The sequence below is a fragment of the Paraburkholderia sp. CNPSo 3274 genome, from assembly GCF_024206475.1.
Classification (GTDB): Bacteria; Pseudomonadota; Gammaproteobacteria; order Burkholderiales; family Burkholderiaceae; genus Paraburkholderia.
This window is the reverse complement of record NZ_JAMBPR010000028.1, coordinates 1-57,671: the sequence shown is the minus strand read 5'-3', so window position 1 is coordinate 57,671 and position 57,671 is coordinate 1. Positions and strand designations below refer to the sequence as shown.

At 60.3% G+C, this 57,671-nt stretch carries 40 protein-coding genes and 3 pseudogenes (1 of these 43 running past the window's edge); 28 read left to right on the top strand and 15 right to left on the bottom strand.

Going from position 1 to position 57,671, the window contains the following annotated elements:
- On the bottom strand, positions 1–198 hold the start of the coding sequence (locus tag M3I54_RS20150) for a helix-turn-helix domain-containing protein (RefSeq protein WP_254339045.1). 735 nt of this gene lie to the left of the window's left edge; the window shows 198 of its 933 coding nt (coding positions 1–198); it begins with the start codon at positions 196–198; the stop codon falls past the left edge of the window.
- A 240-nt stretch (positions 199–438) separates the two neighbouring features.
- Here M3I54_RS20150 and fdnG point away from each other — a divergent pair, with 240 nt between their 5' ends.
- The 3 genes from fdnG to M3I54_RS20135 are packed head-to-tail and all read left to right on the top strand — an operon-like array spanning position 439 to position 5,077.
- Positions 439–3,507 (top strand): formate dehydrogenase-N subunit alpha, encoded by a 3,069-nt coding sequence (gene fdnG, locus M3I54_RS20145; RefSeq protein ID WP_254339043.1) that lies wholly within the window; start codon positions 439–441, stop codon positions 3,505–3,507.
- A gap of 9 nt (positions 3,508–3,516) precedes the next feature.
- Positions 3,517–4,440 carry a formate dehydrogenase subunit beta gene (gene fdxH / locus M3I54_RS20140; RefSeq protein WP_254339035.1) on the top strand — a complete coding sequence of 308 codons (924 nt, stop codon included), beginning with the start codon at positions 3,517–3,519 and terminating at the stop codon, positions 4,438–4,440.
- On the top strand, positions 4,427–5,077 hold the full coding sequence (locus M3I54_RS20135; RefSeq protein ID WP_254339128.1) for a formate dehydrogenase subunit gamma: 651 nt from the start codon (positions 4,427–4,429) through the stop codon (positions 5,075–5,077). Before fdxH ends, M3I54_RS20135 begins: the two co-directional genes overlap by 14 nt.
- 18 nt (positions 5,078–5,095) lie before the next feature.
- Here the strand turns inward: M3I54_RS20135 and M3I54_RS20130 are convergent, their stop codons facing one another.
- The 4 genes from M3I54_RS20130 to M3I54_RS20115 form a co-directional block, all read right to left on the bottom strand.
- Positions 5,096–5,236, bottom strand: coding sequence for a hypothetical protein (locus M3I54_RS20130; protein ID WP_254339033.1), 141 nt, complete (start codon positions 5,234–5,236; stop codon positions 5,096–5,098).
- Between the two features lie 14 nt (positions 5,237–5,250).
- Positions 5,251–6,249 (bottom strand): cytochrome d ubiquinol oxidase subunit II, encoded by a 999-nt coding sequence (cydB, locus tag M3I54_RS20125; RefSeq protein ID WP_254339031.1) that lies wholly within the window; start codon positions 6,247–6,249, stop codon positions 5,251–5,253.
- Positions 6,250–6,290: 41 nt separating this feature from the next.
- Positions 6,291–7,685 carry a cytochrome ubiquinol oxidase subunit I gene (locus tag M3I54_RS20120; RefSeq protein WP_254339023.1) on the bottom strand — a complete coding sequence of 465 codons (1,395 nt, stop codon included), beginning with the start codon at positions 7,683–7,685 and terminating at the stop codon, positions 6,291–6,293.
- A gap of 216 nt (positions 7,686–7,901) precedes the next feature.
- Positions 7,902–8,273, bottom strand: a complete 372-nt coding sequence (locus tag M3I54_RS20115; protein WP_375542171.1) for a response regulator transcription factor — start codon at positions 8,271–8,273, stop codon at positions 7,902–7,904.
- Between the two features lie 492 nt (positions 8,274–8,765).
- On the opposite strand from M3I54_RS20115, the gene M3I54_RS20110 reads away from it, so the two are divergent.
- The 10 genes and pseudogenes from M3I54_RS20110 to M3I54_RS20065 all read left to right on the top strand — a co-directional run bounded on the left by M3I54_RS20110 (position 8,766) and on the right by M3I54_RS20065 (position 25,876).
- A complete protein-coding gene (locus M3I54_RS20110) occupies positions 8,766–9,215 on the top strand; it encodes a DUF3331 domain-containing protein (RefSeq protein WP_254339021.1) in 450 nt (149 codons plus the stop codon).
- A gap of 230 nt (positions 9,216–9,445) precedes the next feature.
- A complete protein-coding gene (locus tag M3I54_RS20105; protein ID WP_254339019.1) occupies positions 9,446–11,599 on the top strand; it encodes an FUSC family protein in 2,154 nt (717 codons plus the stop codon).
- The gene (locus M3I54_RS20100; protein WP_254339016.1) at positions 11,596–13,098 is read left to right on the top strand and encodes an efflux transporter outer membrane subunit; all 1,503 of its coding nucleotides are present in this window, start codon (positions 11,596–11,598) and stop codon (positions 13,096–13,098) included. The genes M3I54_RS20105 and M3I54_RS20100 overlap by 4 nt, the downstream gene beginning before the upstream one ends.
- Positions 13,082–13,285, top strand: coding sequence for a DUF1656 domain-containing protein (locus M3I54_RS20095; RefSeq protein ID WP_254339014.1), 204 nt, complete (start codon positions 13,082–13,084; stop codon positions 13,283–13,285). Before M3I54_RS20100 ends, M3I54_RS20095 begins: the two co-directional genes overlap by 17 nt.
- 42 nt (positions 13,286–13,327) lie before the next feature.
- Positions 13,328–14,290, top strand: a complete 963-nt coding sequence (locus tag M3I54_RS20090; RefSeq protein WP_254339013.1) for an HlyD family secretion protein — start codon at positions 13,328–13,330, stop codon at positions 14,288–14,290.
- A gap of 172 nt (positions 14,291–14,462) precedes the next feature.
- Positions 14,463–15,896, top strand: a complete 1,434-nt coding sequence (locus M3I54_RS20085; protein WP_254339010.1) for an aldehyde dehydrogenase family protein — start codon at positions 14,463–14,465, stop codon at positions 15,894–15,896.
- Positions 15,897–15,941: 45 nt separating this feature from the next.
- On the top strand, positions 15,942–16,397 hold the full coding sequence (locus tag M3I54_RS20080; RefSeq protein WP_254339009.1) for a (2Fe-2S)-binding protein: 456 nt from the start codon (positions 15,942–15,944) through the stop codon (positions 16,395–16,397).
- Between the two features lies 1 nt (position 16,398).
- Positions 16,399–18,635: pseudogene (locus M3I54_RS20075) on the top strand (molybdopterin cofactor-binding domain-containing protein).
- Between the two features lie 13 nt (positions 18,636–18,648).
- Positions 18,649–19,932 (top strand): cytochrome c, encoded by a 1,284-nt coding sequence (locus tag M3I54_RS20070; RefSeq protein ID WP_254339007.1) that lies wholly within the window; start codon positions 18,649–18,651, stop codon positions 19,930–19,932.
- A 406-nt stretch (positions 19,933–20,338) separates the two neighbouring features.
- Complete coding sequence (locus M3I54_RS20065) at positions 20,339–25,876, top strand: trifunctional serine/threonine-protein kinase/ATP-binding protein/sensor histidine kinase (RefSeq protein WP_302059041.1); 5,538 nt, start codon at positions 20,339–20,341, stop codon at positions 25,874–25,876.
- Between the two features lie 31 nt (positions 25,877–25,907).
- Here the strand turns inward: M3I54_RS20065 and M3I54_RS20060 are convergent, their stop codons facing one another.
- Both M3I54_RS20060 and M3I54_RS20055 read right to left on the bottom strand, forming a co-directional pair.
- Positions 25,908–26,504 (bottom strand): cytochrome b, encoded by a 597-nt coding sequence (locus M3I54_RS20060; protein ID WP_254339002.1) that lies wholly within the window; start codon positions 26,502–26,504, stop codon positions 25,908–25,910.
- Positions 26,501–27,562: a catalase family peroxidase gene (locus tag M3I54_RS20055; RefSeq protein ID WP_254339000.1), complete on the bottom strand. Its 1,062-nt coding sequence runs from the start codon at positions 27,560–27,562 to the stop codon at positions 26,501–26,503. The genes M3I54_RS20060 and M3I54_RS20055 overlap by 4 nt, the downstream gene beginning before the upstream one ends.
- Before the next feature lie 238 nt (positions 27,563–27,800).
- Between M3I54_RS20055 and M3I54_RS20050 the strand changes: the two genes are divergently transcribed.
- Positions 27,801–28,178, top strand: coding sequence for a BON domain-containing protein (locus M3I54_RS20050; protein WP_254338998.1), 378 nt, complete (start codon positions 27,801–27,803; stop codon positions 28,176–28,178).
- A gap of 172 nt (positions 28,179–28,350) precedes the next feature.
- On the opposite strand, the gene M3I54_RS20045 is transcribed toward M3I54_RS20050, so the two are convergent.
- Positions 28,351–29,040, bottom strand: a complete 690-nt coding sequence (locus M3I54_RS20045; RefSeq protein WP_254338996.1) for a type 1 glutamine amidotransferase domain-containing protein — start codon at positions 29,038–29,040, stop codon at positions 28,351–28,353.
- Between the two features lie 121 nt (positions 29,041–29,161).
- The gene (locus M3I54_RS20040) at positions 29,162–29,797 is read right to left on the bottom strand and encodes an SDR family oxidoreductase (RefSeq protein ID WP_254338994.1); all 636 of its coding nucleotides are present in this window, start codon (positions 29,795–29,797) and stop codon (positions 29,162–29,164) included.
- Between the two features lie 515 nt (positions 29,798–30,312).
- Here M3I54_RS20040 and katG point away from each other — a divergent pair.
- Complete coding sequence (gene katG, locus M3I54_RS20035; protein ID WP_254338992.1) at positions 30,313–32,577, top strand: catalase/peroxidase HPI; 2,265 nt, start codon at positions 30,313–30,315, stop codon at positions 32,575–32,577.
- Between the two features lie 40 nt (positions 32,578–32,617).
- Here katG and M3I54_RS20030 read toward each other — a convergent pair whose 3' ends face one another.
- Genes M3I54_RS20030 through M3I54_RS20015 form a run of 4 tightly spaced genes read right to left on the bottom strand, consistent with a single transcriptional unit; the run spans position 32,618 to position 42,494 of the window.
- Complete coding sequence (locus M3I54_RS20030; RefSeq protein ID WP_254338984.1) at positions 32,618–33,781, bottom strand: hybrid sensor histidine kinase/response regulator; 1,164 nt, start codon at positions 33,779–33,781, stop codon at positions 32,618–32,620.
- Positions 33,769–36,768, bottom strand: a complete 3,000-nt coding sequence (locus M3I54_RS20025) for a PAS domain S-box protein (protein ID WP_254338976.1) — start codon at positions 36,766–36,768, stop codon at positions 33,769–33,771. Before M3I54_RS20025 ends, M3I54_RS20030 begins: the two co-directional genes overlap by 13 nt.
- Before the next feature lie 12 nt (positions 36,769–36,780).
- Positions 36,781–41,781: an AAA family ATPase gene (locus tag M3I54_RS20020; RefSeq protein ID WP_254338974.1), complete on the bottom strand. Its 5,001-nt coding sequence runs from the start codon at positions 41,779–41,781 to the stop codon at positions 36,781–36,783.
- Between the two features lie 29 nt (positions 41,782–41,810).
- A complete protein-coding gene (locus tag M3I54_RS20015; protein ID WP_254338972.1) occupies positions 41,811–42,494 on the bottom strand; it encodes a response regulator transcription factor in 684 nt (227 codons plus the stop codon).
- Between M3I54_RS20015 and M3I54_RS20010 the strand changes: the two genes are divergently transcribed.
- The 10 genes from M3I54_RS20010 to M3I54_RS19965 all read left to right on the top strand — a co-directional run bounded on the left by M3I54_RS20010 (position 42,493) and on the right by M3I54_RS19965 (position 55,429).
- Positions 42,493–42,642 (top strand): hypothetical protein, encoded by a 150-nt coding sequence (locus M3I54_RS20010; protein ID WP_254338970.1) that lies wholly within the window; start codon positions 42,493–42,495, stop codon positions 42,640–42,642. The two genes, M3I54_RS20015 and M3I54_RS20010, sit on opposite strands and share 2 nt — an antisense overlap.
- A gap of 155 nt (positions 42,643–42,797) precedes the next feature.
- Positions 42,798–44,396, top strand: coding sequence for a winged helix-turn-helix domain-containing protein (locus tag M3I54_RS20005; protein ID WP_254338969.1), 1,599 nt, complete (start codon positions 42,798–42,800; stop codon positions 44,394–44,396).
- A gap of 11 nt (positions 44,397–44,407) precedes the next feature.
- Entirely contained in the window at positions 44,408–45,955 is a 1,548-nt protein-coding gene (locus tag M3I54_RS20000) for an ATP-binding protein (RefSeq protein WP_254338966.1), read from the top strand.
- A gap of 229 nt (positions 45,956–46,184) precedes the next feature.
- Complete coding sequence (locus tag M3I54_RS19995; protein WP_254338964.1) at positions 46,185–47,588, top strand: NAD-dependent succinate-semialdehyde dehydrogenase; 1,404 nt, start codon at positions 46,185–46,187, stop codon at positions 47,586–47,588.
- Positions 47,589–47,847: 259 nt separating this feature from the next.
- The gene (locus tag M3I54_RS19990; RefSeq protein WP_254338962.1) at positions 47,848–48,720 is read left to right on the top strand and encodes an alpha/beta fold hydrolase; all 873 of its coding nucleotides are present in this window, start codon (positions 47,848–47,850) and stop codon (positions 48,718–48,720) included.
- A gap of 173 nt (positions 48,721–48,893) precedes the next feature.
- Positions 48,894–49,367, top strand: coding sequence for a LysR family transcriptional regulator (locus M3I54_RS19985; protein WP_254338960.1), 474 nt, complete (start codon positions 48,894–48,896; stop codon positions 49,365–49,367).
- Positions 49,368–49,720: 353 nt separating this feature from the next.
- Positions 49,721–50,569 carry an oxidoreductase gene (locus tag M3I54_RS19980; RefSeq protein ID WP_254338951.1) on the top strand — a complete coding sequence of 283 codons (849 nt, stop codon included), beginning with the start codon at positions 49,721–49,723 and terminating at the stop codon, positions 50,567–50,569.
- 277 nt (positions 50,570–50,846) lie between these two features.
- The gene (locus M3I54_RS19975) at positions 50,847–52,352 is read left to right on the top strand and encodes a lyase family protein (RefSeq protein WP_254338949.1); all 1,506 of its coding nucleotides are present in this window, start codon (positions 50,847–50,849) and stop codon (positions 52,350–52,352) included.
- Between the two features lie 188 nt (positions 52,353–52,540).
- Positions 52,541–54,553: an FUSC family protein gene (locus M3I54_RS19970; RefSeq protein WP_254338947.1), complete on the top strand. Its 2,013-nt coding sequence runs from the start codon at positions 52,541–52,543 to the stop codon at positions 54,551–54,553.
- Positions 54,554–54,676: 123 nt separating this feature from the next.
- Positions 54,677–55,429 carry a phosphate/phosphite/phosphonate ABC transporter substrate-binding protein gene (locus M3I54_RS19965; protein WP_254338945.1) on the top strand — a complete coding sequence of 251 codons (753 nt, stop codon included), beginning with the start codon at positions 54,677–54,679 and terminating at the stop codon, positions 55,427–55,429.
- Positions 55,430–55,509: 80 nt separating this feature from the next.
- On the opposite strand, the gene M3I54_RS45360 is transcribed toward M3I54_RS19965, so the two are convergent.
- Positions 55,510–55,722 (bottom strand): hypothetical protein, encoded by a 213-nt coding sequence (locus M3I54_RS45360; RefSeq protein ID WP_375542170.1) that lies wholly within the window; start codon positions 55,720–55,722, stop codon positions 55,510–55,512.
- Positions 55,723–55,803: 81 nt separating this feature from the next.
- Positions 55,804–55,884, bottom strand: a pseudogene (locus M3I54_RS45355) (hypothetical protein); the annotation flags it as partial.
- 47 nt (positions 55,885–55,931) lie between these two features.
- Between M3I54_RS45355 and M3I54_RS19955 the strand changes: the two are divergent.
- The 3 genes and pseudogenes from M3I54_RS19955 to M3I54_RS19945 form a co-directional block, all read left to right on the top strand.
- On the top strand, positions 55,932–56,699 hold the full coding sequence (locus M3I54_RS19955) for a substrate-binding domain-containing protein (protein WP_254339124.1): 768 nt from the start codon (positions 55,932–55,934) through the stop codon (positions 56,697–56,699).
- 372 nt (positions 56,700–57,071) lie between these two features.
- Positions 57,072–57,449 carry an H-NS histone family protein gene (locus M3I54_RS19950; RefSeq protein WP_309249624.1) on the top strand — a complete coding sequence of 126 codons (378 nt, stop codon included), beginning with the start codon at positions 57,072–57,074 and terminating at the stop codon, positions 57,447–57,449.
- 65 nt (positions 57,450–57,514) lie between these two features.
- A pseudogene (locus M3I54_RS19945) lies at positions 57,515–57,671 on the top strand (IS5/IS1182 family transposase); the annotation flags it as partial.

The window sequence follows — 57,671 nt, the reverse complement described above, 5'->3', positions numbered from 1 at the left end:
GTCTATCGCCAGCGTCAGGAGCGACTGGTTCAGGCAAAGCGCGACGAGAATGCAACGGCTGTCGATTTGCGTACCCCACGCCTTGGGCGTTCCGCTCGTCCAGCGCAGCACTTCTGGAAGCGCGAAGCCGCGATCCGGTTCACACGATACGGCTTCCGATGACCTTGCATATCGACCGATGAGAAGGGGCGCGTTCATGGATCTATCCTCCGTGTCCGTGCGGGAAAGTATCTGCAAGATATCGCGTGACAACTAGCGCCGGTAGTCTACAGGGGTATGGGGGAGCGCCGTGGAAGCTCCGCAGTATTAAACGAAGGTATAGGAAAGCAGTGAAATAAAAAAAGCGTGCGTTCAGAAAATACGTGGTGACGGGTATCGGGAACAATAACGTGTGTCGTGCCTTTGTGCGGCCGCGAGCAGATCCCCGGGGGAGTCTTCATGGATAACTTGACCCGTCGCCAGTTCCTCAAGCTCACTGCAACCACGTTAGCGAGTTCGAGCCTCGCACTCACCGGGTTTTCGCCCGCTACCGCGCTGGCGGAGGTGCGCCAATACAAGCTCATGCGCACCACTGAGGTGAGAAACACCTGCACGTACTGTTCGGTGGGCTGCGGGATCTTGATGTACGCACTGGGCGACAACGCCAAAAACGCCAAAGGCAGCATCATCCATATCGAAGGCGACCCTGACCACCCTGTCAATCGCGGCACGCTATGTCCGAAGGGCGCAAGTCTTCTCGACTTCGTGCATAGCGAAGCGCGGCTCAAAATTCCCGAATACCGCGCGGCCGGATCGGACAAGTGGGTGCCGATCTCCTGGAATGACGCGTTCGACCGCATCGCCGCGCTGATGAAAGCAGACCGCGACGCGAATTTCATTCATCGAACGGACGAGGGCAAACTCGTCAACCGCTGGGTCTCCACCGGATTTCTCGCCGCTTCGGCCGCGAGCAACGAGGCCGGCTATCTCACCCATAAAGTCGTGCGCAGCCTGGGGATGCTCGCATTCGACAACCAGGCGCGTGTCTGACACGGCCCGACGGTGGCAGGTCTTGCCCCGACGTTCGGCCGCGGTTCGATGACGAATCATTGGGTGGATATCCGGAATGCCGATGTCATTCTGGTCATGGGCGGCAATGCGGCCGAGGCGCATCCATGCGGATTCAAATGGGTGGTCGAAGCGAAGGCGCATCGCGGCGCACAGCTCGTGGTGGTCGATCCACGCTTTACGCGTACCGCTTCGGTGGCGGATTACTATGCGCCGATCCGCACCGGAACCGATATCGCTTTTCTGGGCGGCGTCATCAACTACCTGCTGACGAACGACAAGATCCAGCACGAGTACGTAAAGCACTACACGGATTTCAGCTTCATCGTCAGGGAGGACTTTGCATTCGATAATGGGCTTTATTCGGGCTACGACGCCGACAAGCGATCGTATGACAAGAGCACCTGGGAATACGAACTCGACGATACCGGATTCGTGAAGACCGACGCGACGTTGTCGCATCCGCGGTGTGTCTATCAGTTGATGAAAGGACACTTCTCGCGGTACACGCCGCAGATGGTGGAAAGAATCTGCGGTACGCCGCAGGAGAAGTTCGTGCACGTCTGCGAAATACTTGCCAGCACCGCGGCGCCCAATCGTGCCGGGACGCTTCTGTATGCGCTCGGCTGGACGCATCACTCGACCGGCTCGCAGATCATCCGCACCGGCGCCATGGTCCAACTGCTGCTCGGCAACATCGGCATCTCGGGTGGCGGTGTGAACGCCTTGCGCGGTCACTCCAATATCCAGGGTTTGACCGACCTCGGACTATTGAGCGAGATGTTGCCGGGTTACATGGTGTTGCCTTGGGAAGACGACCAGGACTACGAGGCTTATATCCAGCGCCATGCGCTCAAACCTCTACGTCCCAATCAATTGAGCTACTACCAGAACTACCGGGCTTTTTTTGTCAGCATGATGAAGTCCTGGTGGGGCGACGCCGCGACGAAAGAGAACAACTGGGCCTACGACTATCTGCCGAAGCCGGATAAAACCTATGACCTGATTCAAAACGTCGAGTCGATGAGCCAGGGAAAGATGACGGGCTACGTCTGCCAGGGTTTCAACATGATTGCTTCGGCGCCGAACAAGGCCAAGGTCTTCGAGGGGCTGTGCAAGCTCAAGTGGCTCGTCATCATGGACCCGCTCGCCACGGAAACGTCTGAGTACTGGAAGGACTTTGGCGACTATCACAAGGCCGATCCGGCGAAGATCCAGACCGAGGTGTTCCGGCTGCCTACCACTTGTTTTGCGGAAGAAAACGGCTCGGTGGTCAGTTCTTCGCGCGTTCTTCAGTGGCATTGGAAGGGCGCTGAGCCGCCTGGCGACGCCCTCGGCGATGCCGAGATCATGTCGAACATCTTCACGCGGATGCGGGAGCTGTATCGCAACGAAGGCGGAGCGTATGCCGAGCCGATACTGAAACTCAGCTGGCCCTATGCGAACCCGCAAAGCCCCACGCCCGAGGAACTGGCCAAAGAGTACAACGGGTCGGCGCTATCGGACCTTGGCGATTCGCACAACGCTGGCGCGGTCGTTGTGAGAGCCGGCCAGCAACTCTCAGGCTTTTCGCAACTTCGCGACGATGGCAGTACCGCGAGCGGATGCTGGATCTTCTGCGGCGCGTGGACGGAAGCGGGGAACATGATGGCGCGCCGCGACAATAGCGATCCCACCAATATCGGGCAGTCGACTGGCTGGGCATGGGCGTGGCCCGAGAATCGAAGAATCCTCTATAACCGGGCTTCCTGCGACCTGAATGGGCAACCGTTCGATCCGAGCCGGACGATCCTCAAATGGAATGGGAGCCAGTGGATCGGCGCGGATATTGCCGACTACAAGGAAGACGAAGCGCCTTCGCTTGGCATGGGGCCTTTCATCATGAACCCGGAAGGCGTGGCTCGCTTTTTCGCACGACGGCAGATGAAAGAAGGACCGTTCCCGGAGCACTACGAGCCCTTCGAAACGCCCATCGGTTTCAATCCGCTCCACCCGGACCATCCCGATGTCACGAACAACCCGGTTGCGCGCGTGTTCGCGCGTGACAGAAGGGATTTCGGCACGGCCGCCGAGTTTCCGCATACGGCCACGACGTATCGATTGACCGAGCATTTCCACTTCTGGACGAAGCATGCGCGCCTGAACGCCATCATCCAGCCGGAGCAATTCGTCGAGATTGGCGACGAACTTGCCGACGAACTGCGGATCGTTTCGGGAGATAGCGTGAAGGTGTCGTCCAGGCGCGGTTACATCGTTGCAATCGCCCTCGTGACGAAGCGCATCCGGCCGCTCATGGTGGAGGGGAAAAGGGTTCACACGGTAGGCGTGCCGCTTCATTGGGGCTATAAGGGGCTCGCCCGGCCCGGCTATCTCGCCAACATCCTGACCCCATCGGTCGGCGACGCGAACACGCAGACGCCGGAGTTCAAGTCCTTCCTCGTCAAGGTCGAAAAGGTATGAGGTGCAAACGTGTCCCTGCAATCACTGGATATCAGGCGGTTATCCGCCACGACCGTGCCACCGCCTGGCGACCGGAATCCTGTCACCGGCACGGTGGCCAAGTTGATCGACGTTTCGAAATGCATAGGGTGCAAGGCATGTCAGACCGCGTGCATGGAGTGGAACGACCTGAGAGACGAGATTGGCGAGAACGTCGGAGTCTACGACAATCCGCGTGATCTATCGGAGCACTCGTGGACCGTCATGCGTTTCACGGAATACGTCAATCCCAAAGGGGATCTGGAGTGGCTCATCCGCAAGGATGGCTGCATGCACTGTGAGGATCCAGGGTGTCTCAAGGCCTGCCCGTCGCCGGGCGCCATCGTGCAGTACACGAATGGCATCGTCGACTTTCATGAAGAGAACTGCATTGGCTGTGGCTACTGTATAGCCGGATGCCCGTTCAATATACCGAGGCTCTCGAAGACCGACCATCGCATGTACAAGTGCACGCTCTGCTCGGATCGTGTTGCCGTTGGTCAGGAGCCTGCCTGCTCGAAGACCTGCCCGACCGGGGCGATCATGTTCGGGACCAAGGAAGACATGAAGGCGCAGGCTGCCGATCGAATCGTGGATCTGAAACGACGCGGTTTCGAGAATGCAGGACTCTATGATCCGTCCGGTGTAGGGGGAACGCACGTCATGTATGTCCTCCATCACGCGGATCAGCCGTCTCTCTATCACGGTCTGCCCGACCGGCCGCGAATCAATCCACTCGTCATGGTGTGGAAAAGTATTGCCAAGCCGCTGGCTCTGGCGGTGCTGTTTCTTACAATTTTGACGACCTTTTTTCACTACGTGCGGATCGGGCCAAATAGGGTACACGAGTCCGATGAGGAAGCTGCGCGCGCAGATATCGAGGCCAGCAAGGAGGCAAAAGATGAGCAGCAATAACGGCAGGTCCGATTTCCTGATCGAGCGTTATAACGCCAACGAACGTACCGTCCACTGGATCACGGCGTTGAGCTTCATCTTGCTCGCGCTGTCAGGTCTTGCGCTGTTTCATCCGGCCATGTTCTGGCTTTCTGCGCTGTTTGGCGGCGGACAGTGGATGAGAATCCTGCACCCGTTCATCGGCCTCGTCATGTTTTCGGCGTTCTCTTGCCTCGCGATTCGCTATTGGCGCCACAATCTCATCGAACTCAGCGACATTCAATGGCTTCTTCGTATTTTGCTGATTCTCCAGAATCGCGACGAAGGACTTCCCGAGGTGGCCCGATACAATGGCGGCCAGAAGATGCTTTTCTGGACGCTGTTGCCCTGCATGATCGCGCTGCTGCTCTCGGGCATCGTCATTTGGCGTCGCTATTTCTCGGCGTACTTCGCCATTGACGTCCTTCGCTTTGCCGCGTTGGTACATTCGCTCGTTGCATTGGTCTTGATCCTGGCGATCACGGTGCATATCTACGCCGGAATATGGATCGACGGCACGCTGGGTGCGATGCTTCACGGCTATGTCACGCCGGGGTGGGCGAGAAAGCACCACCCGCGGTGGTTCCGGTCAGTCATCAAGTCACAGAATCTGAAGTGATCGAGCGTTCAGCCGCCATCAACGTTGCAAAGCCACGACGAGAAAATGAAAGGGCATGGCGAGCAGGACGGTGAAAACGAAGCCGAGCAGCCAGAGTATGGCGAACCACGTCATACGCTTGCCAAGGGTCTGCTGCTCTTCGTGAGGGGTATCCGACATGGTTCTATCCTCCGTCAATGATACTGGCTATCTTGCGAGACTTTTCCGCGGAATACCCAGTAGCCCACAGTCGTATAAACGACGATGATCGGGATGATGATCACTGCGCCAACGAGCGCAAATATCTGACTCGACCGGGGTGAAGCCGCCTGCCACAACGTTATGGAACGAGGAATGGCGTAGGGCCAGATGCTGATCAGGAGTCCAAGGTAGCCGAGAAGAATCAGAACGTTGCAAAGCACGAAGGGTGCAAAATCCGAGCGTCTTTTGACTGCGCGGTACATGCCGACCGCCGTCACCGCAACGAGAATCGGGACCGGATAGAGGCTATAGCGGAACGAAGAACTGAACCATCGCGCGGCGACTTCGGCGTCCGTGAGCGGCGTCCAGATGCTCACGACGACGATGAACGCCAGCAACGCGAGTGTCATTGGCCAAACGATCCCGAAGAGGCTGTCTTGCAGTTCGCCCTCCGTCTTCATGACGAGGTAGGTGGCGCCTTGCAGCGCATAGGTCACCATGAGACCCATGCCGGTGAGGAAGCTGAAGGGGGAAACCCAGAAGAACGGGTCACCCGAGAACACACCGTCTTGCACGGGAATACCCTGGAGGTAGGAGCCGAGGATCACCCCTTGAAAGAATGCAGCGCCAGCGGATCCGCAGATGAAGGCGAGACTCCAAAGATTCTTCGTCCGGTTGGCCTTGCCGCGCAGCTCGAATGAGACGCCGCGAAAAATCAGGCACACGAGCATGAAGATGATCGGCAAATAAAGCCCCGAGAGCGCGACGGAGTAGACCATTGGAAATGCGGCGAACAACGCAGCTCCGCCCAATACGAGCCACGTCTCATTGCCGTCCCATACCGGGGCGATGCTGTGCATCAGCATGTCCCGGATGGAGTCCGAGGGGAAGAACGGGAAAATCATGCCAATGCCCAGATCGAACCCGTCGAGGACGATATACATGAAAAGACCAATGGCGATAATGGTTGCCCAGACTACCGTGACATCCATGGCAGGCTCCTGAAGGATTGCGCATCTGGCTTGGCATACGACTACTCGGTGGCCGCGGCGAGTGGACGGCGGCCGCCCGCTGCGGGGTGATCCGCGACTTTGGCAGGCGCCGCGGATTCGCCTTCCAGAGGCGGACCGGAGTAGATAAGCTTGAGGATGTAATAGACGCCCGTGCCGAAGACGAGCACATAAACCATGAAGAAAACCAGCAGGGAAACGCCCGCGCTCTGGGCAGTCACAGGCGAGACGGCATCTCTCGTTCGCAATACGCCGAATACGACCCAGGGCTGGCGGCCCGCTTCGGTGGTAATCCAGCCGGCAATGAGCGAGACGATACCCATTGGGCCCATGATGACGGTGAGCCATTGGTAAGCGCGAAACTCGAAGAGTCTTGCGCCGCGCCGAAGGAGCGCGCCCAGGAGCGCCGTGAGGATCATCAGTACGCCGAGCCCCGCCATGATCCGGAACGTCCAGAAAATCAGGCTCGAATTCGGGCGATCTTCCTTGGGAAATTCCTTGAGCCCGCGAATTTCACCGTCCCAGCTATGCGTGAGGATCAGGCTGCCGAGATGAGGAATTCTGATCGCATAGCGTGTCACTTCCGCATTCATATCGGGAAAGCCGATGAGATTGAGCGCCGTGCCGCCTTTTTCCGTTTCCCATAGTCCTTCAATCGCAGCGATCTTTACCGGCTGGTAGCGACGGGTGTTCAACCCATGCTGGTCGCCAACGAAGGCTTGCACAGGTGCGAGAAAGAGGAGCAGCCAAAGCGCCATCGAATACATGGTCTTGACTTCCGGGTCGCGCCGCCCGTGCAAAAGATGCCACCCGCCCGTCGCGGCAACGACCAGCGCGGCGACGATAAACGCCGCGATCGTCATGTGCGCGAGGCGATACGGAAACGACGGATTGAAAATGACGGCGAGCCAGTCCACCGGAACGACATGTCCGTCCTCGATCTTGAATCCCTGTGGGGTTTGCATCCAGCTGTTGGATGCGAGAATCCAGAAAGTGGATATGAGCGTTCCAATGGCAACGAGCAGCGTTGCCGCAAAGTGAGCCTTCGCGCCGACCTTTTCCCAACCGAACAACATGATTCCAAGGAATCCGGCTTCGAGAAAGAAGGCGGTCATCACCTCGTAGGTGAGAAGCGGACCGGTAATCGGTCCGGCAAAGCGGGAGAACCCCGCCCAGTTCGTGCCGAACTGGTAGGCCATGACCACACCGGAAACGACACCCATGCCGAAGCCAACGGCGAATATCTTCGCCCAGTACATCGACAATGCCTTGTAGTGCGGCTTGCCTGTCTTCAGGTAGCACGCCTCGAGAACCGCAAGGAAACTCGCGAGACCGATACTGAGCGCGGGAAAAATGATGTGGACGGATACGGTGAAGGCAAACTGAAGCCGTGACAGATCGAGCGCGTTGGCATCCATCGTGAGCACCTTCTGGCAGGATGAGCGGACCGCATCCGGTCCGACATCAGCACACTAGCGCGCCACGACAGCGTTGGAAACAGTACCGCGGTATGCGAAATGCGGCACACAATGCCACTGACCTATACCGTCGTATAGGGATGAAGTGCAACTGGCGTTAAAACGACGGATGGCACGAGGCGATCGAATGAAGCGATCGATGTGGCGCGCCAGATTTCAGGCCCGACCGATCGTTTCTCGAACCTTTTCGATTATTACGCTCGAGTCAACCGGCTTCTCGAGATAGGCAAGTGCGCCGTTGGCGAGCGCCACGGATTCGTCCTGCGCGGTTGGGTAAGCGGTAATGAAGATCGTTGGCGGCGCATTGCCTTGCGAGCGCAACTGCGCATGCATTTCCAGGCCCGACATTCCCGGCATGGTGACGTCCGAGATGAGGCACCGTGTTTTGTGCACGGCGCCTGAACGGAGGAACGCGTCGGCTGAGTCGAAAGTCAAGACTTCCCATCCCATGGCTCGAATGAGACTCTCGATTGATTCCCGAACCGACTCGTCGTCCTCGACTATGGAGACAAGAGCGACTGGAGTCACGCGATCCCTCGGACGGACTGCCCAGGCGGAGTGCGGCAGTCCTGCTGGTTGTTAGACTTTCGCATTGCAGGATAGTCCGGTGTAAGAGGCACGGTAACCATACAAAGGTATAAAAGTGCGCGAGATATCGGCCGTTTCTTTCATTCAGCCGACTCGATGGCTAACGACGCGCTGCAACAAATTGCTCGTACAAGGAGCAACCGGGTTTGAGCCGGATTCAATGCCAAAACGTTATTGATCGTTTCGGCTTCTCAAAGGTTAAAGATCGGTGAGTATGTAAACGTTATTTACATCAGAGCTATTTGAGCCAGTCGAAAGCGTTCCTCCAGCACGGCATTAAACGAAGGTATAGGGTTGCAGAAAATTCATGCGCGCGGCACAACCCTTTGTAGGGCTGTCTCATCGCGACGATCGGCGATACCTTGGCTACACGCCGCACCGGCTCATCGAACCGGCTCGCAGGACGTGATTGCCGAGTGAAAGGAGGTGCCGATGTTGACCAATACAAACTTCGTCGATCCGTGGATTCGCACGATAGGTCTGCTGTCGATACCGGGGGCTTCGGAAATCGTCGACGTGGAGCCTGTTCCTCTTGCGAAATGCCGGCACCGCGCGGAAACCAATGTTTCGGACTGGCGTCCATTCGTACGTATCATCGACCGGCCAAGCGCGCACTCGATGACGATCGACTGGCGCGACCCGACCAAATGCTGCTACCGGGAGCAACTGTGGGTGGCCGCGCATTCCCGGGTGAACGGCCGTTGCGCGATGAGCGGCAAGCTGATCTCGCCCGGCGACGAGATCTATCGTCCGCGCCCAACGCGACCGGCACCGAGGAACGTTGGCGCGATGATACTCGCTTCGGCCGTGGAGGCCTGCTGCCCGCGCTGCGCGCAGGAAGAATGGAACGTAGACGCCTCCGGATTAACGGCGTTACGTTAAAAGAAGATTTGCTCTCAGGTAGTCAATGCACTGCAATCTTTCCATTCCGATGCATTGGATAGCGCAATTGATCGATCGGCAGTCACGAATCGCCGTTGTTCCAGAATATTCCACGCCATTTCACGAAAGAGGCGGCCCGTTGATCGCGCTAATATAAATGCCAGAACGATTCCGAACGATCGTGTGGAGGAGTCGTATGGCGCGCGGTTGACGGGTGAGGTCAAGCGGACATGAATACGACCTGGGAGGGATTCCGCAAAGAATTTGCCGACGTGTACGGCGACGAGCTGCCGCGTATCGTGCACGCGTTCAAGGCTGCGCTGGCCGTGATCATCAGCATGCTGATATGCATGCGGCTCGAACTACGCGCGCCCGGCACGGCCATGGTCTCGGCGGTGATCGTGATGTTCCACCAGCAAAGCGGAATGGTGATTGCGCGCGCCTTTTACCGGACCTTGGGCATTATCTGCGGATGCTTTGCCGGACTGATACTGATCATCCTGTTCGCGCAGCAGCCCGTGCTTTTCCTGGCCGGTCTCGCAATGTGGGTCGGGCTCTTCGTCGCCGGGGCTTCGTACTATAAAAACTATCAGTCATACGGTTTCGTGTTGTCAGGCTATGCAGCGTGTATTACCACGGTGCCCGAGTGGCCGACGCCCTACGACGTGACGTACAACATCATCTATACGATCAGCGAAGTCCTCATTGGTGTGGCGAGCGGCAGTGTCGTGAGTGCGCTGGTGTTTCCGCAGAGGGTCGTGCCCGCGCTCACGAAATGGCGAGCAAACGCATTGGCGCTATTGTTGAATTCGCTGCGCGGCGCGGTGCGCGGCGACCCTGGGTATGAACCGGTTGAAAACTATCTCAAGCTGATTCGTGAGAGCGTGACGATGGAGGGCCTGCGCACGGCTGCCGTATTCGAGGAGCCGGAAATGCGTTTGCGCGACGAAGGGCTATTGGAGCTGGACAAGACATTTCTCGGTGTTGTCACGCGAATCTTCTCCGTTTCCCGTGCGCGGCGCAACTCGGTGAAGATAGGCGAAGCGCTTCGCTTGACAGTTGACGCGATATTCGGGAAGGTGGCGAATGTCGTTGCGAACGAGAATGCGGCGTGTCTGGAAACGGCGAGCGGGCTCCAGCGCATGATCGAGAGGTTGAGCGCACTGGAAGCGTCGCTGCTGCTCTACCTCGACCGCAGGACGAGCGGTAACGAACAGCAGGACGAATCCGGTTACGAGTCCGTCGCGATGGTCGCGGCCGAAGCCTGGTCTGCGGTCGTGGCGCTTCGCCTGTTCTGCAATACCTGCAAGGTGCTGCTCGACCCGCCGAGAGTACGGTTCACGCAGCCCGTCGCCGAAGCGGTGGCGTTTATTCGCAGCGTTCCGCTGCATACGAGCGGCTTCACGGCGGCGATAGCGGGCGTGCGCGCGGCTACGGCGGTGGCAGTCGTCGGATTCGCGTGGGTGGTCTCGGGATGGGACAACGGCTATAGCGCGGTTGTAGCGGCAGGCATTACCAGCGGATTTTTTTCGCTTAGCCCGACACCTGCCGTTGCGAGCTGGCAAGTCTTTGTCGGATGCCTGATCGCGTGGATCATAGGCTTCGGCGTGAACTTCTTCGTGATGCCCGCATTGGGCGACGTCACCCTGTTCGCGCTGTGTCTGGGCATCGTGCTGTTCCTGGGGAGCTACGTCAATACATTCCCGCGCGTCGCGCTATTTGGCGCCGGTTTCAACATCTACTTCTGCTACGTGCTGACGCCAACGAACGTCGCCGTCTACAACCCGCCTTATATTCTCGACCGCGGATTCGGCTTGCTCATCGGCATCGGTGTCTCCGCCGTGGCGTTTTCCCTCGTGGTCGCACGCGAAGGCGCCTGGATGGCGAGCCGTTACGCGACGCGTATTCGTTCGATCGTGGAGCGGGCAGCACGCGATCCCGTCGATACGAATGACGCCGTGCAGGTGGGAATCGCGATGCGCGACCTGATCGCGCATATTTCGACGGTGCCGCACGTCACACCGGATCAACTGGAGCGCGCCACGAGTTGGGCCTTCGACCAGTTATGGATCGTCAATACGTTGATGAAGGTGCGCAACCTCGAATTCACACAGCCAGATCTGCTTCCTGCGGCGTGGGCCGAGGCGCAGGCTGAATGGCTCAGCGCGATGGAACGACTGGCGCAGCGCGCCGATTCCGAATCGGTCGAAACGGCGCTCGCGGCGATCAGACGGGCGTTGACCGTGCTGGCCGGTCCCCCTGGCGATCCGGCATCGGATGAATGCCGCGCGATACTGAAGATGCGCGCGCGGCTCTATTCGACCTGGGCGGCGCTGACCGACCAACTGACGCGCCTTGGGGCAGTCACGGCGGCCGAGTCATGAGAGCCTTCGCGGTTTCCGGCGCTGGCGCGTTTGCGCTGCGTGTCGTGTCGTCGATAGCGCTCGCGGTGCTCGCGGGCTGCATCGATGGCGCGGGAATCAAGCCCGAGGCTTCGTATATCGATCCCACCGGCCTGGACGCGGGCAGCGCCGTGCGCACCGCGGTCAGTGACGCGAACTGGCCCACGAGCGACTGGTGGCTCGGCTGGCGCGACCCGCAGCTCGACATGCTGATGCAGCAGGCCGAGAAGGGCAGTCCAACGCTCGCGATCGTGAGATCACGCGTCACCGCCGCGATCTGGCAGGCGCGCGCGGCGCATGCGGACGAACTGCCCGACATCGAGGGTGCGGCCCATTTTGCCCGCACGCGCTTCCCTCGATATGCGACCCCTTCGCCGCCAGGCGGCACTACGGTCTGGAACAACGCCGCGGCTGTTGCGCTTTCGTGGGACCTCGACTTCTGGGGCAAGAATCGCGCAATCGAGCAAGGCGCACTCAATCACGTGCAGGCTTCGGTGGCGGACGCACAGTTCGCCAAAGTCGAACTCGAAGCGGCCGTTGCGCGCACCTATACGCGTTTCGCGCTTCAGGCAGCGCTGCTGGCGGTCTATCGGTCGATCAACGAGGAGCAGTTGCGTAACATGGATATTGCGGTCAAGCGCCGCGCTGCCGGCATTAGTGGCGAGATCGACGCGAGTCAGGCGAAAGCACAATATGAAGCAGGCCGAACCGACATTGCACGCACGCTGAACGAAATCGCGCTCATCCGATTACAGATTGCGTATCTGGTCGGCGAGGGGCCGGGTTTCGGCGATCAATTAAAGGCGCCGTTGCTGCCGGACAGCGTCGCCACGGCGCTGCCTTCGGCCTTGCCCGCGGAGCTTGTCGGGCATCGCGCCGACGTCGTCGCGCAACGATGGCGGGCCGCGGAAGCGGCGAAAAAGATCGATGCCGCGCACGCGGACTTTTACCCCAACATCGATCTGGTCGCCAGCGCCTCACTCGCGTCATTGGCGCCATTCGGTGGATTTTTCAACTTCATCAATAGCGATGCAGTCGGGCACAGCGTTGGCATTGCCGGATCATTGCCGATCTTCGACGCGGGCCGCCGGCGCGCCAACTTCGGCGTGGCAAACGCCGAATACGACGATGCAGTTCTCAAATACAACGACACGGTGCTGTCCGCCGTACAGAGCGTCGCTGAGGATGTGACGTCGCTACAGTCGCTCGACGTTCAGCAACAATCGGCCGAATCGGCCTGGCAATCGTCGCGGCGCGCATACGATCTCGCGGTCAGCGGCTATCGAGGCGGGATCACCGAATATCTCGACGTGCTGGTAGCACAAAAGATCATGCTCGAGCAAGAGCGCGATCTCACTCTGATCCATGCGCAACGGGTCGACGCATGGGTGTTGCTGATGAAAGACCTGGGCGGGGGCGCGCAGATCAACGCGATTCCGGTCGGCGCCAAAGAAGGGGAAAGCGATGCCCGTGGAAATTGACCTGTATGGCTTCTTTGCGCCCACGCTGCTGCTCGTGTTTTTAGGGAGCGTCGTCGTATTCGTGGCGCTGGATATGTTTCTGGCGAAGGTCGGTACCTATCAGTTCGCGTGGCATCCGGGCCTGTTCCGGGTTGCGGTCTTCGTCGCGCTGTTTTGCGGTGCGGCGCTGATCGTCCAGAGAACGTAAATACGATGCCCCAGAGGCCGCCGCATGAAAACGAGGCGATAGATGAACAAGCCGTACTTCATACGCTTTGCGACCACGTTGATCGTGGTCGTGATTGCGCTCGTGCTCATGCATGCGATCTGGGATCGCTATATGTATTCGCCGTGGACGCGAGATGGCCGCGTGCGGGCAAACGTCATCAATCTTTCGACCGACGTCTCGGGAATCGTGAAGGAAGTTCGGGTCAAGGACAACGAATGGGTTCACAAGGGCGACGTGCTTTACGTGCTCGATCCGAACCGCTTCGTCTATGCGTTGCAACAGGCCGATGCGGATGTTGCGCGCGCGCAGGCGCAGTTGCTTCAGTCCGAGTCACTTTCGAATGCGAGCCAGTACGAACTGAAGATGCGCAAGGATCAGGCGGCAAGGCGCGAGAAGCTTTCTGCCGATGTCGTGTCGGAGGAAATGCGTTCGGACTACGCCTGGCAGTCGCAGCAGTCCCAATCCACGCTCGATGCGGCGCGCGCCGCTCACGCGGCCGCCGAGGCGAGCCTCAAAGCCGCGCTCGTACGCCTCGAGACCGCACGGCTCGACCTCGAACGAAGCAGCGTGCGTGCGCCGACGGATGGCTACATCACGAACCTGAATCTGTTCCCAGGGGACTTCGCCACGGCGGGCGTCGCGCGTATGGCCATGATCGATTCACATTCGTTCTGGGTGTACGGCTATTTCGAGGAAACGAAGATACAGGGCGTTCGGATCGGCGACCGCGCCATTGTCCGGTTGCTGGGCGCGAAGGTGGATATCGAGGGGCATGTCGATAGCATCGCGAGCGGCATAGTGGATCGCGACAATCCCACGGGGCAGAGTGAACTGCTTGCGAACGTCGACCCGGTGTTCACCTGGATTCGCCTCGCCCAAAGAGTGCCCGTGCGGATTCATCTGGATAACGTTCCGCGCAACGTCCATCTCGCGATGGGCATGACATGCACCGTTACGCTCAGCGCGGCCAAGCAGGCAGGATGACGCGAGCATGGCGGCGCATGCATCGCGTCCCGTCCTCGTGGAGAGTGGACAAATTGCGTGTCTTCGAAGAAGACGCTCATGCGGTCGGTGGTTATTCTGGATTCGGCCGTCTTGAATCAATTGCGTTGCCGGTCGCGGCCGCATGCGGGCCTTGAAAGAAGGAGAGCGCGTCATGTTGCAGGAGAGCTACCCGTACTACCTCGCGAACGAGGCAGTCGCCGCCAATACCGAACTGGAGGTGACGGACAAGTTCAGCGGCGAAGTCGCCACGCGCGTCGCGCTGGCCGACGCAAAAACGATCCACAAGGCTATTGGCTTCGCCGAAGCGGCAATGCCCGAGATGCGCACGTTTCCACCCTATAAACGTCAAGCCGTGCTCGAGCACTGCGTTGCGCGTTTTCGCGAGCGTGCAGAAGAAATGGCGGTGGCGCTCTGTATCGAGGCAGGAAAACCGATCAAGGATTCGCGTGGCGAGGTAAGCCGGCTGATCGACACGTTCAAGGTCGCGGCAGAGGAGTCGGTGCGCATCGGCGGCGAAATCATCAATCTCGAGATTTCGCAGCGTGCGAAGGGATACCAGGGCTATGTGAAGCGGGTTCCCATCGGTCCGTGCTCGTTTGTCTCGCCGTTCAACTTTCCGCTAAACCTCGCCGCCCACAAGGTGGCACCGGCGCTAGCCTGTGGCGTGCCGTTCGTGTTGAAGCCCGCGAGCCGCACGCCTGTCGGCGCGCTCATTATCGGCGAGGTCATGGCGGAAACCGATTTGCCCAAGGGCGCGTTTTCGATTCTTCCCGCCCATCGCGACGGCGCGGATCTCTTCACGACGGACGAGCGTTTCAAGCTGCTTTCGTTCACGGGTTCGCCTGGAGTGGGTTGGGATTTGAAGGCGAAAGCGGGCAAGAAGAAGGTGGTGCTGGAATTGGGCGGCAATGCGGCAGTGATCGTCGATGGCGATCAGCGGGAGAAACTCGACTATGTCGTCGAGCGACTCGCATTTGGCGCGTTTTATCAGTCAGGTCAAAGCTGCATTCATGTGCAGCGGATTCTCGTGCACGCTTCGCTTTACGACGCATTGCGCGCGAAGATGATTGCAAAAACGAAATCGCTCAAGGCGGGAGACCCCAAGGATGAGGCAACTTTCGTCGGCCCGATGATATCGGTGTCCGAGTCGCGTCGGCTCGCGGGCTGGATGGAAAGCGCCGTGGCGGCGGGCGCATCCATCATCGCGGGTGGGAAGGTGGAAGGCGCGATGTTCGAGGCGACACTCGTCGAGAACGTCGGATGCGATACCGATCTTTATCGGAAGGAAGCGTTCGGGCCAGTCGCCATTCTCGAGAAATTCGACGATTTTGAAAAAGCACTCGTCACGGTCAACGACAGTGATTTCGGCCTGCAGGCAGGCGTCTTTACCGATTCGCTCTCGCACGCGCACCGCGCGTGGGATGAACTGGACGTGGGGGGCGTGGTCATCAACGACATTTCGTCCTTCCGCGTCGACAACATGCCGTATGGCGGCGTGAAAGATTCGGGCATCGGGCGCGAGGGTGTGCGGTACGCGATCGAGGATATGACGGAACTGCGTTTGATGGTCATGAAGCAGGGCTAAGTGCCGCGCATATAACTCGCCGAAACGCGTTGATCAGGAGTCTCGATGGTAACGCTTGAAGTCAACGGTCAGCAGCATACTGTGGACGCGCCGCCCGACATGCCTGTGCTGTGGGTGTTGCGTGACCTCGTCGGGCTCACGGGCACCAAGTTTGGCTGCGGAATTGCGCAGTGTGGCGCATGCACCGTCCATGTTGACGGCATCGCGGTCCGCTCGTGCGTCTATCCGGTCGGGGCCGTGGGCGAGCGCAAGATCACGACCATCGAGGCGGTGGGCGATACGCCAGCGGGAAGACGGATTCAGGCCGCGTGGCGCCAGCTCGACGTGGTTCAGTGCGGATATTGCCAGTCTGGGCAGGTCATGCAGGCGGCGTCGCTGATCGCGCAGAACGCCAACCCGAGCGACGCCGATATCGATGCTGCGATGGCGGGCAATATCTGCCGTTGTGGCACGTATAACCGCATTCGCGCGGCCATCAAACAGGCGGTCAAGGAGGCGTGACGTGTCGCAGGGACTCCTTGATGCGCAAAATGGTGAACCGCGAGACGAAGCGCTATCCGGCCTCACACGCAGGGCTTTTCTGAAGTTCAGTGCGAGCGTGGCGGTGCTGGGCAGTGGCGGGCTGATTCTCGGGTTCAGTTTGCCCGCGCGCAGCGAGGGCGACGTACGCAAGACGGTGATTGGCGGCGACGGCGTCGAGGCTGCGCAGAGCGGTGTGCTGGCGCCGAACGCGTTCGTGCAGATCGACACGTCGGGCAAGGTGACGCTCATTATCCCGAAGGTCGAAATGGGACAGGGCGTGTACACCTCGATCCCGATGCTGATCGCCGAAGAACTGGAAGTCCCACTCGACAGCGTTACGATCGACCACGCGCCACCGAATGAGAAGCTGTTCTTCGATCCATTGCTAGGCGGCCAGTTGACGGGCGGTTCGACGTCGATTCGCTACGCCTGGGAGCCGATGCGACGCGCGGGGGCCACGGCACGGGCGTTGCTTGTCAATGCCGCCGCGCAGCAGTGGCAGGTCGACCCCGCGACGTGCCACGCGCAGAACGGCCGGGTCATTCACGCCGCCACGAATCGCACGCTCGCATATGGCCAACTTACGGAGGCCGCCGCTAAGCTGCCGGTTCCGGGCGACGTCACGCTGAAGGACCCGAAAGACTTCAAGCTCATTGGCACGACGGCGCGACGGCTCGACTCGCCCGAAAAGGTGGACGGCAGTGCGATGTTCGGGCTGGATGTGCGGCTGCCCGGCATGGTGTACGCGGTGATCGTCAACTGCCCGGTGTTCGGCGGAAAACTCGCAGCGGTGGACGATAGCGCCGCCAGGAAGATCCCCGGCGTGCGTCAGATCGTAAAGATCGACAATGGCGTTGCCGTGGTCGGCGACCATACCTGGGCAGCGAAACGCGGCGCGGCGGCGTTGAAGATCAGTTGGGACGAAGGGTCGGGCGCGTCCGTATCGATCAAGACGATCGTCGACGATCTGGAGCGGGCTTCACAGGGCGAAGGTGCGGTTGCGCGTAAGGAAGGGGATGTGACCCGCGCATTCGCAGGCGCGAAAACGCGTGTGGATGCGGTCTATCGACAACCGTTCCTTGCGCACGCAACGATGGAGCCAATGAATTGCACGGTGCATGTGCAGCAGGATAGCTGCGATATCTGGGTCGGTACGCAGGTCCCGACACGCGCGCGCGACGCGGGCGCGAAAATCACCGGACTGCCGGCGGATAACGTCGTGGTGCACAACTTCCTGCTCGGCGGCGGATTCGGGCGGCGACTCGAGGTAGATGGCGTCACACAGGCGGTGAAAGTCGCGAAGCAAGTGGACGCGCCCGTCAAGGTGACGTGGACGCGCGAGGAGGACATCCAGCACGACATGTACCGCCCTTACTATTACGACCGCATTTCGGCGGGTCTCGACGAGCACGGCAAACCGGTTGCGTGGCAGCATCGCATTGCCGGATCGTCGATCCTTTCGCGATTCGCGCCTTCGACGATTAAAAACGGCGTCGATCCCGATGCGGTGGAAGTGGCGGCTGCGCTTCCCTACGACTTGCCGAATCAGCTTGTCGACTATGTGCGCCACGAGCCGGATGCTGTCCCGACTGCATTCTGGCGAGGTGTCGGCCCAACGCGCGGTACGTTTGTCGTCGAAAGCTTTATCGATGAGCTTGCGGTACAGGCCAAAACCGATCCCGTGCAGTATCGCCGCGATCTGCTCGGCAAGTCGCCGCGCGCGCTGAACGTTCTCAACATCGCCGCACAGCTTTCGGGTTGGGGAAGCGCATTACCGAAGGGACAGGGGCGAGGCGTTGCCGTCATGCACGCCTTTGGCAGCTATCTTTCGATGGTCGCTGAAGTCACAGTCGAGCAGGGTGAATGCGCGTGAATCGTGTCCTGTGCGCCGTGGATTGCGGGATGTTCGTCAATCCGAACACGGTGGAGGCGCAGATTCAGGGCGGCGTGATCTTCGCGATCACGGGCGCGCTTTTCAGCGAGGTGACGATCGAACGCGGACGCGTGCTGCAAAGCAACTTTACGGACTACCGGATATTGCGCATTCACGAGGCGCCAGAAATTCTCGTGCATATCGTCAAAAGCGGCGAAGCGCCTGGCGGAATCGGCGAGCCCGGAACGTCGGCGGCAATGCCCGCTATCGCTAATGCAATTTATGCGGCAACCGGCAAGCGTTTGCATGATCTGCCGGTGGGCAAGCAGTTGCAGTCCGTATAGACGGAGGCCAACGATGAGAACGGCGTTGAAGGCATTCGTCCTCAGTTGCGAACTTGCCTTGTTGATGGTTTCGAGCCTGGCTTGCGCGGATGACGCAGCGCTGATAAGGCGTGGCGAATATCTCGCGAAGGTGGGCGATTGCGTTGCCTGCCACTTGACGCAAAATGGCAAGCCGTTCGTGGGCGGACTGAAAATGATGACGCCGATGGGCGCCATCTATTCGACGAACATCACGCCCGATCCCGACACCGGCATTGGCCGCTACAGCGAGGCGGACTTCGCGCGCGCCCTGCGCGAAGGCGTGGCCAGAGACGGCCGCAATCTGTATCCTGCCATGCCTTACCCATCCTATGCGAAGGTCAGCGATAGTGATGTGCACGCGCTCTATACCTACTTCATGAAAGGCGTTGTACCCGTGAAGCAGGCGAATCGCGAGTCCGATATCAAATGGCCGCTGAACATGAGATGGCCGCTCATGTTCTGGAATATGGTGTTCCTGCACAGGGGCGCGTATGAAGACAAGGCGGGCAAAGACGTCGCCTGGAATCGCGGGGCCTATCTGGTTCAAGGGCTCGGGCACTGCGGGTCGTGCCACACGCCACGCGGCGTCGGGTTTCAGGAAAAGGCGCTCGACGAGAGCGGCAGCGTCTATTTGACGGGCGCGCCCGTGGATAACTGGTTCGCGTCGAGTCTCACCGGGGACCACAATGCGGGGTTGGGTCGCTGGTCGGAAGCGGATATCGAGCAGTTCCTGAAAACGGGGGCGAATCTGCACGCTGCCGCATTCGGTTCGATGACAAGCGTGATCAACCATAGCAGTCAGGCCATGTCCGATGCAGACCTCGCGGCGATTTCGCACTACCTGAAATCGCTGCCCGTTGCGGGCGGATCGGGCGGTCCTGCCTATGCCTACGACGCCCGAGCGACGAAGGTGTCGCTCGGGCACCCGGCGAACGACGCCGGCGCGCGCGTTTATACGGCTTTCTGCATGCATTGTCACGGCCCGGACGGAAGAGGGTTCCCGCCGCTGCTGGCGCCGCTTGCCGGCAACCCGAACGTACTGGAAGAACGACCGCTTTCTCTGATCAACGTGACCTTGAATGGAACGGACGACATCATCATCGGCGGTGTACCGGCGCCATACCCGATGCCAAAATTCGCGGACGTCCTCGACGACGAGCAGATTGCCAATGTTCTGACGTTTATACGCAGCGGCTGGAATAACGGGGCGCCGCCCGTCTCCACACGCGAAGTGGAAAAGCTCCGGCAGCAAACAGCGAAAGGTTCGGCGCAATAGCAGGCAATAGCCAACGCGGCGTCATTCGTCCATGCGCTCGCGCCATTTCCGCAATCCCGAACCGGAGCGCCTGAAAAGCACGGCATCAGGTTGTCGTGTATAACACGCGGTAGCCTTGGACTTGTCCTACTGATAGCACGTGCCTTCAGTCGCCTTTCTCCTCGATGTCCTCATGCTTGGCGCCCCCATTTCCACGGTGAATGCTGGGTGCCGCCGGCCGTTTGGTCTTTTCCTTGCGGACTTCTCCAGAGGCACAACCCCGATGCCGATTGCGCCTCGTTTGCTGCCGAAGTAGTCACGACATATGCTATTGGCATAGACTAAAGCAGGGCATCGAGTTACTGCGGCAAGGCGAGGTTATTTGAATTGCCGATGCATCTCGCCGGCTTCCTGGGAGGATCAGCCGATGCGATTGGCCCCTTGGCCCGGCGCTAAGTCTGTCGAATCGCTTCAAACCGCGTGGGATGATGACGCCTATGTCGTCTGCCGCGGCAAACGGCGAATGGATGATGACACGCGCGAACCCGTGCTGATCGTGTGCCCGGCGCGTAATCAGCCAGACCGTGAGGTAGTCAGTCGCCTCGCGCACGAATACGCGCTTGCCGACAAGCTCGACTGCCCCGCCGCGGCGCGCCCTCTGCAACTGCTGGACGAGCAGGGGCAGACAATGCTGGTGCTCGAAGACGCTGGCGACGAACCGCTCGAAACGCTTCCAGTTCCCGCGACTCCAGTCGAATTTCTGCGCCTTGCCGTGACGATTGCTAATGCATTGGGAAAAGTGCATGCAAGGGGGATCGTCCACCGCGATATCAATCCACGACATATTTTGCTGAACAAAGCAAACGGAGCGGTGCGTTTCACGGGCTTTGGCATCGCTTCAATGGTTCAGCGCGAACGCCAGTTGCCGGTGCCTCCGGAATTCATCGCGGGAACGCTGGCTTTTATGGCGCCCGAGCAGACAGGGCGTATGAACCGATCGATCGATTCGCGCAGCGATCTGTATGCGCTGGGCGTGGTCTTCTACTGGTTGTTGACGGGGCAGTTGCCGTTTAGTGCAACCGATCCGATGGAACTCGTGCATTGCCATATCGCGCGGCAGCCTCCTTCGCCGGCCGAACTCGTGCCGTCGCTCGCGCAGCCGATTTCGGCAATCGTCATGAAGCTGCTGGCCAAGACAGCCGAAGATCGATATCAAACAGCGGTCGGCATTGTCCACGATCTGCGGCGTTGCCTCGCTCATTGGGAAACGCACGGGCATATTGCGAGCTTCGCGCTTGCGCAATTCGATATGCCCGATCAACTACTGATACCGGAAACGCTCTATGGCCGTAGTGCCGAGGTCGCCGCGCTCCTTGCTGCCTTCGAGCGTGTGTCGAAGGAAGGACGCAGCGAACTCGTGCTCGTCGCTGGTTACTCGGGCGTAGGGAAATCTGCGGTCGTCAACGAATTGCACAAGGCGCTCGTGCCCAGACGAGGACTTTTCCTCGCCGGAAAGTTCGACCAGTTTGCTCGTGATATTCCCTACGCGTCGCTCGCCATGGCGTTTCGCTCGGGCGTTCGATTGCTGTTGGGCAAAAGTGAAAACGAGCTCGCGGTGTGGCGCGACGATTTTCGACGCGCATTGGGCCCCAATGGCCAATTGATCGTCGATCTGGTGCCTGAACTGGCCATGATTATCGGCGAGCAATTGCCCGTGCCGCTTCTGGCTGCCCAGGATGCGCGAAGGCGCTTCCATCTCGTCTTTCGCCGCTTCATTTCCGTGTTCGCTCGCCCCGAGCACCCACTTACGATTTTTATCGACGATCTGCAATGGTTGGACATTGCGACACTCGATTTCCTCGAAGACCTGGTCGTTCAAGGCGACACTGAGCATCTGCTGGTCGTGGGCGCATACCGGAACAATGAGGTGGGTGCGGAGCATCCGCTCACGCAAAAAATGGACGCCATCCGCGCTTCGGGCGCGCCTGTCCGTGACATCGTGCTCGCACCGCTCGCGAATCTGCACCTCGAACAACTCGTGTGCGATGCGTTGCATTGCCCCACCACACGCGCCGTGCCGCTGGCCCGTTTGCTGCACAAAAAGACCGGCGGCAATCCTTTTTTCACGCTCCAGTTTCTTTCGGCGCTTGCGGATGAGGGCTTGCTGACGTTCGATCACGTCGCCAGCCGATGGTCATGGGATCTCCAGCAAATTCATGCCAAAGGCTATACGGAGAACGTCGTCGCGCTCATGCTGGACAAGTTGGGCCGGCTGCCCGAGCGTACGCAGATCGTCCTGAAGCAGTTTGCCTGTATCGGCAATGCCGCTAACGTCGCGCTCCTCGAGACGATTTGCGAGTTGCCGGAAGAGGCAATACACGAAGCGCTTTCGCCTGCAGTGCAGGCTGGACTGGTACTTTGCGCCGGTGGAGCATATCGCTTTCTTCACGATAGAGTGCAGGAAGCCGCGTACACGCTCATTGCCGAATCGGCGCGAACGTCGATGCATTTGCGCATAGGCAGGCGACTGCTCGACAATACGCCGCTCGCCAATCGCGAAGACGCGGTTTTTGAAATCGTCAGCCAGTTCAATCGCGCAACGCGGCAACTCAAGGGACGCGCGGAACACGAGCAGGTGGCGCAACTCAATCTCGTGGCGGCGCAACGCGCAAAGGCCGCGACGGCGTTTGATTCCGCGCTTGCCTATCTTTGCGTCGGCCGTTCGCTGTTGACGGACTCCGACTGGATCGCTAACTACGATCTGCTTTTCTCCATTGAATATCTGCTCGCAGAGTGCGAACTGCTGAGCACGAGAATGCATTCGGCGCAAGGGCGGCTCTCGGAACTCGTGCAGCGTGCGAGAACCAGGCATCACGCTGCGATGGTGACGCGGTTGCGCATCACGCTCTATACGACGCTGGACCAGAGCGCGCGAGGCGTTGAAATCTGCATGCAATATCTGCGCGAAGGCGGAACGGACTGGTCGCCCCACCCGGACGAAAGGGCGGTCCGGCGCGAATTCGAGCGTATCGCCGTGCTGCTCGGCGAGCGAGAGATCGAGGACCTGATCGATTTGCCATTGCTCGACGATCCCGAAGTGCAGGATACGCTCGACGTGTTGACGGAAATCGTGACACCGGCGTTCTTCACCGATCAGCATCTCTGCGCGCTGGTACTGTGCCGGATGGTCAACCTGAGCCTGGAATACGGCAATAGCGACGCGTCCTGCTATGCATACGTGTGGCTCGCGACGTATGCCGGGCCGGTTTTCGATCAATACGAGGCCGGCTATCGCTTTGGTCGTCTCGGCCTCGATCTGGTGGAGAAGAAGCACCTCACGAAGTACAGAGCCCGAACCTATACCTCGTTCGGCAATATCGTGGTGCCCTGGGCGCGTCACGTCCTCGAAGGACGCGAGCCGATACGCCGGGCGCTCGAGATGGCGAACGAAAGCGGAGACCTGACTTATACGCTGTATATCCTTTGCGATCTGACGCAAAATCTCGTTTCGGTCGGGGACAATCTCGAAGACGTGCAGGGCGAAGTCGACAGAGCGGTGGCGATTTCCGAACGCGTCCGGTTTCAGCTCGTCACTGACATGCTCGTAACGTATCGGGGTCTCGTCAGAACACTGCGTGGGGAGACTGAACGCCTTGGCTCGTTCGATGACGCGCAATTCGACGAGGCGGAATTCGAAAACCATTTGCACAGTTCCCCGACCTTGGCGCTCCCTGCGTTCGACTACTGGACGCGCAAATTGCAGGCGAGATATATCGCCGACGAATTTGTCGAGGCGCTCGATGCGGAACACAACGCCGAAAAAGTGTTGTGGGTCGCGACCTCGCAGTTCGAAACGGCAGAGTTTCACTTCTACGGCGCGCTCAGTCATGCGGCCTGCTGGAACGAAGCGGGCACGTCGGACCGGCAGGCGCATGTCGATTCGATCCGTATTCATTTGGCACATCTCGAGAAATGGGCCTTGCATTGCCCGCAGAATTTCGTGAACCGCGCGGCGCTTGCGGGTGCGGAAATGGCGCGCATTCGTGCTGACATTGCGCAAGCGGAGCAGCTATACGATCTCGCGATCCGCTCTGCGCGCGAGAACGGCTTCGTCCATAACGAAGCGGTGGCGTGTCAGGCGGCCGCGCGCTTCTACGCCGCGCGCGGGCTTGCGGAAATTGCCGATATGTACCTCAGGAATGCGCGGCAAGCGTTCGCGCGATGGGGCGCGAAAGGCAAGGTTCGGCAACTCGACGCTTTGAATCCGCAAATCGAGCAACCCAATCAGGCTTATTCCGTGGTCAGCAGCATGGAAGCGTCTGTCGAGCATCTCGATCTCGCCACGGTGATCAGGGTCTCGAAAGCTATTTCGAGCGAGATCGTGCTCGACAATCTGATTCAGACGGTGATGCGCACCGCCGTCGAGCATGCGGGCGCAGACCGCGGACTGTTGATCGTCGTAAGCGACGCCGCTTTTCACATCGAAGCCGAAGCAACGACAGGCGACGGGGTGATCGCGGTCAGTCTGGATAAATCGACCGTGGAGAGCGGGAGCTTGCCCGTATCGATATTTCAATATGTGACCAGGACGCGCGATAACGTCATCATTCACGACGCGAGCGCCCGCCACGACTTTTCATCGGATCGATATTTTCTGGAACGCCATACGCACTCGGTTGCGTGCATGCCTTTGCTGCACCAAGGCAAACCGATTGCCTTGCTCTACCTTGAAAACAATCTCGCCCCCAGCGTGTTTACCGCGAGCCGGGTGGCTGTGCTGAAGCTCCTGGCTTCCCAGGCTGCGATTTCGTTCGAGAATTCCCGCCTGTATCGCGATCTCGCGGAACGCGAGGCGAGAATTCGTCGTCTTGTCGATGCGAATATCGTGGGCGTCTTCATCTGGGATTTCGTCGGCCCGATTTACGAAGCGAACGACGCGTTTCTGCGCATGATCGGTTACAGCAAGGACGATCTTGCCGCCGGTCTCGTAGACTGCACGCGGATTACCCCCGACGAGTGGCACGAGCAGGATCTGGTGGCCATTGCCGAATTGAGAAAGAAGGGTGTGTTGCCGCCGATTGAAAAGGAGTATATCCGCGCCGACGGAAGCCGCGTCGCAGTGCTGCTGGGTGCAGCGTTGTTTAGCAGTTCACCAGAGCAGGTGGTGGCGTTCGTCGTCGACCTCACGGAGCGAAAACGCGCCGAGGCGGACGCAAGGAGCCATGAGCAGCGCTCCCACGAAATCGAAATGGAACTGACCCATGCGAACCGTGTTGCTTCTCTGGGGCATCTCACCGCTTCGATCAGTCATGAGATCACGCAGCCTATCGCGTCGGCGGTGTTCAATGCCCAAGCCGCCACGCACTGGCTGGACGCAAGCCCGCCCAATCTGGGTGAGGTGCGCGCGGCTATCGCGCGCGTCGTAAAGAACGGCACGCGCGCAAATGACGTGATTCGACGGATAAGAGCGCTCGTCAAAAAGCAACTGGCGAAGCAGGAGCTATTTCTGGTCAACGATGCGATTCGCGAGGTCATCGTGCTAACGCGCGGCGAGGCGTCGAAACACCATGTTTCGTTGCGCGAACACCTGGATGCGGATTTGCCGGTGGTGGAGGGTGACCGCGTCCAGTTTCAACAGGTCGTCATGAACCTGGTCATCAACGCGGTCGAGGCAATGAGCGATTGCGTCGACAGCATGCGGCAACTGACGATCGCAACGCGCGTCGACGACGCAAACGCCGTACGGATATCGGTAAGCGATACGGGACCGGGCATCAGCGAAGCTGATGCCGAACGTCTGTTCGAACCGTTCTTCACCACGAAGGCTTCCGGCATGGGGATGGGCCTGTCGATCTGCCGATCCATCGTCGAGGCGCACGGAGGCACGTTCCAGGTTCATGCGAACGTGCCGACGGGTGCCGTATTCGAGTTCGAATTGCCTGGCGTCGATTACGGAGCGCAGTGATGCCCCGGGCGTGTCGGTATGCCGCTGTGAACTAGTTGCGGCCGGGGGTCTTGCCAGCAACGAGGCCATTATCGGCTGGCATGCCAGAAACGGTATCACCCCACGGCGCCATGGCTTCAAAGACACCGTCGCGCCGGATCAGCGCGTGCAAAAGCGCGGCAGCGAGATGAGCGACGATAAGGAAAAAGAAAAGTAGCGCGAGGAGTTTGTGCGAATTCCAGAATAACGTGTGCAATGCGTCGCTGTGCGGCGCGATGGCGGGCAAGCGCACGCCGGCAACCACCACCGGATAGTCTCCGGCCGAGAGCATGCTCCAGCCAAGCAGCGGCAACGCGATCATCAGAAGATAGAAGGCAAGATGCGAGAGATGCGCGGCGAGCTTCATGACAGGCGGCATTTCGGCGGGCAACGGCGGCGCGCCTTTTACAAGTCTTACCGCGAGCCGAATCAATGCGAGCACGAGAATCAATATGCCGAGCGGCTTGTGTATGGAAAGCAGCGTGAGATGAGCGGGGCGAATGGTGGACACCATACCCACGCCGATGAACAGCATGGTGAGAATGGCAAGCGCCATGAGCCAGTGGAGAAGGCGCTGTAGCGGCGAGAAGCGTTGGCCGGTCGGGTTCATTGCGCAACTCCTGCCGCGGCGGTATGGGGATAATCGCTGGCTTCAGCGGTCCTTCTGTTGAACGACACGGAATAAGCGGCTGAGCGTGCCGCAGGGAACGGATCGTCTGAAACATGCATGCCGGGCGGAAGCACCGTAGGGTCGAAGTTGAGATCACGGCACGGGCCATCGGCTTCCGGCTCGATCGCCTGCACGACCAGTGTGCCGGCTGAAATCTTGCGGCGATCGTCGGGCCATGCCTTGCTCGGGTCGGCGCTCGGGTCGCCGGGATTGGCGACGGTGACAATCATCGTCCATCGTTGCGGCGCGTCGGCTACGCGCTGGACGATATCCGCGTCGAGAAAATTGGGCCCCCGCTGTTTCAACTGTTCGGCAGAGAGCAATTCAGGCTTCGCAGAAGGCACGAAGGACCACCGCACCGTGCTGTCCTGCCCCGCCGTATTGGTAAAAACAAAGCTGTCGAGGCTGTTGAACTGCTCTTCGGCAAAGGAGGACGTCATCGGCGTTTTCGTGACCCACGCACCGAAAGCGGCGAACTCCGGGTGAGCCGCAATGAACTGCTTCATCGCGTCAGGGTCGTCCTTGCGCCCCAACGCCTGCAGCAGCGCGTAGAACGCCTCGGGCGTCGACACGGCGAAGAATGGGGCATCGATCATCGCCGAGCGCCACTCGCTGCCGTCAGGTGTGACGACGCGCAGGCCGAGTCCGCGCACGCGAACCGCCGCATCCGCCGCCTTGGGATCGGGGGAGCCGAGATTGAAGCGCCCGGTCACGGGATAGGTGCCGGAAACGAACATTGGCGCCTTCGAAAGGGATGCCGCCGCGCCACTGGATTCGAAAACACCTGTGAAGCAAATCCCCTTGGCGTGATTTCGCCGGAATCCGGGCGCAGGTCCGCCGGGCGGCGCGAGCGCGTCGATGAGTTTCGCGGGCGTCAGCCGGCCGGGAGAAAGCCAGCCCGCGGTGAAGCAAAACGCTATGACGATCACCACAACGGCAAGCACGATGATGACGAGCGAACGTGTCTCTGAGCGCGCGGTATTCGGCTTGGTGTCCATCTGGCTCTCCCGATCGACCAACCGCTGGATGGTAATGTCTGCTCGCAGATTATGCGCTTCTTCGAAACTGCGCCGCTCTCAGTGTGTCTGCGCAAAGCGTGCGAAAAGGGAAATTCGGCAAATTACCGTTCATCCCCGAAATTCATCGTATGTTTTCGAAAGAACCTCGATGGCGTGCGGCGTAGTATCAACGCGGATTCATCTGGATTTCGTTTCGCCAAACCATGGAGGTGCCACGATGAAGATTCAAAAGGTAATGACGGGGTGTCTTGCACTGCTGTTTTCGTCGCTGGTTTTTGCGCAGAACACGGTCGAGTCGTCGGGTATGGTGGGAGCCGAGGCAAATGGCGATGCTGTTCAGAAGGCGTCAAGCAAATCATCCGCACGTGAGGCGAATCGTCAGTTCGCACGCACCGTTCAGCGCGCCATCTATAAGGACCGCGCCCTTGGCGAAGCTGACATCGTCGTTTTTGCCAATGCAGGAACGGGCCGGGTGGTTCTCGTCGGGCTGATCAACGATCCGACCCAGGAGCGAACCGCGATCGATGCAGCGCGTCAGGTTTCGGGGGTCACGGGAGTCACGAGCAAGCTCAGTTTGCACGAGGAAGGTAATTGAGGCATACGTGCCGCGGGCCGAAACAAGGCGCTGGATTTCCACGTAGCCTCACGATGAGCCGGTGCGCCGTGCTGGCCCGCGCGCATCGTGCTGGCATCGATCGTCTGGTTCGAATCGCCCTCGGCTTCGCCAGGCGGCCGTGGGCTTTTCGAACCAGTCTGTTTTGCTGGGCCTATTTGTTCAAGCTGTCCAATTTCTTCAGCAAGGCATGAGCGCCTGGCCCCGAAGATGCCGGATTTTGCCCCGTGATGAGCAGCCCGGCTTCGAGAACGTATGGCTGCCAGTCTGCGACGCTCGAATAATTGCCGCCTTTTGCCTTGAGTTCGTCCTCCACGAGAAATGGCACGACATGTGTCAAGCCGACCGCGGCTTCCTCGGAATTGGAAAAGCCTGTCACCGGCTTGCCTTTGACCATCGGTTCGCCGTCCGCTCCTTTTACGTGACGCAGCACACCGGGCGCATGACATACGAGCGCGACGGGCTTTCCTGCGCCGATCGTGCGCTCGATGAGCGAAATCGAATCCGGGTCTTCGGCGAGATCCCACATCGGACCGTGGCCACCTGGGTAAAAAACGGCGTCGAACGCGTCGTGGGCAATATCCTTGAGTTTCGCGGTGCTTGCGAGCGCCGCTTTCGCACTGGCGTCGGCCTCGAAGCGGCGAGTCATGTCGGTCTGGTTCGCCGGTTCGTTGCTCTTTGGATCGAGCGGCGCCGCGCCGCCTTTGGGCGACGCCAGCGTCATTTCCACGTTCGCGTCCTTGAACACGTAGTAGGGCGCGGCCAGTTCCTCCAGCCAGAAGCCCGTCTTGCGGCCCGTATTGCCCAGTTGGTCGTGTGACGTCAGGACTACCAGAATCTTCATGACTTTCTCCTTGCCCGGTGTTGGGCGCTGAGGGGACATCGACGAAGTCTCATTGTTACTTAGGATCGCCTATCGCTGCTTCCGGAAAACGAGGAGTTATTTCGCTTTTGCACTAGAGGCGTCAAACAGTGGCGAGTGCGACGGCGATAGGATCCTTGCCGCCCGCGAAGCCGATGACCTTGCGCGACAGGCCCGCTTTGAGCGCTTCGATGACGACCTCGGCAACGTCCTCGCGCGCCACCGGGGCGTGCGAAGACGACACGCCCGATACGATCTGGATCGTTCCGACGCCAGGCTCCACGCTCAATTGGCCGGGTCGCAATACGACGTACTTCAGGGCGCTGGCAATCACGTAGTTGTCGGACGCCTGCTTCATTTCGGCGTAATGGCGCAGCGCATCCGGCGCGCGCTCTGGATCGAACGCCAGCAATGCGCTGATGACGAGAAAGCGATCCACGCCTCGCTGCTTCGCGTAGTTCGCCGCGTGAATGACCGCGTCGCGGTCTATCAGGCGCTCTTGATCCGCGCCTTCTGTTTCGGCGGAACCGGCGGCATAGACAACGGCGTCTATCCCCTCGAAAGCATGCGAGAAGTCGCTCGCAAGGTCCGCGATCGCCGTATCCGCGCCGAGGCGGTGGAATTCGTCGGCTTTTGCAGCGTTGCGTATCAGTGCACGAAAAGGCATGGCCGCAGCGTGCAGTTTATGCGCGACGGACCGGCCTGTGCGCCCGCTCGCGCCGATAAGCAAGACCTTCATGACGCTCTCCTGTGGTTCATGGTCCATTCCCGCAGTCTAGTCCGATCCGCGTTTCGCCGTTGAGCGGGCGTGGCGATGTTATCGATCTGCATGACTTGCCGATTCGAACTGTGCGCAAGGGGTATTGCGCCAACTGCTTTAGATTCCACGGGACAGCCCACACTTTCCGGAATCTCAGACTGGAGAGCCGACATGAAGTTGCGATGTTCCGTTGTGGCCGTGAGCGTGACGCTTGCATGCGCCGCAGCACCGGTTCGAGCTTATTCCGTGAAGAGCTATGAGGCGCTCGGTGCGAGCCGGATCGAGGCGTGTTCCACGGCCAGGAAAGACGCCGAATCTGCAACGGATGAGCGAGCCCACGGGCGATTACAGAGCGTCGGCGCCTGTCAATGCAGGCACGAGAGCGACCCGAAGGAGTCGGGACAATGGCGATGTCTCGTCGAAGCGATTCGCAGCAAATAGGCTATGTCGCCGGAAAATCGGCGCATCGATCGATACCCGCAAGGAGGTAGCGCATGTCAACCGATGAAACGTGTCCGTTCAGCCATGCGGCGGGAGACGGGACAAACAATCTCGAATGGTGGCCGCAACGGCTCCGGCTGGATCTACTGAGCCAACACTCGAGCAGGTCGAACCCATTGGGACCCGATTTCAATTACGCCGCGGCCTTCGGGAAACTCGACTTCGCTGCGCTGAAAAGAGACCTCGCTGCGCTCATGACCGATTCGCAGGACTGGTGGCCCGCCGATTTCGGTCACTACGGTCCGTTCTTCATGCGCATGGCGTGGCACGGCGCCGGCACATACCGCGTGGGTGACGGGCGCGGCGGCGCGGGGCGCGGCCAACAGCGTTTCGCTCCGCTCAATAGCTGGCCGGACAACGCGAACCTCGACAAGGCGCGACGTCTGCTTTGGCCGGTCAAGCAGAAATATGGCCAGAACATTTCCTGGGCCGATCTACTGATCCTGACCGGCAACGTCGCGCTCGAAACCATGGGCTTCAAGACTTTCGGCTATGGCGCCGGCCGCGAGGATACGTGGGAGCCCGACGAGGACGTTTATTGGGGAAGTGAAAAGACGTGGCTCGGTGGGGACCTGCGCTACGGTAAGGGCGCCGCCCTTCGGGACGACAGCAAAGACGGCGTCGTCGTGGCCGATGCGTCGATCCACGGCGAGGAAGCGGCCCGCGCGGCGAGCGGGCGGCATCTGGAAGAGCCGCTTGCAGCCGTGCAGATGGGTCTGATCTATGTGAACCCCGAGGGACCGGAAGGCAACCCCGACCCGGTGTCCGCGGCGCACGATGTACGCGAAACGTTTGCGCGCATGGCGATGAACGACGAGGAAACAGTCGCGCTGATCGCAGGCGGCCACTCGTTCGGAAAGACCCACGGGGCCGGGCCGGCCAGCCACGTCGGTCCCGAACCGGAGGCCGCGAGTCTCGAGAATCAGGGCTTGGGCTGGAAGAACAGCTTCGGAACCGGCAACGCCGCCGATACGATCACGAGCGGTCTGGAAGTCACGTGGACGGGCACGCCAACGCAATGGGGCATGGGCTTCTTCATGAACCTGTTCGGCTTCGAATGGGAACTGACGATGAGCCCGGCTGGCGCGCATCAATGGGTTGCGAAGAATGCGAGCGCAACGATTCCACATGCGCATGACCCATCGAAGAAGCTGTTGCCGACCTTGCTCACGACGGACCTCTCGCTGCGTTTCGATCCGGCGTACGAAAAAATTTCGCGTCACTTCATGGAGAACCCCGATCAATTCGCTGATGCGTTCGCGCGGGCCTGGTTCAAGCTCACTCATCGCGATATGGGGCCGCGTGCGCGCTATCTCGGACCGGAAGTGCCGACCGAAGAACTGATCTGGCAGGACCCGATTCCGGCCGCCGATCACGAACTCGTCGACGAAAGCGACGTCGTCGTGCTCAAGCAAAAGATAGCGGACTCGGGACTTTCTGTTTCACAACTGGTTTCGACGGCCTGGGCGTCAGCGTCGGTATTTCGTGGCTCGGACAAGCGCGGTGGCGCCAATGGCGCGCGTATACGTCTCACGCCGCAAAAGGACTGGGCCGCGAATCAACCCGCACAGCTGGCGCAAGTGCTGGAATCGCTCGAAGCCATCCAGCGCGCGTTCAACGATATGCAGCGCGGTGGCAAGAAAATATCGTTGGCGGACCTGATCGTGCTGGCGGGCGGCGCGGGCATAGAAAGGGCGGCGCAAGACGCGGGTCACAATGTCACCGTGCCGTTCGCGCCGGGCCGCATGGACGCCTCGCAGGAACAAACCGATGCGCACGCGTTCGGAGCGCTGGAACCGTTTGCCGACGGGTTCCGCAACTTCCTGAAGGGAACGTGCGGCGTGCCGGCCGAGCACCTGCTGATCGACAAGGCGCAATCGCTCACGTTGAGCGCGCCGGAGATGACCGTGCTGATTGGCGGCCTGCGTGTGCTGAACGTGCATTCGGCAGAGGCGGCTCACGGTGTGTTCACCCTAAGACCGCAGACGCTGACGCACGACTTCTTCCGCAATCTGCTCGACATGAGTACGGAATGGGCCCCACGTTCGCCCGCGCGGGATGTCTTCGAAGGGCGTGATCGCAAGACGGGCGAGCTGAAATGGACCGGCACACGCGTCGATCTCGTCTTCGGTTCGAACGCGCAATTGCGTGCGCTATGCGAAGTCTACGCAAGCGATGACGCGCAGGAAAAGTTCGTGCGCGATTTTGTGTCCGCGTGGGTGAAGGTCATGAACCTCGACAGGTTCGATCTGGCGTGATTCGCAGCGAGACGCCGGGCCTTGTCGTGCGAAGAGCGGATCATTCCGTTCTTCGAATCGTCATGGTGGCCGCAAGGCCCGGGTCGTTGTCGGCGAACACCAGCGCGCCTTGATGGAGCGTAGCGACGGCCTTGACGAGCGCGAGCCCCAACCCGACGCCTGGCGTACCTCTGCTGCGGTCGCCGCGATAGAAGCGTTCGGTGACTTTGGATCGCTCGGCGACGGGAATTCCGGGGCCGTCGTCGGCAACCGTAATCTCGATCGAGTCCGAAGATTCGCCGAGTGAAACCGCTACCTCGCCGCTTTCCTGCGCGAACTTGAGGGCGTTATCGATGAGATTCCCGATCGCTTGCGCCATCAACAGCGGATCGACGACGGCCATCAGCTTGCCTTGCTTGCGCAAATGGAGCGTGACCGTAATGCCACGCAGTTCCGCGACCGGCTGATAGAACTCGACCGCATCGGAAACGATGGCTGTAAGGTCCGCTTCGACAAACCCCGAGCGGCGCACGCCGGCGTCTATCTCGGCGAGACGCAGCAACGCATTGAAGATGCTGATGACGCGGTCGACGTCGGCGACGGCAACTTCGAGCTGATTCAATGTCTCGTCGTCGCCTTTCTTTTTCATTCCGAGTATCAGGATTTCGAGCCGCGAGCGCAGCTCGGCAAGCGGCGTGCGCAGATCATGAGCGATGGCGTTCGAGACGTTCTTGACCGCGCCCAGCACTTCGAGCAATGCATCCTGCGCGCGAATTCGTGTCTTGATCTCCTCTTCGAGCCGCACGTTTTGCTCCTGCTGCGTGCGTTGCAGAGCGCGAAGCTTGAGATGAGTCTGCACGCGTACCGCGACTTCCTCCATCTGCAACGGCTTGGTGACGAAGTCCATCGCGCCCACGCGAAATCCGTTGATCTTGTCTTCGGTCTGCGATAGCGACGTCATGAAGATGACGGGAATATCGCGTGTTACCGGATTTTCCTTGAGCGCGCGGCAGGTTTGAAAACCGTCGAGCCCCGGCATGATGACATCGAGCAAGATGAGATCGGGCTTGACGATCTCGGCGCGGCGCAGCGCCTCCTGGCCGTCGCGCGCCACCGCTGCGCGCAGACCTTCGGCTTCAAGCGTTTCGACGACGAGACCCAGATTCGCCGCGGTGTCGTCGACGACAAGCACCACGGGAGCGTCATCGCGCTTTATTTCTCCCATTGTCCTTTCCCTTCGCTGTTGAGATACCGTTCAATCAAGGAAAGCAATGCCTGCGATTCATAGGTCATCGCGAGCTGCCGCAAACGCGCGGCGAATGGTTCGTATCGCTGGTTCAATGCCACGAGGTGATCGGCGTGCTGGTGGATATCGCGCATGGAACCCAGCAATGCGTAGCGATGCAACTGCGCGAGTTCGCTTTGGGGCGGCACGACGATAGGCTGTCCGTGTTGTTCCAACTGGCCCGCCTTGTCGGATTGCGACGCCGCTTGCTGAAGTTTTATGCCGAGCAAACCGGCGATCGACTGTAGCAGTTGGTCGAGATCGATCGGTTTCTCGAGGAAGAGACTTGCGCCAGCCTCGATATTGTCGCGTGCGTTTTGTTCGGATGCGTCGGCAGAGACGACAATAACGGGCATTGCAGCGAGATCAACTGACTTACGCAGGTTGCGTAGCACTTCAACGCCGCCCATCACGGGCATGACCGTGTCGAGGATCGTCAAATCCGGTTTGTTCGATACGATTTTTTCGAGCGCGTCGCGTCCGTCCGCGCTTTCGATCACTTCGAAGCCCGTGCGCTCCAGCACGTCGGCGAGCAAGCGCCGGTTGGTCGCAACGTCGTCGACGAGGAGAATGCGTCGTCCCGCGCCGTCCAGATAGCCTCTTTCGAGGCTCGTTGCGCGCGCATCGACCTCCAGCGCGGAAGCGGGCGCCGCGAGTTCGAACCAGAACGTGCTGCCTTCTCCCACGGTGCTCTTCACATAGATCTCGCCGCCCATCATGCGCACGAGCTGCCGGCTGATTGCGAGACCGAGCCCCGCGCCGCCGGTACGCCGCATATGATCGCCCGCCTGCTCGAACGGCTGAAAGATCGCTTCCAGCCGATCGGCGCTGATGCCGACGCCGGTATCATGCACGTCGAACCGCAGCCGGTCTGCGTCGCCGGGCTTCACGGAAAGCCGGATTTCCCCGCGATCGGTGAATTTGACCGCGTTGGCGAGCAGATTGAGCAGCACCTGCCGCAGACGGCGTTCGTCCACGCATACCACGGCGGGCAGGTCCAGCGCCGGCGCATAGTTGAGCACGAGGTTCTTCTGTTGCGCGCGCACGCCAACGATCTCGGCGATCGTCTCGAGAAATGCGCCCAGCGACACCTCCGTTACCTGGAGCTCCAGCTTGCCTGCGCCAAGACGGGTGAAGTCCAGAATGTCGTTGATGAGCGTGAGCAGATGGTGACCGCTCTGTTCGATCACGCCTATGCCGGCCAGTTGCCGCGCATCGAGCGCTGAATCGCGCAACAGCATTTGCGCATAGCCCAGAATGCCGTTCAGTGGCGTGCGCAGCTCGTGGCTGATATTCGCAAGGAACTGGTCCTTGGCCCGGTTGGCGGATTCAGCCGCTTCCTTTGCGACACGCACCGTTTCTTCGAGCGCTTTGCGCGCCGAAATATCCTGGATGATGGCGATAACGTGACTGGGCTCGCTGGATGTGCCGTGCTGAAGCGCGAGCGAGAGGCTAACCCAGATCGGTGCATCGTCTGCGTTCCCGAGGGGCGCTTCTTCCGAGCAATGCGCGATCTTGCCAGCCGTCAAAAGGCGGAATTTCTCCTCGCTGGCCTCGCGATAATCCGCGTGGATGAGCGCGTGCAGCCGCATATGCTGCAGCGCGTCCCGCCCACGGCCGAAGATTTCACAAGTGCGCTGATTGACGCGCAGGAAGCGGGCGTCCAGATCGCAGTGCGCGATGCCCACGGCGGCGTTTTCGAACGTGCCTCGAAAGCGCTCTTCGCTGGCGCGCAACGCCTGCTCGGTCTGCTTGAGTTGTGTAATGTCCACGATGCTGCCGACGAAACGCACCGGCTTGCCGCTCGCATCGTGCCGCGCCGTGCCGCGAACCAGCACCCATCGGTCACTACCGTCGCGATGCCGCAGCCGGTTTTCGATTTCGAATATGCCGCGACTGTCCGCGAGAAATGTCGCCATAGCGCGGTCGGTGCTCGCGCGATGGTCGGGATGCAGAACGCTCATGTAAGCTTCATAGTCGAGACGCGCCTGCGGCGTCTCGAAGCCGAGCCATTCGTAGATATTCGAAAAGCGCGCAAAGCCCCGCTTGTAGTCGCCTTCAGGCATATCGATTTCCCACACGCCCACATTCGACCCGTACATCGCCATTTCGAGCCGTGCATTCGTCTCGCGCAGAATCTCGGCTTCCTCGGCGCGGCGCTTTTGTGTCACGTCGCGAAACACAATGACGACGCCGATGGTCTCGCCCCGTTCGTCGGTCATCGGCGTGCTGGTGCTTTCGACCGGTATTTCGCTGCCGCTGGGCGTAAGCAGAATGGCGCGGGCGGGCAGCCCGCTCTCGCGGTCATTGCGCAGCACCGCCGCCATCGGGTCCGCAATGGGGGCGCGCGTGAGTTCGTCGAGCAAGCGGAACATGCGGGCGAGCGGATGCCCGACGGCCTCTTCGCGACGCCACCCAATCAGCGCCTCGCCTGCGGGGTTGACGAAGGTCACGAGCCCCGCAGCGTCTGTTGCGATCACACCGTCGCCGATGCTCGAAAGCGTGACGGCGTAGCGCTGCTCGCTTTCACGCAAGCGCCGTTCGGCGCGGTACTTATAGAGCGCCATCTCCACGACGGTGCGCAACTGAATGTCGTCAAATGGCTTGAGCACGTAGCCAAACGGCTCCGCCTTGGTGGCGCGCTGAACGGTTTCGTCGTCGGCATAGGCGGTGAGAAAAACAATCGGCACGTCGCACAGTTCGCGAATCTGGTGCGCGGCGTCGATGCCGTCGAGTTTTCCTTCGAGCCGCACATCCATGAGCACCAGTTCGGGCGTGAGGCCGTTCTGCGCCTGCGAAACGAGCGCAACCGCTTCCTCGCCGCTCACCGCGCTGCCGATCACGCGGTAGCCGCTGCGGGTCAATTGTTGCGCGATATCTCGCGCGACAATCCGGTCATCCTCGACGATCAAGATTCGTGCGGTCATGGCGAGTGTCGATCAGGGTTCGGCGGCGTCGAAATGAATCGTGAATGTGGTTCCCTGTTGCTGGCTGACGTCCACGCTGCCGCGCAATTGCAGCACAAGATCGTGCACGAGCCGCAGGCCGAGCGTTTCGTCGCGCTCGAAAGAGAATTCCGGCGCGAGCCCCACACCGTCGTCTGCAACCCGCAACTCGCAGCGATGACCGTCCAGCGCGCGCAGGCCGATGTTCAGCACGCCGCCGCGCTGATCGGGGAAAGCATGCTTGAGCGCATTGGAGACGAGTTCGTTGATGATGAGACCGCACGAGACTGCTCGATTCATGTCGAGCTGGACGTCGTCGACGGCGATCTGCATGTCGACGCCCAGCCGTCCCATGTCGTAGACACGCGCAAGATGCCCGCACAGCGTTTTCACGTGGACCGTCATGGGAATGCGTGCGAAGTTGCCCGCGCGGTACAGGTTTTCGTGAACCATGGCCATCGAGCGCACGCGATTGCGGCTGTCCGCGAACAGCTCTGCGACGGCTTTGTCCTCGACGCGTTCTGCCTGCAGGTTCAGCAGGCTGCTAATGAGCTGCAGGTTGTTTTTGACGCGATGATGCACTTCGTGCAGCAGTGCATCCTTTTCCGCGAGCAACGTTTGCTTCTCTTCGAGCGAAGCGTTTTCGAGCGAGATCGCCGCTTGCGAGGCAAGCAGCCTGAGCACGGCCATCCTTGCCGGCGTGAAGGCGCCGGGCGCGAGCTCATTTTCCAGGTACAAAACGCCGATCAGTTTCGACTGCTTGACGAGCGGTAGAGAGAGCACCGAGCGCGAACGGTTGGCGACGAAATATTCATCGGCATAGAATGCTTCATCCGACGAAGCATCGTCGATCAGCACCTGGCGGTGCGTCCGTATGCTTTCATGAAGCACAGCCTCGGCCAGTTCCTGCGGAGAGACCGGCTTGCGCTCGATGCTCACATCCGTGCCCTGACGCGTCGCTACGGCCACGGCATCGATCCACAGCTTTTCCTCGCGCGGCACAACGAGCAGGGCGCGCCGTGCCCCGGCGTGTTCGAGCATGATGGTCATCAGCGTATGGATCAGGCGTCCGGGAACGAGTTCGGCCGAGATCGCCTGAGACGCCTTCATGACCGTATCGACATCGATGTGGCCTGCTACGTTGTCCGGAGTCGGTCCGTATGCCGCCTGCTCTCGAAGCAGTTCGGGATAGCGCCTGTCGAGTTCCTTTACCCTCGCAATCGCACCCCATCGCAGCCAGCCGAGTCGTGCATTGCGCAGATACATACCGGCAATGGTCGTGAAACCGTGTTCCAGATAGAACATCGCGGCAATGTCCTGTGCGAGCGCTTCGTTGTGGACGAAACCATATTCGCGTGCGAGCCGGATGGCCTCTTCGTAGCAGCCCATTGCATCGAAATCGCGGCCGCGAAGGCGGGCGATTTCGCCGCGCACCAAGGCCGCGCGGCTACCGAAATTGCTCGGGCAATGCGTGGCCCACAGTTCGAGCTGACGGTGGTGTGCCGCAAGTTTCTCCAGGTTCTCCGCTTTCTCATCGCTTGGTGCCTCGGCGTGCCAGCGTGCGCGCGTGAGCGCGGCGAAGAACTGGAATTCGGCCATTTCGAAGTGTCCGGAGGACGTCCACAGGAGCGGTGCCGCCTTGGTCCCGGCATCCATCGCACTCCTGATGTCGCCGGCCAGATAGCCGGCCTGCTGTTTGCGTATCCAGTACCAGCAGGCGGCGATCGCGAGGCTCGGGTCGCTTTCAAGGCGCCGTTCGAATGCATCGTCGCAGAATGGGCCATGTTCGTCGCCAGGATCGGCCGTGCCGGCGCGCAGCGAACGGATCAAGGCTAGCTGCGCCGTGATGATATCGACGATCAGGCCGAACTTCGCCGCCTGGACAATCTGCAGACGGCGTATCGCCTCCTGTTCCACTTCGCCGAGCGACTCTCCGGCGGCGAGCAGCGTGGTGACCGTGCAGCAGCTGCTAAAGCCGATATAGGTCAGGTCGCCGGCTTCGCTCGCGGCTTCGAATGCGAGACGCAGCAGCGGAATGCCCGTGCGGATGGGCTTGGTCCATGGCGTGACGTGATAGGCGAAACACATGTAAACGCGCGCCTTGAATCTGTCGAGCCCGCGCTTGTCGACGAGCGCGAGCCCGAGCTGACCAAAGCGGTAGCCGGCGTCGTAATCGTCGAATAACGGTCCCGCAACCATGCCGAGATAGGCATAGCCAAGCGATGAAGCGTCGCTGTTGCCATGTGCGAGGCTCAAATTCGCCATTCGGCAAAGTACGAGGCAGACGAGATTTTCGTCGCTAAAGAATGCCGGCGGCAAGACGGCGGTAAGCACGTTCATCGTCGCGGTCATCTCCGTGTCCCCGAGCAACGGTAGATCGACGAGTGCTTCGATCGGTGCGTTGGCGATGCCGTCGAGGAGCCGGTCGTATTCCTCGCGCGCGGCGCTGCGACCGGGATGGGCGACCCAGTCGATACCGACATGCCGCAAATAGCTCAGGCAGGTTTCGACAGCCACATTGACCTGATCGAGCGCGGTATAGAGCGTGATGCGCAGGAACGTGATGGTCGCACGGTCGCATAAGGTGCGAGCGCGCTGATCGAGCATCGAGAGCCGCTCCTTGCTGTTCTCCGTGGCGCCGGTCAGGAATTCGCATTCGGCGCGCTGCGTTTCCAGCAGAAACTTTCGCGCGTAGTGATGATCCCATTCGTCTTCGCCAAGCAATTCGCTGCCGACGGAAAGGTAGATGAGCGCCGAGCCATACGCCGACGAGGCGCGAGCGCGCCGCCCGGCCTCGAGATTGAAATCAACGACCCGTTCACGCTCTTGCGATGTATCGATGAGCGCAAGCACGCGGTTGTACTGGTTGACGATTTCAAAGACGTCACGCTCCTCGTCGGTCGGCGCCTGCGCGGCGAGAATGCGGCCAATGCGCAAATGGGCGCGGGCGCGGTCGTGCTCGTGAATCAGATCGTAGGTCGCTTCGTGCACCCGGTCATGTACGAAAGCGAAACCATCGCGGCGGCGATAAAGCAAACCCGCTTCCACGCCGCCGGCGAGTGTCGCTTCCACATCGGACTCGGTCATGCCGCTGATGCGCGCGAGCAGCAGGGAACTCGCGCGGCCGCCCAGGCAGGCGAACTGCGTGAGCAGTTCCTGGGTTGGCGCCGTCAGTCGTTCGATCTTTTCCACCATGAGATCCACGATGCTTTGCGCGAAGCTGGCCGCGCGCAATTGATCGCTGTCCCAAAGCCATAGGCGGCGTTCGCGATCGAACACGAGATGATGCTCGTCGCTCAGGAACTTCAGGAACTGCACGACATAGAACGGGTTGCCTCCCGTTCGTTCGAAGACCAGTTTGCTCAAGTCGCGCAATTCGGCGCGTGTGGTTTTGAGCGCGTCGCCGATGAGCCGCGAAACATCGTCGAATTGCAGCGGCGCGAGCATGATTTCATCGACGTGCGTGCCGGTCTGCCGGATGGAATCGATCGACTGTCTCAGCGGATGCGTCAATCCCACCTCGTTGTCCCGATAGGCGCCGACCAGGAGCACATTTCGTACGTCGGACTGACATAGTCGTTCGAGCAGGGCGAGCGTACCGGCATCGCTCCACTGCAGGTCGTCGAGAAACAGCACGAGTGGCCGCCCTTCGTGCGGAAACGCGCCGATGAAGCGCGTAAATACGGCGAGAAAGCGCGTACGCGCGTCCTGGGGCGGAAGCGCCTGAACCGGCGCCTGCGGCCCGATGATCTGTTCGAGTTCGGGAATCAGGCTGGTCATGAGCACGCCATTTGCGCCGAGCGCTTCGACGAGGCGCGCGCGCAGGCCTTCGCGCGCGGCAGGACTGCCGTCGATCACCTGCCGGATCAGGTCCTGGAACGCTTGCGCGAGCGTGGCGTAGGGGATATCGCGCTTGTAGCGCTCGAATTTGCCGGACGCGAACCACCCTCGAGAGCTAGATGCCGATGTCACGCGCAGGCTGTTGACGAGCGTCGACTTGCCGATTCCCGAATAGCCGGAAACGAGCGCAAGCACGATCTCCTTGTGTCGCACGACGCGGCTCAATGCCGCTTCGAGCATTTCGACCTGCTTTTCGCGGCCGTAAAGCCGAAACGGATATTGCAGTTGGTCGGGCGAATCGGCCACGCCCAGTTCGAACGATTCGATGCGGCCTGATTGGCGCCAGGCGTCGAGGCAGCATCGCAAATCGTGCGCAAGCCCTTCTGCGGTCTGATAACGCTGTGCGGCGTCCTTGGCCAGCAAGCGCGCAATGATCTCGCTTACCGGGTCGGGCGCAGCGGCGCCTATGCACTCGGAAACCGGTATGGGCATTTGCGCGGTGTGGCAATGCAGCCATTCCGAAGGCGAACTCGCGTGATAGGGCAATTGACCCGTGAGCATTTCATAGAGGACAACGCCGAGCGAATAAAGATCGGCGCGCGAGTCGGACCATCGGTTCATCAGGCCCGTGCGTTCGGGAGAAAGATAGGCGAGCGCTTCGCTCGCGAGCATGGGCAGATTGCGTACGGGGCGCTCCCGCGGCTCCGATGAAACGAGGCCAAGACCGGTGAAGGTGACTTCTTGTGTCTGCTCATCGAGAAGAATGTTGCCCGGCCTGATGTCGTTGTGCGTGAGCCCACGGTCGTGCAGCGTGCAGAGCGCCGCTGCGAGGCTCGTCGCGACGGTCAGAAAACGTTCGAGCGGGAACGGGCCTTTGAGCGCGGTGCGCAATGGTATGCCGCCGGGATCTTCTAGCACGAGCGTTACACTGCCGTGGTCTTGCAGCAGCGAATGCGGCATGGCAACACGCGCGTCCTGGAGCGCGGCGCGCATCCGGTAGGCGCGTTCGAGACGTTCCTGGCTTTCGGGCAGCGGCCGGTAGGCGGACAACGTAACGGTCAGCCAGCTCTGGCTTTCCCCATGGCTGCGCAGGCGCGACAGGACGAACTGGCCGTCGTCGCTCAAGTTCGTTCGATCGTAGTCCGTCAGCCTCATGGTTGCGCCCTCGCGAGAGACGCCTCGATTCAAGGATTGGCCGTCAGCATGTAACCCGCATTGCGGACCGTTCGGAGCATGGACCGCTCAAACCCGGTGTCGATCTTCTGGCGCAGTTTGCTCACGTGCACGTCGATGACGTTGGTTTGCGGATCGAAGTGGTATTCCCAGATGTTTTCGAGCAGCATCGTGCGCGTCACGACCTGCTCGGCATGGCGCATCAAATACTCGAGCAGCTTGAACTCGCGAGGCTTGAGGAGGAGGAGCACCTTGCCGTCGCGCGTGACCTTGCGCGAGAGAAGGTCCATGCATAGTTCCCCAACTTTCAGGGTCGTATCATAGTGATTGTCCTGGCTGCGCCGCGCCAACGCCTCCAGCCGCGCCAGGACTTCGCCAAAGGAAAACGGTTTCACAACGTAATCGTCGCCGCCCGCCTTCAGGCCGCGAATGCGTTCGTCGACTTCGTCGAGTGCGCTCAGGATTAGCACCGGGACCTTGTTGCCCGATGCGCGAAGCGCCGCAACGATGCCAAGCCCGTCGATTCCGCCCGGAAGCATGCGGTCGAGAATGATTGCATCGTAAGCTTCCCCGATTGCGAGCGCCATGCCATCGCGGCCATTGTCCGCCCAGTCGACGACGTGGCCGGTTTCGTGCAAGCCCTTCTTCAGGAAGCCTGCCACCTGCTGATTGTCTTCGACCAGGAGAATTTTCATGTCTATCACTCGCGGTCAGTACAACGAGCGCCAGACGTGCGCTGTCACACAGACCACTGAAGCACGCCGGGCGGGCGCCCAGGATCCTGCCGCTTCGACCACTTATTATCGCGCGGACCACGCGGGCGGCGCTTCAATGGCAGATTAAATTTTTTTAACGTAAGCGGCGCGCCGGACCGAACTGGCGCGGCTACTGGCATGGGCAAAGGTTGAGATGTCGCCTTAAATAAGGTTAACGTTTCGGTCACCTTCTGCATAGCTACAACGGCCTAACATGGCAGCGTGATTTTTCCGTGTAGCGCCATGAGCAAGATCGTCCCTACGTGCCAGGCAGAGGAAGCAGCGGGCGCGCCTTCAAAATGGAGTGCGCTTTGCGTTCAACCTGCTTTCGATATCCTAACGAACGACGACGCGACGAGCGGGCTCTCGCGTGCGGAGGCGAATACGCGCCATGAGGCAACCCGGGGGAGCGCGGTATTCGATTCGGTATTTGAATTCGGCCGGTTTACTTTCATGCCCGCGCGGCGGCTGCTGCTCGACGGCGAATCGCGCGTGCGGATTGGAAGCCGTGCTCTCGAGCTATTGGCGGTGCTGGTGGAACGTGCTGGGGAAGTGGTGACGAGGCACGAGTTGATGAGCCGCGCCTGGCCAAAATCCGTTGTGGACGAGAGCAATCTCAAGGTTCAAATCGCTGCGTTGCGCAAGGCGCTCGGAGAAACGAGCCTCGGTGAACGCTATCTGGCGACGGTTGTGGGGCAGGGCTATCGGTTTGTGGCGCCGGTCAACGCGAGGGCGCTCCTCGCGGACAATGCGCGGCCCCGCGAACGCCCGGACGCCACGCACAACGTGCCCGCGGGCCTCATGCGGCTGGTCGGCCGCTCTGCGGACATCGATGCCATTCTCGCGCGGCTGCCGTGCACACGCATCATGACGGTCACGGGCGCGGGCGGCGCCGGCAAGACAAGTATCGCGCTGGCGGTCGCCCGATCGATCGTCGAAACGTCCCGCTACGACGTATGGTGGGTAGACCTTTCCATGCTTTCGGACCCGCGCCTCGTGCCGTGCGCGATCGCAACCGCGGTTGGCTTGACCACGCGTTCAAGCGATATCACCTCGGCGCTCGCGACGTACTTTTGCTCGCGCAGCCACCGGCAGTGGCTCCTGCTCGACAATTGCGAACACGTCGTCGAAGCGGCGTCGGCCATCGCTGGGCGCCTGGTCTTGGCTGCGCCGCGCTTGCAGATTCTTGCCACGAGCCGCGAACCGCTTCGTGCGACCGGAGAAAATGTGTACAGGCTCGCGCCGCTCGGGAGTCCGGTCGAATCAGCTGGGCTCAGCGCGAGCGAAGCGCTCCAGTACCCGGCGATCCAGCTCTTCGCGGAGCGAGCGGCGGCTCGATGTAGCGACTTCGCGCTGTGTGACGACAACGCCCCCATGGTCGCGGAAATCTGCCGTCGGCTCGATGGCATTCCGCTGGCGATTGGACTGGCGGCGGCGCGTCTCGACGCATTTTGTGTACGCGAGCTTTTGGCCCAGCTCGACGACCGTTTCATCGCGCTCGGAAGCGGTCAGCGCACGGGAGCGCAGCGGCACAGGAGCTTGCTGGCGACGCTCGACTGGAGCCATCAATTGCTGACTGAAGTCGAGCGTCTCGTCTTGCGCCGCCTCGGCGTGTTCGCTGACGCGTTTTGCCTGGATTCAGCCATTACCATAGCGGCCGACGAAGAACCTCGGGCGGCTCGAATCAGCGACGCGCTGTCGAGCCTGGTTGAGAAGTCATGGGTAACGGTCGAAAAGGACGGCGACAACATACGCTACCGGCTACTGGAGACGACGCGCCACTACGCACGCCGAAAGCTCGCCGAGGCAGGTGAACTCGACCTGGTAGCCCGCCGACGGTAGTTGGGGCGAAAATGAACGTGCTGCTTGCAGTAGACAATGTTCGCATTGCCCGCCAGTTCGAGGCTGGGCTGCTCAAGGCGGGCCACTGCGTGGAATTCGCCGAAACCGGGCGCAAGCGAATCTTCCTCGCTGCGATTGAAACCTACGATGCGATCATATGGAACCGGAACCTGCCCGGCAGGATGGCCGGAATCGGTGTTGTCTCGACGCTGCGTAGTTCGAGCAACGCGATACCGATTCTTCTTATCAGCGAGCCGGCGTCCACAAGCGAGCGCGCACGAGATCTAACCGAAGGCGCGGCCGATCGCGACGACGATCCAGCGCAGTTTGCGGAATTGCTCGCGTGGCTGGATGTATTGATCGGGCCGCCACGCGGCTGTACACCTGACGCCGGGCGACACTATGAGAGCTTGCGCTCCGGGAATCGAGAGAGCATACGCGCGCAATCGCGGCTGGAGGAGATCGAATCAACTCTCGATCAAGTGCAAAGACTGAGCGAGACGGAAAGTTGGCGGTGGAATATTGAAACTGGCGAGATAAGTCCGGCCCTGAAAATCGGGGCGCTGTTCAGACTCCTCGCAGAAGGGTCGCCAAAACAAACGATAAGCGACTTGCTCGACGCCATGCATTCAGACGACAGGACACGCGTTTCAGCGGTGATTTCAGAGGCGATAGAGGAACGACAGGATTTCGAGGTGCAATTCAGAATCGTTGACGAGGATGCAATACGATACTTTCGTACTGTCGGAGAGGGGCGAACAAGCGAAAACGGTGACCCGTACTACCTGTGTAGCAGCATGGACGTGACCGGGCGAGAGAGGCGCAAGGAGGCGTTGCGCCGCGCCGAAGCGGAGATTGCGCATCTGGCCAGGGTGCATGCGCTCGGAAAGCTTACGTCGTCCATCGTGCATGAAGTGAATCAGCCGCTTTCCGCCATCGTGACCTACGGTACGGCCGCATTGCATTGGCTACACCGCGATCAGCCGGATGTCGATGAGGCAAGCATCGCAATCAACAGAATCATCCGCGACGCAACTCGCGCCAGGGACGTCATTACGCGAATACGCCGGCTATCGAAGAACGGACTGCCGCAGAAGGCCCGATTTTCGATTGCGGAAATTATCGAAGAGACGTTGACGTTGCTCGCCCACGACCTTCACACGAGACACATAACGGTCGAATACGCCGTCTCGCACGGACTACCAGAGGTCTCGGGCGATCGCGTCCAGATCCAGCAAGTCCTCATCAATCTCATTCTGAATGCCATAGAGTCACTCGATGCGGTGCATTCGCAGATCCGGGAGATCACCGTTTCGGCAGAGGCGGTGAACGCTGGTCAACTGCGCGTGGTCGTGCGTGATAACGGGCCAGGCGTTGCCCCCGACGCCAGAGAGCGCCTGTTCGAGCCATTCTTTTCGACCAAAGACGAGGGCCTTGGCATGGGTCTTTCGATCTGCCGCTCGATCATTCAGGCGCACAACGGCGCTCTGGCCTTGTTGCCGATTGAAGAGGCCGGCGCGGCATTCGAATTCGTGCTGCCTGTCACGCGAACCGCTTGAACGCGGGGTGTATGGGGCGCGTACGTCGCTGCGCGTGGGCCGCCCCGTCTTCGCAAGTCGCTTTCCTCGGGCGCTTGCGCATTTCCCAGTGCGCTTTGGAAAGCGCCTGGAACGCGCTAGACGTAACATGATCTGGGCCGGGAGCGCGGCGCGCCAAAGCCTACGCGAATGCGTGAATTTGAACGGCACGTGAGAAAGTTGCGCGTTCAACGTTATCCTGGAGGCGGCGATGAAGAGTGACGTGGCGGCACTGGAGGATGCATCGGTATCGCGCAACCCGGCAACGGGCGAGGTCATCATGACCTACCCGCTTCAGCGGCCTGACGACATCGAACAGATGCTTGCGCAAAACGCGGCTGCTGCGAGAAACTGGGGCGCCACGCCGATGACGGAACGCGTCAATTGCTACCGGCGGCTCGCATCGACGCTGCGTGAAAGACTCGAGCCGCTGGCGCTGCTGGCGACGAGCGAGATGGGCAAGACGATCGCCGCCGCGCGTGCCGAGGTCGAAAAGTGCGCGGCGGCGGTGGACTGGTTCAGCGAACACGGCCCCGCGATTCTGGCCGACGAGCCCGCGCCCGTGGATAACGGCGATCGCGTGTACGTGTCCTTTCTGCCAATCGGCACAGTACTCGGCGTGATGCCGTGGAACTTCCCGTACTGGCAGGTCATGCGCGCAGCAGGGCCTGTCATGCTGTCGGGCAACGGGTTTATCCTGAAGCACGCACCGAACGTCATGGGCTGCGCGTACGCGCTGCAGGAAGCCTTCGAGGCGAGCGGATTTCCGAAGGGGGCATTCGGAATTCTGCACGTCGGCAACGAAATGGTGGCGCGGGTCATCGAAGATCCACGCACCTCGGCCGTCACGGTAACGGGCAGCATGCGGGCAGGATCGGCGGTGGCGTCGGTCGCGGGCAAGGCGCTCAAGAGGAGCCTCCTCGAACTCGGTGGTGCCGATGCGTTCATCGTGCTCGCGGACGCCGATCTCGACCGCGCAGTGGAGGTCGGCATCGAGGCGCGTTTTCAGAATGCGGGGCAGGTGTGCCTTGCCGCGAAGCGCTTTATTCTGGAGCGGCCGATTGCGGAAGAATTCACGCATAAATACGTCGCCGCTGCGTCGAAAGTCAAAGCCGGTAATCCACTCGATGTCGCCACAACGATCGGACCGATCGCGCGCAGCGATCTTCGTGACGGCGTGCATGAGCAGGTCGTCAGAACGATAGCGAGCGGAGCGAAAGTGCTTCTTGGCGGCAAGATGATCGAAGGCCCGGGCTTTTTCTACGAGCCCACGGTGCTGGGTGATGTCGCGCCGGGAATGGCCGCGTTCGACGAGGAGATTTTCGGACCCGTCGCCGCGCTCACGGTGGCGGACGATCTGGAGGACGCGATCCGTCTTGCCAATATGAGCGACTACGGACTGAGCGGCAATCTGTGGACTTCGGACACTGCGAAGGCGAGCGAGATCGCGAGACGGCTCGAAACCGGTGGCGTGTTCGTGAACGGGTTCAGCGCTTCGAATCCGCGCCTTCCGGTGGGGGGCGTGAAAAAAAGCGGGTATGGTCGGGAGCTCTCGCATTTCGGTCTGCGCGAATTCGTCAATGCGCAGGGCGTCTGGGTCAAGAAGGTGCCGTGACAGCGGATGCCGATTCGCCGGTTGCGAGAAAGAATCTGTTCCCACGATACTCTGGGGACAAAATGCGTGCGTTGCCGAAAGAACGATAACGTTTGCCTCGATAGCATGATGGTGTGTTGATCGCTCCATCCATCGTCCTGAAGAAGAGAAGGGGGAAATCGTGGCTACATCAAGCGCAAACCATTCGTCAGATCGCCGGTACGTGTTGACTGCGGGAGCGGGCGCGGCGGTCGCGGCAATCGCGGCACCGGCCGTTGCCATGGCGGAAGCGACCGTTGGCAGCGGGCACACTCGCACCGCTTCCCGCCACGACGCCGATTCGGTCCTGGCCAAAGACGGCACGCGAATCTTCTTCAAGGATTGGGGCAGCGGCAAGCCCGTGGTGCTTTCGCACGGCTGGCCGCTCGATGCGGACGCATGGGATGCCCAGATGCTGTTCCTCGTGCAGAACGGCTACCGGGTGGTCGCGCACGATCGACGCGGACACGGGCGCTCTGGCCAGTCTTCGTCGGGCAACGACGTGGACACCTACGCGGACGATCTCGCAACCGTGATCAACGCACTCGATCTGAAGGGGGCGACGCTCGTCGGCCACTCGATGGGCGGCGGCGAGGTCGCACGCTATGTCGGGCGCCACGGAACGTCGCGGGTTGCCAAGGCCGTTCTGATTAGCGCCGTCGTGCCATTCATGGTCAAGACCGACAACAATCCGGACGGCTTGCCTGAGTCCGCGTTCGACGGTATCCGCAAGAACCTGACAGGCAACCGGTCCGTGTTCTACAAGAACCTGGCTCTGCCTTTTTACGGCTTCAACCGGCCCAATGCAAAGGTCGAGCAAGGCACCATCGACGAATTCTGGCGGGAGGCGATGGGCGGGTCCATCCTGGCACAGTATCAGTGCGTCAAGCAGTTCGAGGTGGACTACACCGGAGACCTGAAGAAGTTCGATGTGCCGACGCTGGTCCTTCACGGTGACGACGATCAACTCGTGCCGGTCGACGTTGCAGCGCGGATGACGGCAAAAATCGTGAAGAATGCGACCCTGAAGGTTTATCCGGGTGGGCCTCACGGCATGTGCACGACGGATGCCGACAAGGTCAATGCCGATCTGCTCGCCTTTTTGCAAGGTTGATCCACGTTTTCGTGGATTATGCGAATGCGTTGCGTGACGCATTCGCAATTCCTGCTGGGTGAGCGTAAGAGGGAATAGCGTGCGGCGTCGATCCGCGTCGCAACTCGACACCACCCAAAGGCGTTGTAAAAAAGGATGCCTGATTTAGAGTGTCTATCCCATCAAATCGTGCAATGAACGGTTCGGATCTTTCCGCTCTCTCGCTGTTTGCCCGTGTTGCCGAGCAACAAAGCTTTAGCGCCGCCGCGCAGCCACTCGGTATCTCCAACTCCGTCGCAAGCTACACGATCCGGCGGCTGGAGGATCAACTCGGCACGAAGCTCTTCAATCGCACCACGCGGAGCGTCAGCCTGACCGAAGCGGGTAGCGAATTTCTGAAGCGAATCCAGCCGTTGATGGAGCAACTCGATCTCGCATTCAACGAGGTTGGCCGCGCATCCAGCGGCACGATGGGCACGCTGCGGCTGAACGTGCTGCGAGCGTCGATTGCGCTGGTCATCGCTCCGGTGCTAAAGGAATTCCTGAATGTCTGGCCGGCTCGTGAATGTGCTGGACGAATGGATTCCGCGCGGTGCGCTATACCTCTACTACTACAATCCAACCGGCTTGCCGCGCAAGCTGAGGGTCTTCATCGACTTCGTACGTGAGCGGCTGAAATAAGGCCATGCAAAGGGCGCGCATTGCGCCAATTGCATCCTGCGTCCGCGTTGCCCGATTTTTCCGTCGATCGTTCTCGACAATCCCCAGCCCATTGCGAAAGACGGCCGAGGCATTCCAACCTGACAGTCCCGCTATTGCCCACTGCACCTCGAGCGGCGCACTATGCTAATTCATCGCATAGCGCATTTGGATTGTGCGGCTTTTTGATGAGCAAGCGAACTCCTATACTGCGACGCTATGCCGGAGTGAAACAGCATCCGGCGCGAGGAATTAGCGGCTTGCATGCCCCGAAAGCCCTGTCTTGTCACCATGCAGTAGCACGTCTATTTAGGGATCTACCATGTCATCATTAAACACCCCCGTCTGGTTTATCACAGGTTGTTCGACTGGCCTTGGACGCGCGCTCGCCACGCTGATCGTCAAGCGAGGCTGGCGAGCCGTTGTCACGGCGCGCGACGTCTCGAGCGTGGCCGACATCGTGAGCGGCGCGGAGGACCGTGCCCTGGCGCTTGCGCTCGATGTCACGAAGCCGGCCGAGATCGAAGCGGCTGTCGCGGCAACGCGCGAAAAATTTGGCCGTATCGACGTGCTCGTGAACAATGCCGGCTACGGCTATCAGAGCACGGCGGAGGAAGGCGTGGAAGCCGAGATTCGCGCACAATTCGACGCCAACGTATTCGGCCTCTTTGCGATGACCCGCGCCGTGCTGCCGCTCATGCGCGCGCAACGCAGCGGCAACATCATCAACATCAGCTCGGTGGCCGGCCTGATCGGCTTTCCGGGCTCGGGCTACTACGCTGCCTCCAAGCACGCGGTGGAGGGCTGGTCGGACTCGCTGCGCGCTGAACTGGAGCCGCTTGGCATTGGCGTGACGTGCGTGGAGCCCGGTCCGTTCCGCACTGACTGGGCAGGCCGCTCGCTGCGCCAGACGCTCACCCAGATCGACGATTACGCGGAAACTGCCGGCAAGCGCCACACCGGCACAAAGCAGACGAGCGGCACGCAACCGGGCGACCCGGCGGGGGCCGGCGAAGCGATGATCGCCATCGCGCGCAACACGGAGGCACCGCGTCATCTGGTGCTGGGCGCATGGGGCTTCAATACGGTCGTCGATTACCTGCAGAAGCTCACGAAGGATATCGAGAGCCAACGCGACCTGAGCCTCTCGGCCGACTTCGATAGCAATTGATGCATCATTGTTGACAGGGGCCGCCGCGAATCCGAAATCCGGGTTCGCGGCGGCCCTTGCCGCATTCCGGGGCACTGCATCGCCATTCCACGTTCACGGTCCGCTGCGCCAATCGACCTTGAATTCCAGTGCGTTTCAGGAAGATCGACGCGCGAAACCGTCCCATACTTTCCTCGACAGGGTGGATAGCGCCCTGATGTCGCGTCGCCAGACGCATCGAACAATGCGATATCGCATATCGTAACGTTGACTGGATTCGCGCATAAGGGGAAAGCAGATGAACCGCAGACAAATGATGCAATCGACGCTCCTCGCATCGCTTGCCGTGGGTGGCAGTTCCGCGTGGGTATCGGCCGAGGGCTCGGAGCAACCGGAGCCCGCCGCGGGCTTTCGTCAGGAAAGCGATAGCCTTGGCGTCGTCAATGTACCGGCAGACAAACTGTGGGGCGCGCAAACCCAACGCTCGCTCCAGCATTTCAGCATCGGCGATGATCTGATACCGCGTGAAATGATCATCACCTACGCGATTCTGAAAAAGGCGGCGGCCAACGTCAATTTCAATGAGCAGCGCCTTGGCGCGCTTCAGCATGATCTCATCGTCAAGGTGTGTGACGAGATACTCGCCGGCCAGCATCACGACATGTTTCCGCTGCACGTATGGATGACCGGCAGCGGTACGCAGTTCAACATGAACGTCAATGAGGTGATATCGAATCGCTGCTGTCAACTTGCGGGCACACCGCTCGGCAGCAAGACACCCGTGCACCCGAACGATCACGTGAACATGTCGCAATCGTCGAACGATTCGTTTCCGAGCGCCATGTACATGGCAGCGGCAATCAACGTCAAGGAGCGGCTCGCGCCGACGGTCACCGCCTTGCGCGACGCGATTGGTGTGAAAGCGGTTGCCTGGAAGGACGTCGTCAAGATTGGGCGGACTCATATGCAGGACGCGACTCCGATCACGCTGGGTCAGGAGTGGTCCGGCTACGAGGGCATGCTCACCGACAACCTGGAGCGGCTCGACGATGCGCTAAAGGGCGTCTATCGCCTTGCGCTCGGCGGCACGGCCGTTGGTACGGGCCTGAATTCCACGCCGGAATTCGCGGGCGCAGCCGCTGCCGAGATTGCCCGCTTGACGAATCTTCCGTTCGTCACAGCCCCGAACAAGTTCACCGTGCAAGGCGCGCACGATGCGCTCATCCATCTATCGGGCACGATGCGCACGCTCGCATGCTCCCTCTACAAGATCGCCAACGACATTCGGCTGATGTCGTGCGGGCCGCGCGCCGGCTTCGCAGAACTGATCATTCCCGAAAACGAGCCAGGCTCGTCGATCATGCCGGGCAAGGTCAACCCTACGCAGGCCGAGGCGCTCGCGATGGTCGCTACGCAAGTGATTGGCGACGATGTGGCAACGGGTATCGGCGGCGCAAGCGGCTATCTGGAGATGAACGTCTACAAGCCGCTGATCATCTTCGACATCATGCATTCCATCGCTATCGTGAGCGATTCATGCACGAACTTCCGGAAGTTTCTGGTGGAAGGCACGAAGCCGAACCTGAAGAAAATCCAGGAAGATGTCGACCGTTCGCTGATGCTCGTGACGGCGCTTTCGCCGGTTATCGGCTATGACAAGTCGTCGAAGATCGCACATTATGCGTACGATAACGATCTCACGCTCAAGCAGGCAGCCTTGAAACTCGGCTATGTGACCGAAGCACAGTTCGATGAAATCGTCGACCCGAAGAAGATGGTCAAGCCGTACGTTGCCCATCGATAGATTGCCGATCGCGGGTAAAGTCTGCTGGATCCACACGCCGCCTGGCAGTTGCAGGCGCGGATCGCCCAGATTTCCGTGCTACGCTAAGCGCGCCAGGCTGTGGCTTCTCGACGATGGGCGCAAAGTCAACGCTTCGCTTCGAAGGCGTTGGGCCATCCAGTTCAACGTCTGCGCAAAGCGAAGGTGTCATGTTCAACGTTGCCAAGCTGGTATCGATAGTCAGTCGCCGGACTTTCAGGGCGGAAGGTCATGTCTTTGCCGTCACGCCCGAGCGCGTTGCGATCGCGGAGGGCGTGCGTGCCGCCCTGGCGATGGCGCCGATGCTGGCCGCGGCAATGCTGCTGGCACGACCCGAGGTCGCGCTGGGCGCCGTTGCGGCTTTCTGGAATTGCCTGTGCGATCCCCAAGGGGAGAACGCCGTACGCCTCAAGGCGATGGGCACGTTCACGATCCTGGGGGGCATCGTCATGCCGCTCTCTGCCTACGCGGCGAGCTGGGGCTATATCGCGAGCCTCGTCACTCTGTTCGTCCTGGTCTTCCTCTGCGGACTCGCGCGATCCTACAAACCGGCTCTTGGCCCGATGCCCACCCAGGCAGGTCTGGTTGCCTCTCTCGCCGTCGTCATTGGGGTTGCGTTAAGCAGACCTTTGGCCGGGGCGCTCGAGCTGGCCGGATATTTCTTGCTTGGTTCCGCCTGGACCATGCTGTTCTGCGTCTTCCTCTGGCCCATTCCATTCCGGCAATCCGCCAATCTGATGCTATCGACGATCTTCGGAAGACTGGAGATCATGGCCGGCTTTTTGCTGGCGCTGGATCCCCTCCCAGGCACAAGTGTCACCGGCTGGGAGGAGTTCGATACGGTGCACCGCCGGGGCGTGCGGATGTCTATCGAACGGGGGAGGGCGTTGGCGGCGCTCGACACCAGCAATGGATCGCGGCTCGGGGCGTATATCGATACGGCGGCCAGAATCTTTTCCGCGTTGATTGCCATCGGTCATTCCCGGCGGATTTCCCAAGTGGCCCTCAGCGCGAAAGCGCGGTACCTGCTGCAAGGACTGCAGGAGGTCCTGCAGGGGGTCAGCGCCCATGCCCTGCTGGACCGTCCGCTTCCCGAAGCGCTGGTCATGCAGTCGAACGCCCTTGTGCGCCAGGTCGCCGGTCAGGACGATACGGCAGCACGTTCCGTGACGTTTGCGGCAAGTGCCATTGTCCGCCTCGCAGAAGGCGGCTTGGCTTCAGTCGTCGGCAGCAAGGAGTCCCCAGTCGCTGCAGCGAGTACCAGCCAGATCGTGGACTCGCTGGTTTGGCGCCACGCGCTAAGAGTTGCGATGGCAACCGTATTCGCCTTTGCCATTGGCACCTGGCTAAACGTCACGCTCGCCTATTGGGGCGCGCTCGCGGCAATCATCGTGACGCAACCGATTTCCGCCAACACATGGCTGCGCGTGTGGGAGAGAGCAATCGGCAGCCTCATCGGCGGACTGATTGCCGCGGCACTTCTGGCGACGCTGCCGACTCCGGGCGCAGTGCTCCTCGCCATCCTGCCGCTTGCCGCTGCGGCCATTGCCTCCAGGCTGGTGAGCTACGGCTTGTTCGTGGTCTTTCTCTGTCCCATGTTCATGCTGGTTTCCAACTTCATTCACCCGACTGGCGGTTTGATTGCTGCACGCTTTATCAATGAAATCATTGGCGCCTTCGTGGGCGTGGCGGCCAGCTTCGTCTTGTGGCCCGAGCGGAGCAGTGACACGCTTGCCGCCGCAGTTTCCACGGCGATATCTGCCAACATGCGCTTCGCGTCAGCCGCGCTCCGTCTGGACGGCGGCTCGGCAGCCACGCTTGACACCCTGCAACGAGATGCCGGACTCGCAAGCACTCGCCTGGAAGCTGCACGAGAGCGCATGCTCCTGGAGGGGCGTTGGCGATCAGCGTGGCTTGAACACCTGCGTGACGTCATCGTGGCCTTGCGCTCGGTTTGTGGTGCGGCCGCGGTGCTTGAGGTCCTGCGGGAAGGAGACCCAGGCGCGTTTGAGCGCCAAAGGGCTGACGGCTACGACGCGATGACCGTTCAGCTGCTGCACGCGCTGGCCTCTCGGACCACCTGGCAGTTACCGGCGGCTCAACTGGCCGGCGTCGCCGAAGACGACCTCGGGCAGGCGATCCGTAACCTTGTAAGTGCTTTCAATGCCTACGTTTCCAGATAGCCGAGATCGTGCATTTCGACAAAAAGCCTATTCTTTTCGTCATCGCTAATTTGTCGATCCACATAGAATTACAGGGCTTAAATCGAAGTAAAAGACGATGGCGACTGAAAAAAGGTGGTAACCATGGCAAAGCAGAATCTGACGTTTCTTCTGAACAAGAATCTCGACTTTCCCGTTACCGAAGAACCCTGGACAAGCCTGTTGTCAGAGGCAGGCGTGAACGCCGAGGTGACGACGGACATTCCGGAGATGAACCGGTTGCTCGAGGCGGGCAGCCCGAATATCGCATATGTTCCTGGGGCGGGCTTCTGCGTGATGATGAGAAAGGGCAATCCGCACTATCGCGGACTTGTCATCGCAACATCGAAGTTTTCCGGTCAACCCGCTCAACGCACGCTCCTTGTGGTTCGTCACGACGATCAGGCGAATAACCTCGACGACCTTGAAGGATCGACGTACGGATACCTGAACAGGTCCTGTTCTTCCAGTTTTTTTCCGCCCGCAATCATGTTGAATGAGAAAGGAAAAAAGCTTGAAACTTTCTTCGAACTCAAGCAGGTTTCGGGATGGCAGGACCGGGTCGACGCTGTTGTCGCGAAGTCCATTCGCGCCACGATGATTCTGGAAGACGTCTGGAAGATGACACCCGCGAATGTGCAGGTGACGAAGGTCATCGGCGCATATGATACTTGCGTACCCGCCGTCCTGATCGTGCGCAAGGATCTCAGTCCGGACGTCGCGACAACATTTCGAGAACATCTCTTGAGCTACATGCCGGACTGGAAAAACGTCTACGGGGCGTTTCGTCCATTTTACTTCGCCGATATCCAGACCTTTTACCACCAAATTTGCCAGCTGCCTGAAGATGAGGTTTGATTGGCCTAAAGTCGAGGCGGGTCCCTATCTCTTGAGTTCTCACACAAAAGAAGTGTTCGATAGCCTTCGGTTATGCGCTTCTAACCGTGATGCTCAAGCGCAAAGTCGAGCGAGAACTGCGCGGCCTCGACGCTGTTCAATAATTTCTTCGCTGCGCGTTGCCGATCGGGCGGCAGATCGAGCAGTTCTCCAACCAATGCATTCGTTGCGTCTTCGAGTTCGCTGTCCATCGCGAATTCAGTGGCAATACCCCAGTCATAGGCCTGCACCCCGCATATCAGTCGGGAGCGCATGACGATGTCCTTTGTACGCCCGGTACCTATCAAGCCATGAAGGCACGCCACGCTTTCGAAGCCGATGACTCGGCCCGTGTTTTACTCGGGGAGTCCGTAAGGTGTCGTTTCCGTGGCTAGCCGGAGGTCGCACGCGAGGGACAACTCGAACGCCGCGCCGAAGCAATAACCCCTGTTCGCGGCAACGACCGGCTTGCTGCAACGCGACGCTGAACTTAGAGCCCACGCAAGCCTCGACTCATGGTCTGATCCAGACGGGCCGTTCGGGTGGCAGCTTCGTTGAACTGGTCGACAGCCGTCGTATCGACGGACTCATTGCTATCAATACGCCGCGCTCCGATGACGTCCACCTCGCGCGTCTTGCGTCCGAAGGCTTTCCGCTCGTGGTCTTTGGATCGAAGCTCGCCGAACACGCAAACATCTATACCATCGACGTCGACATGCGCGAGGCGTCGCGCGTCGCGACGCGGCATCTTCTGGCGCTTGGGCATCGGAGAGTCGCCTATCTCGGGTTTGCGTCCGATGAGTACCACGGGGTCACGGAGCGCCTCTACGGCTATCGCGACGCCATGCGGGAATTCGGTCTCGGGGTGGAAGCCGAGCGTGTCGGATTCGCGAACTTCAATGCACAAAGCGGGTATGACGCCATGAGTGTGATGCTCGAGAACGGCCCTGCCTTCACCGCATTGTTTGCAGGAAACGACACCGTCGCATTCGGTGCGATGGCCGCATTGCGCAAGGCTGGCTTGCGCATCCCCGATGACGTCGCCATCGTCGGATATGACGATATTCCGCTGGCCGCTTTTGCGACGCCACCGCTGACGACGATGCGAACGTCGCCTTATGAGCAGGCTTGCGAGGCTTCTAACCTGCTAGTACGCCTTATGGCTGGCGAACGACCGGACGCGTTGCATTCGATGATGGCGGTCCCGCTTATCGTGCGCGAGTCTTGCGGCAGCACAATCAGACAGGCGTAGTTTCCGCGAAAAAAAGAGTAGTTGTAACGTGCCAGCGGGATTTGCGTTGCCCGCTGCACGAAAACAGGTTGCCCGCCCGATCTTCGCTGGTCTCCCAAGAGTATGACGCATCGCGCGAGAGCCTATTGGTATTCCTATGGTCAATTCGCGTACATACCAGATTTCGGATAACGAGTAAGAACGCGCTGGCTTGAAGTGGGGGGGCGAAGAGCGCGACGACACTTCCATGCCGATAGTCAGACGACTTATCGACCTCGAAATAGACAGTAATGTTTCTCACTGCCCAGCGCAAACTAATTCGATACAAAATGTTGTATTCGTCGTCCGATGTGGCATAGTGCGAAAAACTAACTTTTCAAAGGAAAACCACGAATGGCTACGCTCCAATCGATTCAGGCAAGAATCGCAAAGCTGCAGGCTCAAGCAGAATCGCTGGCGACAACGAAATCGTCGGGGGTACTCGAAAAGATTCGCGGCCTGATGGACAAGCATGCAGTGACGGTTGCTGACATTGAAGCATTTGTCGGCAAGCGGCGCGGCCGCAAACCGGGAACGACCGTTGCGGCGAAGCAGCGCTCGTCGGCAGCGAAATATCTCGATCCCAAAACGGGCGCAACCTGGACTGGCCATGGTCGTGCTCCCGCATGGATTGCAAATGCAAAGGACCGAAGCAAGTTCCTGATAGCTGGCGGGGCACCGAAATCGGCTGCTGCTGTGAAGACGCCTAACAGGTTGCTGAAGTACCGCTGAAACATGTCATCGCGCAGAGTTCGTGAAGCGTTGATAGATGAACCACCACTTACCCACTGGAGATCATGCGCGGCGCCGACACTTTCACCGAGAGTTTGTTTTCCGTGCGCAAGCTGGACGACTTCGTCCCCAAGTCGCATCCGTTGCGTTCGATCCGCGTAATGGCGAACGAAGCGCTGGCGAAGATGGATCGACTGTTCGCCGAGATGTACGAAGCGGACA

Bases quoted from the DNA above. Each gene is read 5' to 3' on its own strand.
- M3I54_RS20135 (WP_254339128.1), top strand. From the start codon at position 4,427: ATGAGCAGCAATAACGGCAGGTCCGATTTCCTGATCGAGCGTTATAAC.
- M3I54_RS20130 (WP_254339033.1), bottom strand. From the start codon at position 5,236: ATGTCGGATACCCCTCACGAAGAGCAGCAGACCCTTGGCAAGCGTATG.
- cydB (WP_254339031.1), bottom strand. From the start codon at position 6,249: ATGGATGTCACGGTAGTCTGGGCAACCATTATCGCCATTGGTCTTTTC.
- M3I54_RS20120 (WP_254339023.1), bottom strand. From the start codon at position 7,685: ATGGATGCCAACGCGCTCGATCTGTCACGGCTTCAGTTTGCCTTCACC.
- M3I54_RS20110 (WP_254339021.1), top strand. From the start codon at position 8,766: ATGTTGACCAATACAAACTTCGTCGATCCGTGGATTCGCACGATAGGT.
- M3I54_RS20105 (WP_254339019.1), top strand. From the start codon at position 9,446: ATGAATACGACCTGGGAGGGATTCCGCAAAGAATTTGCCGACGTGTAC.
- M3I54_RS20100 (WP_254339016.1), top strand. From the start codon at position 11,596: ATGAGAGCCTTCGCGGTTTCCGGCGCTGGCGCGTTTGCGCTGCGTGTC.
- M3I54_RS20095 (WP_254339014.1), top strand. From the start codon at position 13,082: ATGCCCGTGGAAATTGACCTGTATGGCTTCTTTGCGCCCACGCTGCTG.
- M3I54_RS20090 (WP_254339013.1), top strand. From the start codon at position 13,328: ATGAACAAGCCGTACTTCATACGCTTTGCGACCACGTTGATCGTGGTC.
- M3I54_RS20085 (WP_254339010.1), top strand. From the start codon at position 14,463: ATGTTGCAGGAGAGCTACCCGTACTACCTCGCGAACGAGGCAGTCGCC.
- M3I54_RS20080 (WP_254339009.1), top strand. From the start codon at position 15,942: ATGGTAACGCTTGAAGTCAACGGTCAGCAGCATACTGTGGACGCGCCG.
- M3I54_RS20070 (WP_254339007.1), top strand. From the start codon at position 18,649: ATGAGAACGGCGTTGAAGGCATTCGTCCTCAGTTGCGAACTTGCCTTG.
- M3I54_RS20065 (WP_302059041.1), top strand. From the start codon at position 20,339: ATGCGATTGGCCCCTTGGCCCGGCGCTAAGTCTGTCGAATCGCTTCAA.
- M3I54_RS20060 (WP_254339002.1), bottom strand. From the start codon at position 26,504: ATGAACCCGACCGGCCAACGCTTCTCGCCGCTACAGCGCCTTCTCCAC.
- M3I54_RS20055 (WP_254339000.1), bottom strand. From the start codon at position 27,562: ATGGACACCAAGCCGAATACCGCGCGCTCAGAGACACGTTCGCTCGTC.
- M3I54_RS20050 (WP_254338998.1), top strand. From the start codon at position 27,801: ATGAAGATTCAAAAGGTAATGACGGGGTGTCTTGCACTGCTGTTTTCG.
- M3I54_RS20045 (WP_254338996.1), bottom strand. From the start codon at position 29,040: ATGAAGATTCTGGTAGTCCTGACGTCACACGACCAACTGGGCAATACG.
- M3I54_RS20040 (WP_254338994.1), bottom strand. From the start codon at position 29,797: ATGAAGGTCTTGCTTATCGGCGCGAGCGGGCGCACAGGCCGGTCCGTC.
- katG (WP_254338992.1), top strand. From the start codon at position 30,313: ATGTCAACCGATGAAACGTGTCCGTTCAGCCATGCGGCGGGAGACGGG.
- M3I54_RS20030 (WP_254338984.1), bottom strand. From the start codon at position 33,781: ATGGGAGAAATAAAGCGCGATGACGCTCCCGTGGTGCTTGTCGTCGAC.
- M3I54_RS20025 (WP_254338976.1), bottom strand. From the start codon at position 36,768: ATGACCGCACGAATCTTGATCGTCGAGGATGACCGGATTGTCGCGCGA.
- M3I54_RS20020 (WP_254338974.1), bottom strand. From the start codon at position 41,781: ATGAGGCTGACGGACTACGATCGAACGAACTTGAGCGACGACGGCCAG.
- M3I54_RS20010 (WP_254338970.1), top strand. From the start codon at position 42,493: ATGTCTATCACTCGCGGTCAGTACAACGAGCGCCAGACGTGCGCTGTC.
- M3I54_RS20015 (WP_254338972.1), bottom strand. From the start codon at position 42,494: ATGAAAATTCTCCTGGTCGAAGACAATCAGCAGGTGGCAGGCTTCCTG.
- M3I54_RS20005 (WP_254338969.1), top strand. From the start codon at position 42,798: ATGAGCAAGATCGTCCCTACGTGCCAGGCAGAGGAAGCAGCGGGCGCG.
- M3I54_RS20000 (WP_254338966.1), top strand. From the start codon at position 44,408: ATGAACGTGCTGCTTGCAGTAGACAATGTTCGCATTGCCCGCCAGTTC.
- M3I54_RS19995 (WP_254338964.1), top strand. From the start codon at position 46,185: ATGAAGAGTGACGTGGCGGCACTGGAGGATGCATCGGTATCGCGCAAC.
- M3I54_RS19990 (WP_254338962.1), top strand. From the start codon at position 47,848: ATGGCGGAAGCGACCGTTGGCAGCGGGCACACTCGCACCGCTTCCCGC.
- M3I54_RS19985 (WP_254338960.1), top strand. From the start codon at position 48,894: ATGAACGGTTCGGATCTTTCCGCTCTCTCGCTGTTTGCCCGTGTTGCC.
- M3I54_RS19980 (WP_254338951.1), top strand. From the start codon at position 49,721: ATGTCATCATTAAACACCCCCGTCTGGTTTATCACAGGTTGTTCGACT.
- M3I54_RS19975 (WP_254338949.1), top strand. From the start codon at position 50,847: ATGAACCGCAGACAAATGATGCAATCGACGCTCCTCGCATCGCTTGCC.
- M3I54_RS19970 (WP_254338947.1), top strand. From the start codon at position 52,541: ATGTTCAACGTTGCCAAGCTGGTATCGATAGTCAGTCGCCGGACTTTC.
- M3I54_RS19965 (WP_254338945.1), top strand. From the start codon at position 54,677: ATGGCAAAGCAGAATCTGACGTTTCTTCTGAACAAGAATCTCGACTTT.
- M3I54_RS45360 (WP_375542170.1), bottom strand. From the start codon at position 55,722: ATGCGCTCCCGACTGATATGCGGGGTGCAGGCCTATGACTGGGGTATT.
- M3I54_RS19950 (WP_309249624.1), top strand. From the start codon at position 57,072: ATGGCTACGCTCCAATCGATTCAGGCAAGAATCGCAAAGCTGCAGGCT.